Below are 57,344 nucleotides of genomic sequence, written 5' to 3'. Positions count from 1 at the left end.
CCCATGGTGCGCCGCCCCATCAACGCGATGGACCGCGACCCGGTGCGCACGCCGCTGGACACCGGCGTGCGTGCGATCAACGCGCTGCTGACCGTGGGCCGCGGCCAGCGCCTGGGCCTGTTCGCGGGCACCGGCGTCGGCAAATCGGTGCTGCTGGGCATGATGGCGCGCTACACCCAGGCCGACGTCATCGTCGTGGGCCTGATTGGCGAGCGCGGCCGCGAAGTCAAGGAATTCATCGAGGACATCCTCGGCGAGCAGGGCCTCAAGCGCAGCGTCGTCGTCGCCGCACCGGCCGACGCGCCGCCGCTGATGCGCATGCAGGGCGCGCACTACGCCACGGCGATCGCGGAATTCTTCCGCGACCAGGGCCGCCACGTGCTGCTGCTGATGGACTCGCTGACCCGCTACGCGATGGCGCAGCGCGAGATCGCACTCGCCATCGGCGAGCCACCGGCCACCAAAGGCTATCCGCCGTCATGCTTCGCCAAGCTGCCGCAGCTGGTGGAGCGCAGCGGCAACGGCCTGCCGGGCGAGGGCTCCATCACGGCCTTCTACACGGTGCTGACCGAAGGGGACGATCCGCAAGACCCGATCGCCGACGCGGCACGCGGCATCCTGGACGGCCACATCGTGCTGTCGCGCGACCTGGCCGAGGCCGGCCACTACCCGGCCATCGACATCGAGCGCTCCATCTCCCGGGTGATGACCAGTGTTGCACCCCAAAACCAGGTCGATTCCGCGCGTCGGTTTCGCCAACTTCTGGCGAAATACAACAAGGCCCGCGACCTGATCCAGCTTGGCGCCTATGCCCCGGGCAGCGACCCCGAGCTGGACCTGGCCGTCCGCCTGCATGCCGACATGACGCGGCTGCTGCAGCAGGACATGCACAGCCCGGCACTTCTTCACGCCAGCGTCAATCAGTTGCAGGCCGTCGTCCAGGGCGCTTGAAGTTCAAGCGCCGGTCGCCGATATCGACTGTGCGCCCGGCCATCCGGCCCGGCGCCGCGCTGGAGTAGTGAATGAGTGCATCCACCCTGAGCCTGTTGCTCGAACGAGCCGAAGCCGAGCGAGACGCTGCGGCCCAGGCGCTGCATGCCGCCAGCGCCCAGGCCGACGCCGCGCGCCACCAGCATGGTGAACTGGCCGGTTACCGCCAGGAATACCAGCAGCGCTGGACCCAGCAATTCGCCAGCGGCACGACGATGAGCATCGTCGGCTGCTACCAGAACTTCGGCCAGCGCCTGGACCAGGCCGTCGACACGCAAGGCCATGTGGCCCGCCATGCCGACCAGCGCCAGGACCGTGCCCGCGACGCCCTGCGCCAGGCCGAACTGCGCGTGGCCGCGCTGCGCCAGCTGATCAAGCGCCGCGAGGCGGAAGCCCAGCGCGCCAACGAGCGCCGCGAGCAGCGTGCCGCCGACGAGTTCGCGGCCCGTGCCCACCTGCGCCGCATGGCGCACGCCTGAGCCTGGGAGCGCCGACATGATCAGCAGCGCCCAGAACCTGCCGTCCAAGCCCGCCATGCCGCCGGCGGCCATGCCCGCCCCGGCCACGCCCGCTACCGGCCCCAGCTTTGCGCAATTCCTCACGGACCAGTCCGCGCCGCCACCTTCCACCGAGGGTGATGATGCCGCGACGACCTCCGAGGGCGTAGACGAAGGCGACATCGCCACGCGCAACACCGCCGCAAACCGCCGCAACGGCCAGCCCCGCCTGGCCGCCCCGCAGCGCGCGCCCGAGGCCAGCGCCAAGACCGCCGCGCCGACCGACAAGATCGACACGCGCCCGGCCGCCGACGTGAAGGCCGCCACCGATGAAGATCCCGATGCCGACACGCCGGAACTGGCCGAGTTCACGCAACTCATCGGCCTGACGCCCGCGCCGACGCTGCCCACGCCGGCACCCGTGACCACGGACGCGGCAGCCTCCGCGCTCCCCGCCAATGCCGATGACGCCGCGCGCGAGCGCACCGACGGCCGGCGCCTCGCGCTGGGCGATACAGGACGCAGCGTCGAAACGGCCGACAGCTCACGCCCGGCCGTGGACACGCGCGCCGACAGCAAGCCGGCGCCCCGCGCGGCGCCGCAGGTGGCCAGCACCGAATCGCTGCAGAAGGCGGCCGAAACACCGGTCAGCGCGACGGCAGCCCGGCAGGAAGCCACGGCGCCCAGCTTCGCCAACATGCTGGCGCAGTCGCTCCCCGCCCCCGTGGTGCGTGCCGACGCGCAGCCCGCCCCTGTGCCGCAGGCCGCCGTCCAGGCCCCGTTGAACAGCCCCGCCTTTGCGCCCGAGATGGGGACTCGCGTGAGCCTGATGGCCGTTGACGGCGTGCAGCGCGCCGAGCTGCAGCTCAACCCAGCCGAGATGGGGCCGGTGACGGTGGAGATCGTCGTGGACGGCAGCCAGGCGCAGGTTTCCTTCCAGGCCGCGCAGGCCGAGACCCGCCAGGTGCTGGAGCAATGCCTGCCCGACCTCGCAGCGGCGCTGCAAGGCCAGGGTCTGACCTTGTCGGGCGGTGGCGTGTTCCAGCAGAGTGCGCGTGACAACGGTCACGGTGACGGCCAACCGGGTAACGCGAATGCCAGCGGTGATGGACGCGGCACGCCAGGTGGCCAGGTTGGCGAGCCGGCGGCCAGCTCCGCCCCAGTCCGCCGCAGCGTGGGCCTGCTCGACACATTTGCCTGAAGCTGAAGCGGAAATAGCCACGCCCCGCTCAAGCTAATCCGCGCATCCCGGCGGGGGCCTGGGTCAATAATCAGGCGCAGATGGGCCCACCGCGTGTCGGGGGCTGGACCTTAAGGAGTTTTCATGGCGACTGCGCCTGCTGCCGAAGCGGCCGCGCCCCAGGGCGGCGGCAAGAAGAAGCTGGTCATGATCCTGGCTGCCGTGCTGGTGCTGGTGCTCGTGGGCGGCGGCGCCGCCGTGCTGTTGCTGAAGAAAAAGCCCGCCGAGGACGGCGAGGACGGCGCGGAGCACGCCGAGGTGGCCCCCAAGGCCAAGGCCAAGCCCAAGAGCGACAAGCCGCCCAGCTTCGTGCCGCTGGACCCTTTCACGGTCAACCTGGCCGACAAGGACGTGGACCGCTTCGCGCAGGTGGGCGTCACGCTGGAGGTGGACGACCCCAAGTTCGCTGAACAGATCAAGGCCTACATGCCGGCCATCCGCAGCAACGTGTTGATGGTGCTGGCGCACAAGACCGCCGCCGACCTGCTGAGCCGCGAGGGCAAGGAAAAGCTGGCCAAGGAGATCATCCGCGAGTCGGTGCGCCCCATGGGCATCGAGCTTGACGACGAGGACGAGGAAGACCCGCCGGCCGACGCGCCCAAGAAGAAAAAGAAGAAAAAGAAGGTGCAGGTCGAGAGCCCGGTCACCCACGTCCACTTCTCCAACTTCATCGTGCAGTAACGCGCAATGAATCAGCAGATTCTTTCGCAAGACGAAGTCGATGCACTGCTCCAGGGCATCACCGGCGAGAGCCAGAAGCTCGAGCAGGAAGAGGAGCAGGTCGGCGGCATACGCGAGTACAACCTCGCGAGCCAGGAACGCATCGTCCGTGGGCGCATGCCCACGATGGAGATCATCAACGAGCGGTTCGCGCGCAACATCCGCGTGGGCCTGTTCAACTTCATCCGCAAGAGCCCGGAAGTCGCCATTGGTGGCATCAAGGTGCAGAAGTACAGCGCCTTCCTGCGCGAGATCGTCGTCCCGACCAACTTCAACATCGTGTCGGTGAAACCGCTGCGCGGCAGCGGGCTCATCGTCTGCGACCCGACACTGGTGTTCGCCGTCATCGACTCGCTGTTCGGCGGCATCGGCAAGTTCCACGCGCGCATCGAGGGCCGCGACTTCTCACCCACCGAGCAGCGCGTCATCACGCGCATCGTCGAAGTCATCCTGACCGAGTACCACAAGGCCTGGAAGGGCATCTATCCGCTGGAACTGGAATACCAGCGCTCGGAGATGCAGCCCCAGTTCGCCAACATCGCCACGCCCAGCGAGATCGTCGTGTCCACGTCGTTCACGCTGGAGATCGGCGAAACCAGCGGCACCATCTACTTCTGCATCCCGTACTCGACGCTGGAACCCATCCGCGACGTGCTGTACTCCACAACGGTGGGCGACTCTTCCGAGCCCGACCGCCGCTGGATCAACCTGATGAAGCGGCAGATCCAGGACGCCGAGGTGGAGCTGGTCGCGGAACTGGGCACCGCGCCCGCCACCGTGGAGCAGTTGCTGGCCTTCAAGCCCGGCGACTTCATCGAGCTGGACCTCGAACCCTTGATCCAGACCAAGGTAGACGGCGTGCCCGTCTTCGAATGCCACTACGGCACGTCCAACGGCAAGTACGCCCTCAAGATCGACAAGATGCTGACCGGCTCTCAAGAGAGCTGGCTGGGAGCCAAACATGACGCCTGACACACCCAGCCAAGAAGAACAGGACGCAATGGCGGCCGAATGGGCCGCCGCGCTTGCCGAGGCTGCCCCCTCGCCCTCCCCGGCCGCCTCCGAGGTCACCGAGGTGCCCGAGCAGGTGTCAACGCCCAGCTTCGCCAACTTCTCGCCCACGACGGCGGGCGGGCCGGCGGGCGACATCAACATGATCCTGGACATCCCCGTCCAGCTGACCGTGGAACTGGGCCGTACCCGCATCCCGATCAAGAACATCCTGCAACTGGCCCAGGGCTCCGTCGTCGAGCTGGACGCGCTGGCCGGCGAGCCCATGGACGTGCTGGTCAACGGCTACCTGATCGCGCAGGGCGAGGTGGTGGTGGTGAACGACAAGTTCGGTATCCGCCTGACCGACATCGTCACGCCGTCGGAGCGCATGCGCCGCCTGTCGAAGGCCGCCTGACCTTTCCAGTCCCCGAACAAGGGCAGCTTTGCGCTGCCATTTGAGGGATTTGACGGCTCAAGTCCGTCCGCAGAATGCCGAGGCATGAATGCTTCCGGCCTGCTCCCCTTTCTCTGGTTTCTCGGCATCGTCGCGCTGATCCCGGTCGCGCTGTGGCTGCTGAAGCGCACACCCATGGGCGGCGCGGCTGCGGCCGGCGTGCTGCGCGTCGTCGCGCAGTTGCCGATGGCGCCCAACCAGCGCATCCTGGTCGTCGAAGTGGGCCAGGGTGAGGACCGCCGCTGGCTGGTGCTGGGCGCCACCGCACAGAACATCTCCACGCTGCACGTGATGCCGCCGCAGGCCGAGCCGGTCGCGCCGGCTACGTTCGCCAAGCTGTTGCACAAGGAGCGCGGCAATGCGTAAGGCCATCGGCCTCCTGCTGCTGCTCGCCGCCAGCAGCGCGCTCGCCCAGCAGGCACAGACGCCGCCCGCCACGCTGCCGTTGCTGGTCGGCCAGGGCGCCGGTGGCAGCAGCTACTCCGTGCCCATCCAGACGCTGCTGTTCTTCACGGCGCTGGGCTTCCTGCCGGCCGTCATCCTGATGATGACCGCCTTCACGCGCATCGCCATCGTGCTGAGCCTGACGCGCCAGGCACTGGGCACGCAGGCCGCGCCGCCCAACCAGGTCATCATCGGCCTCAGCCTGTTCCTGACCTTCTTCGTCATGAGCCCCACGCTGGACAAGGTCTATGCCGACGCCTGGCAGCCCTACAGCGCGGGCCAGATCCAGTTCGACGAGGCGCTGAAGCGCGCCGAGGTGCCGATGCGCGGCTTCATGCTGAAGCAGACCCGCCAGGCCGACGTCGCGCTGTTCTCGCGCCTGGCTAAGCTGGACGCCAGCATCAAGCCCGAGGACGTGCCCTTCAAGGTGCTGGTGCCCGCCTTCATCACCAGCGAGCTGAAGAGCGCCTTCCAGATCGCCTTCCTGATCTTCATCCCCTTCCTGGTCATCGACATGATCGTGGCCAGCGTGCTGATGAGCCTGGGCATGATGATGCTGTCACCCGTGCTCGTAGCCCTGCCCTTCAAGCTGATGCTATTCGTCCTCGCGGATGGATGGAACCTCCTACTCGGCTCTCTGGCCGCTAGCTTCGCCACCTGACATGGATGCTCAACAGGTTTTCACCTTCGGCCAGCAAGGCCTGTACATGCTGATGCTGGTGGCCGCGCCCATCCTCATCGTGGTGCTGCTGGTCGGCGTGGTCATCAGCGTGATCCAGGCGGCCACGCAGATCAACGAGGCGACGCTGTCCTTCGTGCCCAAGGTCGTCGCGGCCATCCTGACGCTGGCCATCGCGGGGCCGTGGATGATGACGGAGCTGGTCGAGTACATCCAGCGCACGCTGATGACGATTCCGTCTGTGGTGGGCTAGAGCGAGTCGATGTTCAGCGTCACCGAAGCCCAGTTGCTGGCGTGGCTGAACCCGCTGCTGTGGCCCTTCATCCGCACGCTGGCGCTGTTCGCTGGCATGCCCACGTTCAGCCAGCGCAACGTGCCGCTGCGGCTGCGCATCGGCCTGGCACTGTTCATCTCGGTGGCCGCCCAGCCCTCGCTGCCGGAGATGCCCATCACACCGCTGGACTCCGTGCCCGCGCTGACGCTGCTGGTCGCGCAGCAGCTGCTGATCGGCCTGTCCATGGGCTTCGCCGTGCGCATCGTGTTCGCCGCGCTGGAGTTCGCCGGTGAAATCATCGGCCTGCAGATGGGCCTGAACTTCGCCGGCTTCTTCGACCCCAGCACCGGCGCTCAGGGCACGGCCAGCGCGCGCTTCTTCGGCAGCATGGTGGCGTTTCTCTTCATCGCGATCAACGGCCACCTGCTGTTGATCAACGCGCTGGTTCAGAGCTTCCACGCCTTCCCGGTGGGCGACGAGCCCTTCGCCTTCCTGCGCGCGGTGCAACCTCAACGCTGGGGCGCCGAGATCTTCAGCATCGGCCTGTGGATCGCGCTGCCGCTGATCACGATGCTGATGTTCGTCAACCTCGTGCTGGGCGTGATCTCGCGCGTGGCGCCGCAGATCGGCGTGTTCTCGGTGGGCTTCCCACTGACGGTCAGCGTGGGGCTGATCGGCATGGTGGCCACGCTGCCGCTGATGCAGACGCCGTTCACGGTGGCATTGGAGCGCCTGCTGGCCGCGTTCAGCTAGGCCGGCCTTTCCTCAGCCGCCGCCACCCCAGCACCACGCCGCTGACCGAAACGACCAGGCCCACGGCCGACAGCACCCACATCACGCCGTCCCAAGCGGGCCGATGCCGGATCAGCCACGGGAAGTCGAAGCTGTGCGGCGCGTTGAACAGCCAGCGGCGCACGCGCGAGGTGGCTGTGCTGGTGCCCAGGATGCGGCCGCTGGCCGGGTCCACGTGCAGCCAGGTGCCGGCCGCGTCAGCGAAGCTCACGCGCCACACCGGCGTGACGCGACGGTTGTGATGGCTGTACCAGTGGGCGTCCTCCTGCTGCAGCCATTGCAGGCCGGTGATCGCGTCGCCCGGCTTCATGCGGCCCGCCGCCGCACGGATGTCGGCCTCGCCCAGTTGCAGCGGCGCGCCCGTGGCCGCGTCAACGACGCGCGACACGCCAGCGCCGTCGCGCCACTGCAGCAGCAGCCGGCCGTCGAAGCTCAGCAGCTCCAGCTCGCGCGCGTCCGGCATCGGTGCCTGCAGCGCGGCAAGCTTCAGCGCGGCGGCATCGAGCGGGCCGTGCCAGCGGGCGAGCCCGGCGGAGTCCGGCGCGGCACGCTGGAACCAGCGGTTGGGGTCCATCGACAACCAACCGCTGACCACCCAGGTCAGCACGAACACCCCACCCACCAGCCCGGCGACGTGATGCCAGCGCATCCACCCGCTGTACGGCGTGCGCCGCCCGTTGCGATAGCGCTCGCGCAGCCGCAGGCGCATCACGCCGATCACCAGGCCGGTGACGGCCGACACGATGCAGATGCCGCTGACCCAGATCACCACGTCGCGCCACAGCGGAGCATCGGCCCGCAACGGCGTGAAGTAGATCCAGTGCGGCACGGCGCCCAGCCAGTTCCACACCCGCTCGTGGCGCGTGGTGTCGCGCACGACCTCGCCGCTGACGGAAGAGACGTACAGCTCCGTGCCGGCCGCATCACCCATTTCCACGCGGTGCAGCGGGCGCAGCAGGTCCAGGCCTTGCGGCACGGTCCACTGGTCGCGCTGCAAGGTCTCCGCGACATGGCCGCCTGATTGGCCGGTGAACGAGCGCGCGATCCACAGCGCCTGCTCGGCGCCGAAGGCGCGCAGCGGCTGGCCATCCACGGCGGACCAGGCATGCGCGCGGCCCTTGGCGTCAAGGATGCGCCAGACCGGTATGGCGGTGCCGCCGGCGCCGTCAGCCAGCATCTCCAGCACGATGCGGCGCGGCGCCTGCTCGCGTACTTCAGGCGGCAGCCGCGCCAGCGCGTCGGCAGCGCTGAGGCGCGCCTGCCCGGTGCGCAGTGGCGCCAGGCCGGCCAGGCGCTCCGCCGCGGTCAGCGACGGATAGCCCACGTACATCATCACGAGGCCCGACAGCAACCACATGACGAACATCAGGCAGCCGATGACGCCCAGCCAGCGGTGCGTCCAGTACAGCCAGCGCCGCACGGGAGGCCAGCTGCGCAGGATCAGCCGGACGGGCCCGCCGGCGGCGGTGATCCTTGAGGCGTCAGAACCGTACATGGGCGGCCAGCTCGAAGCCACGCGGGCGTCCCAGCAGCCACTGGTTGCCGCTGTTGGACGTGGACAGCGCGTAGTCGCGGTTGAACAGGTTGAACACCTGCAGGTTCAGGCGCAGGTCGGGCATCGCCTGCCACGCCAGCGTCGCGTCGGCCACCGTGTACGACGTGATCTGCCGGGTGTTGGCCGTGTCCACCTGGCGCGGGCCGATATGACGCGCGCCAGCGGCGGCCGTCCACGCGGGCAGGAAGTTCCACCGCAGCCAGACATTCGCGGTCGTCTCGGGCACACCGGTCGGCGTGTTGCCGTTGCGCGAGACCAGCGAGCCGCCGACGATCTCCTGGAAGTCGTCGAACCGGGCCCGCAGCCGCGCCGCATTGGCCTCCAGCCTCAGCGTGTCGGTCAGCGCCAGTTCCAGCGTCGCTTCCAGGCCCTCGGACGACTGCTGGCCGATCTGCTGCTGCACATTGGGATTGAGGGGATCGCGCGACAGGATCTTGTTCTTCTCGATGCGGTAGGCCGCCACCGACCACGCGCCGCGCCGCTCGCCCAGCAGCTGCTTGTAGCCCAGCTCGATCTGGCGCCCGGTGGTGAGATCGAACTGCTGCTGCGCGGCGGACGTGGTCAGCAGCGCGCCCAGCGGATCGACCGCGCGGCCGATCTGCACATACGCCGATTGCGACGCGCTCGGCGCAAACACCAGGCCCAGGCGGCCGCTGGTGTAGTCGAAGGCCTTGCCGAAGCTGCTGGAGGCCGTGACGAGGTCGGTGCGCGCGAGGCGGGCGTGGTCATGGCGCAACCCGGCCACAACGGACCAGTGCTCGTTGACGGTCAACCGGTCCTCGATGAACAGCGCCTGCGTCTCGGCCTTGGCGCGGTAGCGTGGCGTGTAGGCATAGGCACTGCGGTATTGCCCGACAACGGGCGCAAACGGGTCGACGGCCACGGTGCCGCTGAAATAAGGCGAATCGTTGATGTGCGTGAAGCGCGTGTGGTTCAGCTCCAGGCCGATGCTGAGCTGGTTCTGCATCCCGGCCAGCGCGCCGCTCAAGCGCAGGTCGGTGCGATTGCCGATCTGTTCCTGCTGGTGGCCGATCTCCAGGAAGCTGCTCTGGCGCACGCGGCCGGAGGCGGCGTCCCAGCTGTAGTTCTCGGCGTTGCGCCAGTGGCGACGGCTGTCCAGGTGGTAGAGCTGGTTGCGCAGCTGAACGCTCTCGCGGGGCGTCCATTGCGCATCCAGGCGGGTCCAGCGGTCGCGATACTTGAGGACGGCGTCGTCGACGTTGTAGTTCTGGTGCTTGTTGCGGTCGTCCAGCTTGCCGTCGATCAGAGGAACGCCGAAGTAGCGCTGCGGCTGCTGGTGGCCTTCGTCGCGCGACAGCGTGAAGCTCAGCGTCGGCGACACGTCCAGACGCAGCGCGCCGCCCATGGCCAGGCTCTCGGCGTCGCCGCGCGGCATGAAGCCGTCGGTGGCGCGGTGGCTGATGTCGACGCGGTAGGACCAGCGCTCATCGATGGCGCCGCCGCTGCCGATGGCCAGCTGGCGGGCGTTGTCGGAACCGATGGCGACGCGGATCTCGCTCTGGATAGGCCCGCGCGTCGGCTTCTTGGGCACGAGGTTGATGGCACCGCCGATGGCGCCCTCGCCGTAGATGACCGACGCCGCGCCGCGCAGCACCTCGATGCGCTCGGTCGACCACGGGTCGAAAGGAAAGGTGATGGTGCCCGCGCCGACATACAGCCGCGTGCCGTCGAACAGCTGCATCACCGAGCCATGCCCGTTGAAACCGCGGGCGCTCATGCCGGTGCCGCCGTTGCCGGGCGATCCGGACATAGCGATGCCGGTGGCGCGGCTGGCGGCCTCCAGCACCGTGGTGTCGCCGCGCTCGCGGACGGTGTCGCCGCTGAGCACCTCGATGCTGGCGGGCGTCTCCAGCGCACTCAGGCCCAGGCGGCTCGCCGTGGTGGGCTTGGCCAGCGAGCGCTGGGCTTCGGCCTTGCCGCTGACCCGGACCGAGGGCAGCGTGCTGCCGTTGGCGCTGGTGTCGCTGGCGGCGGGTTCGGTCTGCGCCAGCGCGGGCAGCGTGGTCGACATCAGCGCGCAGGCCAGCGCCACATGGGTGGCGCGCGGACGGCTGATCAGGGGTGTGGGCGTTCCACGGCTCGGACGGTTCATTCGGTGCTCTCCATCGGCCTGCGTCCCCGCAGGCGTGTTCAGGAAGGAAACCGATGGATGGAGCGAGCACGGGCGACGCCACGCGGGCGGCGCGGCCTCGACGGCGCGCCGCACCCCGCGGCTTCCGGAGCAGTCGCAGGCCGGTATCCGGGCTCGCGGCTGGCACCAGACGCCCGAGGGCGTTCCGACACCGCGTGCTCGCCTTCCCATGCACCAGGGCACAGTGACTGCCGGCGTTGGACGCCGACCTGAGCACGCTTTCAACCGCTGACCGTTGCGGGGGCAGCACAGGCTTGGCGCCGTGGGGCGCTTACCTGTTTCCCGTTTAACCCGACCCATGACGGCCGGGCACCTTCGACTGTTTTGGCCGCCGCACGAACTGACGTGCCGGCGGCCGGGCGGCATTCTAGGGCGAGGGCATGTGCCCGCTCAGGATCGGCCTTGGCACTCAAGCCAGCGTGTTGTCTGACAGAGAGCGCCCTACGGCGGCGCTACCATACCGCGCGCCTAGCGCCCTTCCACAAGGCCAGAGTCGGCCGCCCGTCCAAGCGAGGAACTCATGAAGAAAAACAGTGCGGCCGTCGAATCGCTGCTGTCCCAGAATCGCGAGCAGGTGCTGAGCGAATGGCGCGCCGAATTGACAGCCGCTGGCGGAGGCCGTGGCCTCAGTTCCGAAATCCAGGGGACCGAGCAGTTGCTGGAGGCGCTGCTGGCCGCGCTGCGCGCCGACGGCGCGCTTGACAACTTCGACGACAAACCCTGGGAAAAGGTCCGTGAGTTCCTTTCCGGGCTGTCGCGTTCGCGCGCCGCGCAAGGCTCGACCGCTGCCGACACGAGCCGCTTTGTTCTGGCCGTGAAGAAGCCGCTTTTCTCTGGCCTGCAGCGCAAGTTGGCCCACGAACCCGAGACTCTCGTGATCGCCGTGTGGGAGGTGTCGACGCTGATCGACAACATGGCCCAGTTCACCGTGACGACCTACCAGCGCACGCGTGAGGAAATCATTTCCCGCCAGCAGCAGGAGTTGCTGGAACTGTCCACCCCGGTCATCAAGATGTGGGACGGCGTGCTCGCCGTGCCGATGATCGGCACGCTGGACAGTGGCCGCACCCAGCTGGTCATGGAGGCGCTGTTGCAGCGCATCGTCGAGACCGGCTCCACCATCGCCATCATCGACATCACCGGCGTGCCGACCGTGGATACGCTGGTCGCCCAGCATCTGTTGAAGACCGTGACGGCCATCCGTCTGATGGGCGCGGAATGCATCATCAGCGGCATCCGCCCGCAGATCGCGCAGACCATCGTGCATCTGGGCATCGACCTGCAGGGCATCATCACCAAGGCCACGCTGGCAGACGCGCTGGCGGTGGCCCTGAAACGGGCTGGCTTTGTGGTCTCCCGCAGCAAGCCGGCTGTAGCCGCCGCCACGCCGTCCGCAGCGGCGGCCGATTGAGATGCAACGCATCCCTATCCTCCAACTGGGCAGCAATCTTCTGGTCACCATCCAGGTCGACCTGATGGACCAGACGGCCCTCGCGCTGCAGGATGACCTGGCCGCCCGCATCGAGCGCAGCGGCGCCACCGGCGTGCTGATCGACATCTCGGCGCTGGAGATCGTTGATTCCTTCATCGGCCGCATGCTGGCCAGCATCTCCAGCATCGCCCATGTACTGGGCGCCCGCTCGGTCGTCGTAGGCATGCAGCCTGCCGTCGCCATCACGCTGGTGGAACTCGGCCTGTCGCTGGAAGGCGTGCGCACGGCCCTTAACGTCGATCGCGGCATGCAGCTGCTCCGCCAGGCAACCGAGGAGCACTCCGATGACGGCGAATACGACGGCCAGTGAAGGCAGCATGCCGGTCCGCAGCGAGAACGACGTCGTCACCAGCCGGCAGTTCGTCCGCAAGCTGACGCAGCAACTCGGCTTCTCGCTGGTCGGCCAGACCAAGATGGTGACGGCGGCCAGCGAGCTGTCGCGCAATGTGCTGGTCTATGGCGGCGGCGGCGACATGGAGTGGAAGCTGCACAAGGATGGCCTGCGCACCGGCCTCACGCTGTCCTTCGTCGACCAGGGGCCGGGCATTCCGGACCTGGACCTGGCCATGAAGGATGGCTGGTCGACCGGGAACAGTCTTGGCAAGGGCTTGCCGGGCAGCAAGAGGCTGGTCAACGAGTTCGAAGTGGTGTCGGTCGTCGGCGAGGGGACTCGCGTGACCATCACGAGCTGGAAATAGGGAGTACATGCGGCCCTATCAAAGGTTTGCCATCGACGATGCGAGTCAGGTCGGTGAGGCGCGTCGCGCTGCTCAGGTGCTGGCGGCAGAACTCGGTTTCGACGACGCTGCCGCCGGTCGCCTCGCGCTCGGCGTGACCGAGCTGGGCACCAACCTCGTCCGCCACGCCGGAGGCGGCGCGCTGCTGCTGGGGCTGGACGGCGATGCGGTCGAGTTGCTGTCGCTCGACACCGGGCCCGGCATGGACATCGAGCGCTGCCTGCAGGACGGCTTCTCCACGGGCGGCACGGCAGGTACGGGCCTGGGCGCCGTGAAGCGGATCGCCAACCGCTTCTCGGCCTTCTCGCTGCCGCAGCGGGGTGCCGTGATCGCGGCGCGCTTCGAATCCCGGACGCTGAATGCTCCTCGCCCTGCCACCGGCTACAGCGTGGCGGGACTCGGCCTGCCGGCGCCTGGTGAGCAGGTCTCGGGCGACGGCTGGGGCCTGCGCATCAAGGATGGCCGCCCCCTGCTGCTCGTGGCGGACGGCCTCGGCCATGGCCCGGAAGCCGCCGCGGCCTCTGATCTGGCGCTCGACCTGTTCCGCCGCAGCACGCTCAACGGGCCCGCCGCGATGCTGGAAGACGCTCACCCCACGCTGCGGAGCACTCGCGGGGCAGCGGTGGCCATCGTCGCGATCGAACCCACGCTGGACCGGCTCGTGTTCGCCGGGGCCGGCAACATCACGGGCCGGTTGATCAGCGGCGTCAGCGATCGCAGCCTGATTTCGCAGCCGGGCACGCTGGGAGTGCAGATTCGCCGGCTTCAGGACGTGGTTCATGACTGGCCGGATCATGCGATCCTCGTGCTGTTCTCGGACGGCATCGTCTCGCGCTGGAACCTCGAGGGTGCTGGTGGGCTGCTGGCCTGCGACCCCATGGTCATCGCGGGCTGGATCCTTCGCGATCATTGCCGGGGTCGCGACGACGCCACCGTCGTCGTCGTCCGGCGTCACTGAAAGGCAGGCATGCAGCAAGAGCCCGCGACCGACATCCCCGCGCTGCAGGCGGCGCTGGACGAGGCGCGCCAGCAGATCACGTCGCTACAGCAAGAGCTGGACGAGACCAACGGCGGCGTGCTGGCGCTGTATGCGGAGTTGGACGCACAAGCCCAGCAGCTGCGGCAAGCCACGGAACTGAAGAGCCGTTTCCTGGCCTACATGAGCCACGAGTTCCGCACGCCCATCTCGTCGATCCGCAGCCTGACGCGCCTGCTGCTGGACCGTGTCGACGGACCGTTGACCACCGAGCAGGAAAAGCAGATCAACTTCATCCGCACCACGTCGGAGGAGTTCGCCGAGATGGTCAACGACCTGTTGGACCTGGCCAAGGTGGAGGCCGGACGCATCGACGTCTCGCCGGCCTGGTTCGAACTGGTCGACCTGTTTTCCGCGCTGCGCGGCATGTTCAAGCCCGTGCTGGTGAATCCCGACGTGCAGTTGATCTTCGAGGAGCCACAGGGCGCGACACAGCTCTTCACCGACAACGGCAAGCTGTCGCAGATCCTGCGCAACTTCATCTCCAACGCCCTGAAGTTCACGACAAAGGGCGAGGTGCGGGTGTCGGCCGTGCAGGAGGGAGAGTCGATGACGTTCTCGGTGGCCGACACCGGCATGGGCATCGCACCCGAGTTCCACTCTGCCATCTTCCAGGACTTCTCCCAACTCGATTCGCCCATCCAGAAGCGCCTTCGCGGAACGGGCCTTGGCCTGTCATTGAGCAAGCGGCTGGCCGAGCTGCTTGGCGGAAACATCGGACTGCAAAGTGCCACCGGCGTGGGCTCGACCTTCTCCGTCACGGTCCCGCTGCGGCTGGCCGAGACCCCGGGCACGCCCGTACAGACATGAGCGAGCCGCAGCCCGCCGATAGCGCAGCCGCTTCGGGCGCCCGCAAGCTGGACCGGTCGCGGCATCGACTGCTGGTCGTCAACGACGACCCGATCGGTCGATACACGACCGTACGTCAACTGCAATCTGCGGGATTTCCCGTCATCGAGGCCTCCACCGGCATGCAGGCGTTGGCACTCGCCGACGAGAGCCTGTCGGCGGTGGTGCTGGACATCCATCTGCCCGATATCGACGGCCTCGAAGTCTGCCGCCGACTGCGCCGACAGCCCACCACCTTCAAGCTACCGGTCATCCATCTCACCGCGGCGTACCTGACGGATGAAGACAAGGTTCGTGGCCTGGATTCCGGTGCAGACGCCTATCTGACGCATCCAGTCGAGCCTGCTGTGCTGATCTCGACCATCCAGTCGCTGGTGCGCACCCGCGAGGCCGAGGATGCGATGCGGCACAGCGAGGCCAAGTTCCGCGCCGCATTCGAGCGGGCGCCGAGCGGCATCGGTCTGATCGACACGGTGCATGGCCGGCTGGGCGATGTGAACCCCGCCATGCTGCTGCTGTTGGGCCGCACGCAAGAGCAAGTCACGGGCAAGTCACTGCTGGACTTCGTGGCACCGGATGATGCCGACGCGGCCGCGGCCTTCGTGCAGGGCCTGACGGCCGAGAGCAGCCATGCCGAGTTCCGCCTGGCGCAGCCGGGTGGCCGCCTTGTACCCATCGAATGGGCAGCCGCCACCTACACCGAACCCGGTATCGCGATGCTCGTGGCGACCGACATTTCGCAGCGCCTGCTCGTGGCCGAGCAGCGGCAGGAACTGCTGGAGCGTGAGCGCAGCGCCCGCCGCACGGCCGAGCGTCACAACCGGTTGAAGGACGATCTCATCGCAGTGCTTTCGCACGAGTTGCGCACGCCGCTGAATGTCATCCTGAACTGGGCTCACATGCTGCAGCAGCGCAGCCAGCCCGAGTTGCTCGAGAAGGGCCTCGCCGCCATCGAGCGGAACGCCGTCATCCAGGCCCGGCTGATTTCGGACATTCTGGACATGTCCCGACTCAATCTCGGCAAGTTGACACTGAACCTCGAATGGGCGGAAGTCGCCAAGATGGTCGAGGCCAGCATGTCCGCCGTACAGCCGCTGCTGGAGCGCAGCAGACATCGCCTGCGTCTCGAAATGGAGCAGGAAGACCTCAAGATCCACGCCGACGACGCTCGTATCCAGCAAGTGCTGTGGAACCTGCTCGGCAATGCCATCAAGTTCTCGCCCGCAGGCAGCGAGATCACCCTGACCGTGAAGGCTGAGGCTGGTGGCGTGGCCATCGCCGTGACCGACCAGGGCCAGGGTATCTCGGCGGACTTTCTGCCCTTCGTGTTCGACCGCTTCGCGCAGAGCGACGCGGCGAGCAATCGTCAGCATGGCGGATTGGGTCTGGGTCTGGCCATTGTGAAGAACCTCATCGAGGCGCACGGCGGCCATGTCGCCGTGACCAGCGGTGGGGTCGGCCTAGGCGCGACGTTCACGATCTGGCTTCCGAGCGCAGAGGCCACGACTGATCCAGTTGAAACCGGCGAAATCAGCAGCTTTGGCTCACTTGGCAGTGCGCCTGCCGCGCCGCTGGTCGGTCTTGCCGTGTTGGTCGTGGAAGACGATCTGGAAGCCGGCGCGATGCTGTCGATGATCCTGGGCGAGCAAGGCATGCAGGTTCGCCACGAAACCTCGGTGGATGCTGCACTGAAGACACTGACGGAGCGCAGGTTCGATCTGCTGATCAGCGATATCGGCATGCCGGGTCGCGACGGCTATGAGCTGATTCGCGAACTGCGCCAACGCGAGGGCAGCGGGCATCGTCTTCCCGCCATTGCGCTCACGGCGTTTTCCCGCGAAGGCGATCGCACCCATGCACTCGAGGCGGGGTTCGACGCCCATCTCGGCAAACCACTGCGCCCGCAAACGCTGCTGTCGCAGATCCTGCGCCTTGCCGGCTCACGCTAACGCCAATGCTGCATCGGCAACGATGAATTGGCGCGTCACGGCGCGGCGCGCACTGGTTGCTCGCTGAGCGTCGACACCTGCAGCCACACCGGATGCAGACGCCCTCACGGTGGCGCGTGGGCGTCTGCTTGCCGCGTTGCTCAGTTGGCGCGTGAACGGCGACGCATCAGGCCAAGGCCCAGCAGACCCAGCGCCATCATCCCGTAAGTGGCTGGCTCTGGCACCGCGCTGACCGTCAGGCCCGACAGCGTGCCGTTGTACGTGCCCATCAGCGTGGCCGCACCGGTGTTGAGATCGATGCCGTAGATGCCGGTCGTCAGCGACGCGCCGTCGACGGTCAGCGCCGCATAGGCTGTGCCGTTGCCCAGCACCTCGAAGCCGTTGGCCTTCAGCACATCCACGCCCAGTGAGCCGACCATGCTGATGGTGGGCGTGTTGAACGCGGACGGCGCCATGGCCAGCATGTCGGAGTTGCTGTCGATGTAGTACAGCGCCGTGCTGGCCGGCGCGGCGCTGGGCATCAGCGTCGTGTTGGTGTAGCCGACGCCCGTGAAACCGGTGGCGATCTTGTTGGCCGTGTTGCCCACCACGCCCGTGCTGGCGTTGACGGCGAAGTTGTCGCCCGCCGAGCTGACCAGCCGCAGCGATGCGGCCGTGCCGAAGTCGGCCACCGGGTTGAAGTCGATACCGTAGCCGAGGTTGGCGTTCACCACCGGCGCGCTCAGCGCGGCCACCCAGGTGGCGGCGCCGGTCATCTCGTCGACGGTGTAGATCTGGTTCATCGTGCTGACGCCGTAGATCTTGCCGTCCTTGGGGCGGGCGTCTATGCCCACCAGACGGTCGCCCGCCATCAGGCCGGAGATGTCCATGTTCATCGCACCGGCGATGTCCATGGTGTCGATGCGCGTCAACTGGTTCTGGCTGTTCAGGCCGATCAGCGTGACGGCCTGTGCCGACGCGCATGCGAGTACGGCCGCCGCGGTGAGCGCGGCACGATGGAAGCGGAGGGTCATTTCGGGCTCCTGATGGATGGTTGGGGCAAGCACGCCCCGTCCTCTTACGGCCCGGCGGGCCTGATGGATTCGCCCATCCGGCCCGCCCCCCTAGCTTGACTTCAGGCCTCGCGCAACGCCGTCGTCACCGGCAGGCTGGCAGCCCGCACGGCCGGGAACAGCCCGCCGACGAAGCCGATGGCCAGTGCCCACTTGATGCCTTCCCACAGCAGACCCGGCGACACGGCCAGATTGAAGCTGAGCTTGCCGACGGCCGACATCGTCGACGCCTCGAAGCCGTTGAACAGCAGCCAGGCCACGAAGCCGCCGATCAAGCCGCCGATCAAGGCCAGCAGCGTGGTCTCCAGCATCACGGCCACGACCACTGGAAGGCCGCGGAAGCCGATGGCGCGCAGCGTGGCGATCTCGCGGGCCCTTGTCGCCACCGCCGCGAACATGGTGTTCAGCGCGCCGAACACCGCGCCCACGGCCATGATGGAACCCACCGTGATGCCGATGATGCGCAGGATCTTGGTCATCTGCTCGGACTGCTTGGCGAAGAACTCCAACGTGGTGCTGGCCGTGACCTTGAGCTGCGGGTTGCCCTCCACGCCGGCCTTGAACTCCTTGAACGCCGCCTGATTGGTGAGGCGCACGGTCGCCGAGTTGCGGCCGCTGCCGCGCTGGTAGCTGTCGTTGACGACATTGGCGTCGGCCCACAGCTCGGACTCCATGGAGTCGCCGGACACGAATACGCCCACGACGGTCCACGGCTGCGCGCCCAGCTTGATCGTCGCGCCCACCTTCAGGCCCTCGAACTGGCGCACCGCGCCCTTGCCGACCACGAGTTCACGAAGGCCAGGCTGGAAGGTGCGGCCTTCGACGATCTTCATGTGCGGCCGCACGGTGAACGCGGCGGGGCTGACACCGCGCACCTGGGCGCTGCCCTCCTCGTCGGTGGTGCTGCCGCGCACCGGCAGGTTGGCCGCCACGACGGTCTCGGCCGACACGATGGGCTCGCCCTTGTCGTTGCGGGCGATGCCGGGCGCCTGCTCGATCTGCACCACATCCTCGCGGCTCAGCGACGACGTCACCTCGGCGGCCGACGCGCCGCGCATGACGATGGCCGTGTCGTTGCTGCCCGAGTTGCGCAGCGTCTGCGCATAGCCCTCGGCCATGGCCAGCAGCGCCACCAGCACGCCCACCACGCCGGCGATGCCGACGACGATGACGGCCGAGGAGCCGATGCGCTGGCCCAGCGTGCTGACACCCACCGCCGTCACCGAGCGCGCCTGCGCGCCGCTGCGGAATAGGAACATCCATGCGGCCAGCAGCAGCGCCAACGCGATGGCACCCTGCCAGGGCATCATGACCCAGGCGACGAGCACGACGATGGTCAGCAGAAAGAGACCCAGGTTCTTCAGGAACTTCATGCTCATGCCCTCCCGGCCAGTGCGTCGGTGATGTTCAGGCGCATCGCATTCAGCGCCGGCAGCAGGCCCACCAAAAGACCGAACAGCAGCATCAGTCCCACGCCGATGGCCCAGCTGGCCGCCCCTGCCGCGGGCAGGTTCAGCGCGCCATTGCTGGCCGCGCCCACCGCCGGGCCGACGACGCTGGCCAGGCCCAGGCCCACCACGCCACCGATGACCAGCAGCAGCACCGCCTCGGCCAGCACCATGGCCAGCACGCTGTGGCCGGAGAAGCCCAGCGTCTTCAGCACCGCGATCTCGCCGGTGCGTTCGCGCACCGCCTGCATCATGGTGTTGCCGGCCAGCAGCAGCAGCGTGAAGAACACGGCACCCATGATGGAGGTGACGATGAGGTTGATGTCCGCCAGCTGCTTCATCCACGCGGCGGTGGCGGCGGCCTCGGTCTGCGTGCGGGTCTCGTTCGCGGAGTTCATCGACATCGCGTCGATGGCCTTGGCGATGCGATCAGCCTGGTTCACGTCCTTCACGCGCGTCACGTACCAGCCCACCTGGCCGTTGTTCCACGGCGTGGTGTCGTCGAAGTACTTCCAGTTCAGCAGGAACACCTGGTCGAACCATCCGGAGGTCTTCTTGTCGGTCACCTTGATGATGCCGGCGATCTTGAACGGCCAGTTCTGGCTGCCGCTGCGGTCCGGGAAGATGGTGGACTGCATGGGCACCTGGTCGCCCACCTTCCAGCCGAAGCGCTTGGCCAGGCCCTCGCCCACCAGCGCGCCGTCCTTGGTCTCGGCGAAGGCCTTGCGGTGCTCGGCCGAGACTTCCATCTCGGGGTAGATGTCCAGGTAGTTGGGCGCCACGGCAAAGCTGAACACCTGGTTCTCGGGCTTCTGGTAGGCGCCGCCGAACCAGTTCGCGAAGGTGGTGTCCTTCACGCCGTCGATCTGCGTGATGCGCGCACCCAGCGACATCGGCAGCAGCTGGATGAAGCTGAGCTTGGCCCCGGTCTGCAATCTTTGGGCGCCATCCGCGCTTTTTCCGGCCTGGTCGAAGCCCACGCGCACCGCATCCAGCAGCCCGAACAGCAGGAAGGCCGTGATGATGGACACCAGCGTCAGGAAGGTGCGGCCCTTGCGCCTGAACAGCGCCGCCCAGATGAGGTGGAGGTATTTCATCGCGTCACCCTCCTCAGGCGGTCGCGGTTTCGGCCTGTTCGACCAGCGTGCCCTTGTCCAGGTGCAGCGTGTGGCTGGCGCGGGCGGCGGCGCGCGGGTCGTGAGTGACCATGACGATGGTCTTGCCGTGCTCGCGGTTCAATGCCTGCAGCAGCGTCAGCACGTCCTCGGCGCTCTGGCGGTCCAGGTCGCCGGTGGGCTCGTCGCAGACCAGCAATGTGGGGTCGGACACGATGGCCCGCGCAATGGACACGCGCTGCTGCTGACCGCCGGACAGCTCGGTGGGCTTGTGCGAGGCGCGGTCGGCCAGGCCCACCAACTGCAGCGCGATGGCTGCGCGCTTCTTGCGCTCCGCGGCCGACAGCTTGGTCAGCAGCAGCGGCAGCTCGACGTTTTTCTGCGCCGACAGCGTGGGCATCAGGTTGTAGAACTGGAACACGAAGCCGACCTTGGACGCGCGCCACTTGGCGAGCTTGGCGCCCGACAGCTGGTCGATGCGCTCGCCACCCACGCTGATGGAGCCGCCGGTGGGCGCATCCAGCCCGCCCATCAGGTTCAGCAGCGTCGTCTTGCCGGAGCCGGACGGGCCCATCAGCGCCAGGAAGTCACCCTGCTGCACATTGAGGTCGATGTGGTGCAGCACCTCCACCTTCTGCTTGCCGCGGGTGTAGACCTTGGACAGGTCGCGAACTTCGATCAATGCGCTCATGCTCATTCCTTGGAGATGACGGTTGAACCACTCTTCAGTTCGGCGGGCGGCGACACGACAACCGTCTCCCCTGCCTTCACACCCTCGGTGGCGAGCCGGAACTTGCCGACATCACCACCCAGCTTGACCGTGCGCTGCTCCGCCCGGCCTTCATTCACGGCAAACACGACTTGGGCGCCTGCTCGCTCCACCACCGCGTCGGGCGGCAGCAGCACGCCGGGCACCGGCTTGGCCTCGGCCTTGGGCTTGGCGGCCAGGAAGCTGACGCGCACGCCCATGTCGGGCACGACGCGCTCGTCCTTCTGCTCCAGCGCCACGCGCACCTTGACGGTCGCCTTGCCCCGGTCGGCGCTGGGAATGACGGCCACGACACGCGCCGGGATCCGCCAGTCAGGATAGGCATCCAGCACGGCCTCGCACGGCATGTCGGGCTTGACCTGGGCGATGTAGGCCTCGTTGACGTCCACGCCCACTTCCAATGAGTCCATGTCGACGATGGTGCCCACGCCGGTACGCGTGAAGCCGCCGCCGGCGGACAGCGGCGAGATGATCTCGCCCACCTGCGCCGCCCGCGCGGTGACGACGCCATCGAACGGCGCACGCACGGTGGCGTAGTCGAAGTTGACGTCGGCCTGGCGGGCCTGAGCCTGCGCCGCCTCGATCTGGCGCTGCGCCGCCTCGAGCTGGGCCGCCACCGTCTTCACCGCCGTGCCCGCCTGCTCGCGCGACTGCCGCGTGGTCATGCCCGCGGCGGACAGCTCGGCCTGGCGGCGCTCGTCCGCCTGGGCCTGGGCCAGCTGGGCGCGCAGCTGGCCCAGGTTGGCCTCGGCGGTACGCACCTGGGCCTGTGCCGCGGCACGGGCCGCCCTCAGGCCGGTGTCGTCCAGCCGAGCCAGCACCTGGCCCTTCTTGACCTTGAAGCCTTCGTCGATCAGCACCTCGGTCAGCGTGCCGGTGATCTGCGCCGACACGGTGGCCATGCGGCGTGCCGTCACATAGCCGGTGGCCTGCAGCACCACGTTGGCCGCGCCGCCCTGGCCGTTGGCCTTGACCGTGACGGTCTGCACCGCAATGGGCTTGTTGCCAGCAACGTACCACCAGGCCGCCCCGCCGACCAGCGCCAGGACGAGCACGCCCGCCGCCATGCCCCAGACCCATTTCGGCGGCCCGCCGCCATGATCCTCACGGTGCGCACCGTCGATGCGCAACTCTTTCAGCAATCCGGTATCGATGACGCGCTCCCCGCAACTGAATGCACCAGGTTGGAATCGCGCGGATTTTGCACAGACAGCGCTGGCAGGGGATCCCGACTTTCGACAAGTGGCGATTGGGCGGGATCAATAGCCGCCAGGCGGGATGAATGGCGGCGAGGGCCTTCCAGCGCCCCTGGGCGGCCCTCAGCTGGCCACGAGACCGTTGCGGATTGCGTAAACCGTCAGCTCGGAGTTGTTCGTCAGCCCCAGCTTCTCCAGCACGCGGGCGCGGTAGACGCTGACGGTCTTGGGGCTGAGCATCAGCTCCTCGGCGATGTCGGACAGGCGCTTGCCGGACGCGATCATCACCAGAGTCTGAAGCTCGCGGTCGGACAGCTTGTGGTGGGCCTGCTCGGCTACCGGCGCGGTCAGGCTCTCCACCAGCATCTGCGCGATCTCGGGTGTCACGTACTTGCGGCCCTGTGCCACCGTGCGCACCGCCTGCACCAGGCTGGCCGGGTCGCCGCCCTTGTTGACGTAGCCGTAGGCACCCGCGCGCAGCGCGCGGATGGCGTACTGGTCTTCCGGGTACATGGACACGATCAACGTGCGCAGCGTGGAGCCCTCGTCCTTCAGCACATGCAGCACATCCAGGCCGGACCGACCCGGCATGTTGATGTCAAGCACCAGTACGTCGCAGGGGTTGTCACGGCCGACCTTGTGCAGCAGGCCGCGCAGCTCCGTGTAGTCGCCGGCCTCGCCGATGACCTCGATGTCGCCCGCGTCGGCCAGCGTGTCGCGGATGCCGCGGCGGATCAGGCCGTGGTCGTCGCAGAGGATGACCTTGATCATGCTTGATGCGGCAGTTGAGCGCGTCCGAGGGACCGGCGAGGCGGGTCGCTGGCAAGGCGCGCCGACGCAGCGGGCTCCTGCCCGCCAGGAGAAGCGACGCAGCCAGCGGCCCGAAGCGCCAGGCCAGCGGGCGCGCGTCGCCCACCGGAGTGGCGGACATGGCGACGGCGGCAAGGTGTTGAGGCCATGAGACTTTCGATGAGTAGCGAGCGGTCGACTGCCGGATCAAGCATCAAGCTCGGCCCCAGATGGACTGGCCGCGGTCGTCGCCGAAGTCGGTGGCGTCGTCCAGCGCGTCGATGGCGTCGGGGTCCAGCGGCACGGTCAGGATGAGGCTGGTGCCGCTGCCCGGCGTGCTGCTGAGGTCCACCCAGCCACCCACGGTCGCGGCGCGCTCGTGCAGGCCGCGGATGCCGAATGAACGCTCCTTGCCCAGATCGCCGGAGGCGATGCCCCGTCCGTTGTCGCGGATCTCCAGCGTCAGCACGCCGGAATCCTGGCTCAGCTCGATGTCCACACGGCTGGCCTTCGCATGCTTGGACACATTGGTCAGCGCCTCCTGGGCCGTGCGGTAGGCTACTAGCGGCACGCCGGACGGCAGCTCGAGCCGTTCCTCGCCCACCAGGAGGCTGGCCTCGATGCCGGTGCGGCGCTCGAAGCGCGCCGTCATCCACTGCAGCGCGGCCACCAAGCCCTGCTCCAGGATGGCGGGGCGCAGGTTGTGCATGATGCGCTGGCTGGCCTCGATGGCCGAATTCACCGTCTCCAGTGCCGCCGCGACGCGCGCGCGCACCTCGGGCTCCTGGGCATGGCGGTCTATCCAGGCCAGGTCGAACTTGACGGCGGTCAGCGAGCCGCCCACGTCGTCATGGATCTCGCGCGCGATCGCGGCGCGCTCCAGTTCCACGCTGGTCTGCAGGTGGCCGGCCAACTGGTGAAGCCGCTGCTTGGACCGCACCAGCTCCTGGTCGGCCGCCAGGCGCGCCCGTTCGCTCTCGGCCGCGTCCACTGCGTGCAACAGCGCCGGTGCCAGGCGGGCCAGGTTGTTCTTCAGCAGGTAGTCCGCCGCGCCATTGCGCATCGCGGCCACGGCGGTGTCCTCGCCGATCTCGCCGGAGATCAGGATGAAGGGCACGGGGGATTGGCGGTCCTTCAGCGCCTCCAGCACCTGCAGGCCGGAAAAGCCCGGCAGGTTGAAGTCCGACAGGATCGCGTCCCAGGGGCGGTCCAGCGCCGCCAGCACCGCCGGCAGGCTGTCCAGCCGCTCAATCTCCACCCGCAGACCGGCCCGGATGAGTTCGGCCAGGATGAGCTGATGGTCGAGTTCGGCGTCCTCGACATGAAGCACCCGCAGGACCCGCGCCACCTGCTCCGCACCTGAAATCGTCATGGGCGCAGAGTATGCCGCGCCGGGCGGGCGCCACACTCGGTACGCTTCAGACCTCTACAGACCGGTAATACCGCGCGTTCTCGCCACATCTCAAGGTCGACAGCTGCCGAAAAACGATCGAACATGCCATGATGCATTTGCCCTGAATGAATCCACAGGGCATCAGGACAAGAAGCAGCATCCCCTCGCGGAGACACGATGCAGACAGAAATTTCCAACGCAGCCGATGGCCTGGATGGCAGCTCCGCCGCCATGCCCTTGCTGGCGGCTGCGGAGTTGCAGGATCACCTGATGACGGTGACCAACGACCTTGAGCGCCTGCAGCGCCTGCTCGACGACGCCGGTGAGGCCTTGTCCACCCATTTCTACAGCGCCTCCAACCAGGTCATGACGCTGCTGAGCGACAGCGACGGCACGCCCGCCTCCGAGGGGCTGAAGCAGATCATGCAGGACATCGCCGGTGCCATCACCGCGCTGCAGTTCCAGGACATGGCGACGCAGTTGATCGCCCACACCAGCCAGCGCCTGCGCAACTGCGCCGACCAGCTGGCCCGCGACACCTTCGGCATGGACGACGAGGACGGCGCCGCCGTCGTCGAGATCGCGCCGCTGCGCCCCAATCCGGTCACGCAGGACGAGATGGACGCTGGTTCCATCGAGCTCTTCTGACCTTCCGAATCAGTATCCCCAAGCCCCCCAGGCAAAAACGTTCTCTCGGAGAAAACTCAAATGCACTCAATCCTTGCTGTCGACGATTCGGCCTCGATGCGCCAGATGGTGGCCTTCACGCTCAAGAACGCCGGCTTCAACGTGGTGGAAGCAGTGGACGGGCAGGACGCCTGGGAGAAGTCCGGCCAGCGCGATTTCGATCTCGTGCTGACCGACCAGAACATGCCCCGCATGGATGGCATCAGCCTGACCAAGAAGCTGCGCGAGAACCCGAAGTTCAAGACCACGCCCATCCTGATCCTGACCACCGAGTCCAGCGACACGATGAAGCAGGCCGGCCGCGCCGCAGGCGCCACCGGCTGGCTGGTCAAGCCTTTCGACCCGGCCAAGCTGATCGAGGTGATCGGCAAGGTCATCCGCTGAAGTCCACTGCAGGGGAGTAACAGCCATGGGTGACATGACCACCGAAGGCGCCAGCATCAGTGCTGGCATTGACCTCAGCCAGTTCTACCAGGTCTTCTTCGAGGAAGCCGGTGAGAACCTCGACAACATGGAGCAGCTGCTGCTGAACGTGAATGTCGAGGCTGCCGACGATGAGGAACTGAACGCCATCTTCCGCTGCGCCCACTCCATCAAGGGTGGCGCCGCGACCTTCGGCTTCTCCGACGTCGCCGAGTTGACTCACCAGATGGAGACGCTGCTGGACAAGCTGCGCCGCCACGAACTGCAGCCCAACGCCGCGATGGTGGACGTGCTGCTGCAGTCCGGCGACGCGCTGCGCGCGCAGTTGGGCCGCCACCAGGGTTCGGGCGCCGACCCGTTCGACACGACCGATCTGCTGGTTAGCATCAAGAGCTTCGTCGAAGGTGGCGGCGCACCGGCAGCCGCCGCGCCCGCGCCCAAGGCCGCCGCGCCGGCGCCGGCTCCCGTTGCCGCTGCTCCTGCGCCGACGACGTCGGCCAACCCCGGCGCCCGCCTGCTGGAACTGCAGGTCGGCCCGCTGACCGACCTCAGCCTGGCCGACAACCTGGTCGAGCTGTTCAAGGAAATCACCGACCTCGGCACCATCGAGCCGCTGGACGCCGGCCAGAGCTCCGACGGCATGCGCCGCTTCAAGGTGCTGACCAGCTCCGCCGACAACGACCTGCTGGATCTGTTCACCTTCCATGTGGCGCGCGAGCAGGTCAAGCTGATCCCGCTGGGCCCCGGCTTCGGCTTCTACGACGGCGCGCCCGGCGCGCCGCCGGCCGAGGCGCCGTCCACTGATCCGGGCTACGGCTTCTTCGACGACGCCCCGGGCACGCCCGCCGGCGCCACCGCCGAGGCTGCGCCCGCCGCCGCGCCGGCGCCGACCGCCGCCATCGTGCCGGCCCGCGCCGCCACGCCGGCCAAGACTGACGCCAAACCCGCCGGCGGCGGCATGGACCAGACGACGCTGCGCGTGTCCATCGAGAAGGTCGACCAGCTCATCAACCTGGTCGGCGAGCTCGTCATCACGCAGGCCATGCTGGCCCAGAACAGCCGCGAGCTCGATCCCGGCCTGTACCAGCAGCTCACCAGCGGCCTGGCCGACCTGGAACGCAACACGCGCGACCTGCAAGAGTCGGTCATGTCGATCCGGATGATTCCGATGTCGACCGTGTTCAACCGCTTCCCCCGCATGCTGCGCGACCTGGCCGCCAAGCTGGGCAAGAAGGTCGAGCTGGTCACTCAGGGTGAAGCCACCGAACTGGACAAGAGCCTGGTCGAGAAGATCACCGACCCGCTGACCCACCTGGTGCGCAACAGCTGCGACCACGGCATCGAGATGCCGGAGGACCGCATCGCGCGAGGCAAGGCCGAACAGGGCACGATCACGCTGGTCGCCTCCCACCAGGGCGGCAGCATCGTCATCGAGGTGCGCGACGACGGCCGCGGCCTGAATCGCGACAAGCTCATCAAGAAGGCCCGCGAGAAGGGCATCGACGCGCCGGACAGCATGACCGACGCCGAATGCTGGAACCTGATCTTCGCGCCGGGCTTCTCCACCGCCGAGCAGGTCACGGACGTGTCCGGCCGCGGCGTGGGCATGGACGTGGTCAAGAAGAACATCACGTCGCTGGGCGGCACGGTCGAGATCGACTCCGCCGAAGGCTACGGCATGAAGGTGTCCGTGCGCCTGCCGCTGACGCTGGCCATCATGGACGGCATGAGCGTGGGCGTGGGCGACGAGTGCTACATCCTGCCGCTGTCCAGCGTCGTCGAGTCCTTCCAGGTGCAGCCCGACACCATCAAGACCGTCGCAGGCTCCGGCCGCGTCGTCGAGGTGCGTGACGAGTACATGCCCGTCATCGAGCTGGAGAAGGTCTTCGACGTGCCGCGCTTCGACTTCGAGCACGTCTCCTCCATCATGGTCGTCGTGGAAGCCGAAGGCGGCCGCGTCGCGCTGCTGGTGGACGAACTGCTGGGCCAACAGCAGGTTGTCGTGAAGAACCTCGAAGCCAACTACCGCAAGGTCAACGACGTGTCCGGCGCCACCATCATGGGCGACGGCCGCGTGGCCCTCATCTTGGACGTCGGCAGCCTCGTGCGCCGGTCTCGCCACTAACCCCAAACACAACCAGGAGAGGTCTGCATGGAATCGAGCAACGTCCCCGCGCTGCGCCAGGCTGGCGCTGTCACCACCAAGGGCGCTGGCCCCAAGAGCGGTGAGTACCTGACCTTCCGCCTCGGCTCCGAGGAATACGGCATCGACATCCTGAAGGTCCAGGAAATCCGCTCCTACGAGCAGCCCACGCGCATCGCCAATGCGCCGGACTTCATCAAGGGCGTCGTCAACCTGCGCGGCGTCATCGTCCCCATCGTGGACCTGCGCCTGAAGCTGAACTGCGCGACCGCCGAGTACAACAGCTTCACGGTCGTCATCGTGCTGAACGTGAAGAACCGCGTCGTCGGCGCCGTGGTCGATTCGGTGTCCGACGTGCTGGAGCTGAACCGCGACGCGATCAAGCCGGCCCCCGAGCTGAGCTCGGCCTCGGTGGACACCAGCTTCATCACCGGCATCGGTTCGGTCGGCGAGCGCATGCTGATCCTGATGGACATCGAAGGGCTGATGAGCAGCGCCGAGATGGGATTGATGGACGCGGCGATCGCCGCTTGAAACACAAGGGCGCGCAAGCGCCCCTTTTTATTTCCAGCCTCGCAGCGGCACGAGGTCTGTGGACCCGACGCCCTGCTGGCCAACCGGAGGCACCCATGAGCCCTGCCAACCGCTCCATCGCGCGCCAGGTGTCGCTGACCGGCGCGGCCGCCGTCGCCGCGGCGCTGCTGGTCGTGAGCGTCATCGTCGGCACCATGCTCAAACGCTTGGCCAACGAACAGGTGCACACCTGGGTGGCCGACAAGACCGGCTCGCTGGTCGACGCGATGCAGGCGATGGACGACATCGCGGCCCAGCAGGCGCAGCGAAGCTGGGCCACCTTCCGCCAGGACTTCGGCGCCAGCTTCACGCTCGACGAGGCCAGCGGCGAGTTGAGCGACGGCACCACCAAGCTCAACGGCAACTTCACACTGGTCGACAAGTTCGCGACGCTGACCAACGGCGTGGCCACGGTGTTCGCCGCCAAGGGCAGCGACTTCGAGCGCATCACCACGTCGCTGAAGAACGAGAAGGGTGAGCGCGCCATGGGCACGCTGCTGGACAAGCAGGGTGCCGCCTACGCGGCGATCACCTCCGGCAAGCCCTACACGGGCCGCGCGACGCTGTTCGGGCGCGGCTACATGACGCACTACGAGGCGATCAAGAACGACGCCGGCAAGACCGTGGGCATCCTGTTCATCGGCTACGGCCTGGACGCCTTCGAGACCGCGATGGACCGCATGGCCGGCGGCGCCCGCTTCTTCCAGAGCGGCGGCACCTACATCGTCGCGCTGCCCAAGGACCCGGCCAAGGCGTCGCTCGCGGCCCACCCGACGTCCAAGGGCAAGCTGCTGACCGACATCGCGCCCGGCTTCGAGAAGATGCTGGCGGAGCAGAAGGAAGACACCGCCCTGCTGGACGACGCCCCCGACGTGCTGGGCAACAAGCTCAGCGACAACTTCGCCGTCGCACGCAAGAGCGCCAAGACCGGCCACTGGGTCGTGGCCCAGGTGTCGCGCGGCGAGGCGCAGGCCGCCAGCCGGCGCACGCTGTGGTTCTTCTGGGGCGCACTGGCGTTGACGAGCGTGGGGCTGGGATTTGGCCTGATGTGGATGATGCGCCGCTGGGTGGCGCAGCCGTTGGGTGCGCTGCAAAAGGCCGTGGGTGCCATTGCCGATGGCGACCTGGGCCAGTCCGTCGCCAGCGACCGCCGCGACGAGATCGGCGCCTTGATCCAGCAGACCGAGAGCATGCGCCAGCGCCTGGCCTCCACCATTGGCACGGTGCGCAACTCGGTCGACAGCATAGGCACGGCCAGCACGGAGATCGCCACGGGCAACTTCGACCTGAGCCAGCGCACGGAGCAGACCGCGAGCAACCTGCAGAACGCCGCCTCGTCGATGAGCGAGCTGACCGGCACCGTGCGCCAGACGGCCGACTCCGCCCTCACCGCAAACCAGCTCGTTCAGTCCGCCATGTCCGCCGCCACGCGCGGTGGCGAAGTGGTGGGCCAGGTTGTGGGCACGATGGACGAGATCAATGCGGCCAGTCGCAAGATTGCCGACATCATCGGGGTCATCGACGGAATCGCCTTCCAGACCAACATCCTGGCCTTGAACGCCGCGGTGGAGGCAGCCCGCGCGGGCGAACAAGGGCGTGGCTTCGCGGTCGTGGCGGGAGAGGTGCGCTCGCTGGCCGGCCGCAGCGCGGAGGCGGCCCGGGAGATCAAGTCGCTGATCGGCAACAGCGTCGAGCGCGTGGAGAACGGTGCTCGCCAGGTGCAGGCCGCCGGCACGACCATGGGGGAGATCGTCTCCAGCGTGCAGCGCGTGCAGGACATCATTGGCGAGATCAGTTCGGCGGCGAGCGAGCAGAGCGAGGGCATCGCGTCGGTCAACGCGTCCGTCGTGCAGCTGGACCAGATGACGCAGCAGAACGCCGCGCTGGTGGAGGAATCCGCCGCCGCCGCCGAGAGCCTGAAGGAACAGGCCGAGCGGCTTATCGAGGCGGTCTCGGTGTTTCGCGTGTCCGGTGGCGAAGCCGTGTCGCGCAAGGCGCCGGCCACGCCCAGGCCGGCACCGGTGCCGCCTGTCCCGAAAGCGGGCTTGCAGCGGCCGGCAGCCAAGTCCGCTGCAAAGGCAACCGCGACACCGGTCGCCAAGCCGGCCCCGGTGGCAGCGCCCCGCACACCGCCCCCGCCCACCCCTAGCCCGGCCTCCGCTGAAGGCGACTGGGAAACGTTCTAGGCATAAATAATGGGCGCATGTCCTCCGACGTCGCGCCCCCTGCTCCCGCCGAACATGCACCGGTGCCGCTGGACGATCAGCTGTGGCGCGAGACCTTCGACGAGCTGAAGAAGGTCGCGCATGCGCGGCTGCGCGCCGCGGGCGACCCGACCGGCTGCAACACCACGATGCTGGTCAACGAGAGCTGGATCAAGCTGTCGGCACGCGCATCCCAACAGGCCGGCGATGGCGCCCTGAGCTTTCCGACCCGCTCGCACTTCTTCGCCTATGCGTCGCGGGCGATGCGCTCCATCGTCGTGGACCTGCTGCGCGAGCGCGCCGCGCAGCGTCGCGGCGGCGGCGTGGATGGCGATGGCGTGCAATGGGTGACGCTGGACACGACGCTGGGCGAGCGCGTCGCCGCCCCGGAGGACGAGCCGCTGCAGGTGGACGCGGCACTGCGCACGCTGGAGGCGCGTGAGCCGCGACTGGCGCGCGTGGTGGAGCTGCGCTACTTCGCCGGTATGACCGAGACCGAGGTGGCCGAGGTGCTGGGCGTGACGGACCGCACCGTGCGCCGCGACTGGGACAAGGCCCGCGCGCTGCTGCGCACGCTGCTGGCCTGCTGAGCGGCGGCGCTGTCCGGTTGGCTTCGCGGAATCCGTAGGTCCTGCCGATGCCACCCCACCCTTCAGGCGCGCCGCTGCCTCCCCCCTCTGCCAGCACGGCGCTGGCCTTCAGCGACGCCTGGTGGGATCAGTATTCGCGCCTCACCGAAGAGGCCATGGCGTTGCCTCCTGCAGGACGCGCCGCCTGGCTGGACGATCTCTCGCCCCAGCTGGCACCGCTGCGCGACGCATTGGCCGATTTCCTGCGGCAGCTGGATGCCGTGCAGTCTGCAGGCTATCTCGAGACGCCGGCCGTGCTGTCCGGCAGCGCCGAGCCGGCAGCCCCGTCCCGTCAGGCCGGCCAGCGCATCGGTCCCTACACGCTGCTGCGGCCCCTGGGCACCGGCGGCATGGGCGAGGTCTGGCTGGCGCAGCGCGCCGATGGCGCCTACCAGCGCGAGGTGGCGCTGAAGCTGCCGCATGCCCACCTGCTGGTCGGCCGCGTGCGCGAGCGCTTCCTGCGCGAGCGCGACATCCTCGCGCGGCTGACGCATCCGCACATCGCCCGCTTCTACGACGCCGGCCTGGACGACGACGGTCAGCCCTACATCGCGCTGGAGGCCGTGCACGGCACGCCCATCACGCAGTGGGCTCGCGAGCACGGCCTTGATCTGGCCGCGCGGCTGGACCTGTTCATGCAGGTGGCCGACGCGGTCGCGCACGCGCACAGCCGGCTGGTGGCCCACCGGGATCTCAAGCCCGCCAATGTGCTGGTCAGCGCGCAAGGCGTGCGGCTGCTGGATTTCGGCATCGCCAAGCTGCTGGCCGACGGCACCGCGGACAACACCGCCCTGACACGGGCAGACGCACGCCCGGCCACCCCTGCTTACGCCGCACCGGAGCAATTGACCGGTAGCGCGGTCACCGTGGCCACCGACGTCTATGCACTGGGCGTGCTGCTGTTCGAGCTGCTGTGCGGCCGCACGCCGCAGGCTGTGCTGACCGCACGCGCGGCCTCGGGACTCGCCGCGGCCGACCTGCTGGCATCCGCCTGCGCCACCGATGACCTGGCCCGCGAGGCGGGCCGCACGCCCGGCGTCTGGCGGCGCCAGCTGCGCGGCGACCTGGACGCCATCGTCGCCAAGGCCTTGCAGCCCACGCCCGAAGCCCGCTATGCGTCGGTGGCGGATCTCGCGGCCGACCTGCGCCGCCATCGCACGAGCGAGCCCATCCAGGCGCGCCGCATCACGCGCTGGACGCGCTTCGCCAAGGCCGTGCGCCGCCATCGCGGCGCCGCGCTGATGGCTGGGCTGCTGGCCGTCAGTCTGCTGGCCGGCCTGGGCGGCGTGCTGTGGCAGGCGCGCGAGGCACAGGCGCAGGCCCGCCGGGCCGAGGCAGTCAAGGCCTTCCTGCTGTCGGTCTACCGCGCCAACGACCCACGCATCGCGTCCGACACGCCGCGCGGACAGATCAGCGCCAAGGCCTTGCTGGACGCCAGCGTGCGACGCATCGACGATGCATTCGGCAACGATGTGGAACTGCGCATCGAGCTGCTGCGCACCGCCGCGACCATCTATCGCGAGCTGGGTGACGAAGCCTCGTTCGAGTCCCTGCAGGCGCGCCAGCTCGCGCTCGTGCGCGAGCATTTCGGGCCGCTGCACGACAACATCCTGGACGACGCCGTCGAACGCGCCGCCCGCGCCGCGGCGCGCGCCGACCCCGGCTGCACCGAGTTGCTGCAGCAGGCCGACACCGCGCTGCGCGACGCGGGCCGCGATGTGCACCCGCTGCGCGCCCACTGGTGGATGGCGCAATCGGTGTGCCTGCGCCAGCAATCGGGCACGCAGCCCCAGCGCCAGCAGGCGCTGGAGCAGGCGCACCGGCTGTTCGAGCAGGCGCCGGCCGCCGAGCGGGGTCGTGTCACCGTGCTGATGGAACTGGCCAGCGAAGCCACCTATGCCGGCCGCTACACCGATGCGATCGCACTGAACCAGCGGGCGCTGGACGCGGCGCAGGCCAACCCGGAACGCGACGATGCCGAGGTGCAGACCATCCACGCCAACATGGCGCTGACGCTGCAGCAAAGCGGCGACCTGGCCGGTGCCGAGGCCGCGTTCGGCAGGGCCGCCGCCATCGCCGAACGCACCACCGGCCCCGAGGCGCGCACCGCCTGGCTGCCGGCGGCCCGGCGCGCCCGCACGGCTCACCTGGCCGGCGCCCGCGAGCGGGCCATGGGCCTCTTCGAGGGTGTGCTGACGCGACTGCCACCCGAGACGGCCGCTGACCCCGAGGCCCAGCAGGTGCGCGAGGACTGGGGCGAGCGGCTGGCCGCCGAGGGGCGCCCGGAACTCGCCATCCCGGTGCTGGAGCGCATAGCGCGCGCCTACCTGCGCGCGCCGCCCAACGACTTCGCGCTGCGCCGCGTGCGCCGCCATCTCGGCGATGCCTATGCACGCGTGGGCCGAGTCGATGACGCCCGACGCACCTTCCTGGCGGCAGTGGCCGACTTCGAAGCCCATGACCCAGCTGGCAGCCAGCAGCCCACCGCCGCGGCACGCGAACGCTGGGGCCGCTTTCTGCTGGCGCAAGGCGATGTGGCCGGCGCGCAGGTGCAGTTCCGCGCCGTCGTCGAGCGCGCCGGCAACCCGCGCTGGTCGCACACCGCACTGGCCCATGCCGGCCTGGCCCGCGTGGCGCTGGCAGCGGGCCGCACGGCCGACGCAGCAGCGCATGCCGACAAGGCCTGGGCCACCTGGGACCAGAAACAGGGCTTCTTCGACATCCGCATGGAGCCCTATCTGCAGCGCGTGCGCGCCGCGGTGCTGGCCGCGCAAGGCCAGGCCGCGAACGCCCAGGCGCTGCGCGACGAGGCCCTGGCCGCCAGCCGCCGCTATGACGCCCCCGACGCACCGTCGGCACGACAGCCGCTGCACCTGGATCTCTAGGCGCCTGTCCGGTTCGGTACTCGCACTGCGTTGGTTGTGCAGCGGGCCTCGCCATGCGCCCCGCCTCAACTTTCAGGAGTGACCATGCTTTTGTTGCTGCCCTCGGCGCGCCAGTCCGCCGCCTGCGCCGTTGCCGCCCTGTCCTGCCTGGCCGCCGCGGCCGATTCGCCCGTGCCCGCCGGGTGCGAGCGCGTGGCCCAGGCCAGCATCGCCACGCTGGCCGCACCGCGCTACCACCAGCGCGTGCAAGGCCAGGGCGAGACGATGGAATTGCTGCGCGTGGACGGCCGCGTCTGGCAACGCATCGGTGACGAGGGTTGGCAGGTGTCGAAGATGGGGCCGGCCGTCTTCGAGCGCGCGGCACACAAAGCCGGATCCTTGCTGGCTCGCTGTGAGCGCACGGGCAGTGACCGCGTCGACGGCGTCAGCACCGAGGTGTGGCGCGTCACGACCAAGCCGCTGGGCGGCAGTGCGCCCAGCGTGTCGCAGATGTGGATAGGCGCCAGCGATGGCCGCACCTACAGAAACAGCGGCGGCGGCGTGGAGACCCGCATCCGGTACCAGGGCGTGGAGGCGCCGCGGTGACCCGCGCCGTCAGTTCGCTTCCAGCCACCCCATGGCCGAGGCGATCAGCTCGCGGGACTTGTTGAAGACCTCGTCGTTGCCGTACTGGCGGAAGTAGCACTCCACGTGCATCACCAGCGCCAGGTGCAGCAGGTAGAGCCAGCAGCGGCGCAACTCGGTGGGCGTGAACTCGGTCTTGCCGTAGCCGCGCAGGCTCTCGGTCACGCCGCCCCAGCACAGCGCGCGGAATTGCGCTTCCATCAGCGGATCGGCCCACAGCGCGCGCTCGAAGTCGATGATGCCCGTGACGTGCCCGTCGCTCACGAAGAAGTTGGGGTTCCAGGCGTCCCAGTGCACCAGGCAGGGCGTGGTGACCTCGTCCAGCGCGTCGGCATGTTTGTGCACGGCGGCGCGCAAGGTCGGGTAGCCGTAGTCAAACACGACCTGCTTGTTGGCGGCGTCCGCGAACACGGCATCCATGATCTTCAGGAAGGCCGCCTTCCACGTTTCGGCCCGAAGTTCGGCGTTGCCGTCGTAGCCGAAAAAGCTGCCGCGGAAGCTGTTGACCTCCCGGATGATCTTGCCGATCTCGCGGTCGATGGCCGCAACCTGCTCCAGCGGCAGCGTGCCGTAGACGTGGTCGAGGTTGTCGCCCGCGATCTTCTCCATGAAGAAGTAGCTGGAGTCGCACGCATCGTGCGCGTCATCGTAGAACAGGACCGCGGGCGCCGGAATGGCTGCGTTCTCGCGCACCAGCCGCATGGTGGCGACCTCGGTGGCCATGATGTCGCTCTCGTAGCGCATCACTTCAGCCGAGGCCGCCGGCGCGATCTTCAGGATGACCTCCCGGCCGTCCGCCAGGCGCAAGGCATAGGCGGCGTTGAACCAGCCGTCCCTCAGCTCGCGCACGGCGTCCCCGCCCTCGTCCAAGCCCATTCCCTTGAACGCCTTGCGCGCCATGCGCTCTATCTGCGCGCGGGTCTTGGCGTTCTTGGTCCGACTTTCCATGCGGGTCTCCGTCCGGGGATGACAACGTTGTTTTCTCGATTGTGCACGATTGCTAATAAAAACATGCACGATTAAGATGAATCCATGAACCAGGACATCCCAATCGCGCGTCGCGACGTCATCACCCACCGCCTCGGCCAGGGAGAGTCCGTCGTCGCCGCCGCGCTGGCCGCCGAGTTCGGCGTTTCCGAGGACGCCATCCGGCGCGATCTGCGAGCCCTCGCCGCCGAGGGCAAGTGCCGCCGCGTGTACGGCGGCGCGCTGCCGGTGTCCGGCCACACGCAGCCGATGTTTGCCCGCATCGACAAGGACCGCCCTCGCAAGGAGGCGCTGGCGCGTCGCGCCGCGGCGTCCATCCTGCCCGGCGAGACGCTGTTCCTGGACGCCGGCAGCACCAACCTCGCGCTGACCGAGTTTCTGCCGGAAGACCAGGAGCTGCTGGTGGTGACGAACTCCATCGACATCGCCTCCGCCGTGCTGCGCCGGCCCGACCTGCGCCTGCTGATGCTGGGCGGTATGGTCGACGCGACCGTCGGTGGCTGCGTCGATACGGTGGCCGTGCAGGCCGCCACGGCCTTGCGCATCGACAGATGCTTCCTCGGCACCTGCGGCATCGACGCGCGCTTCGGCGCCACGGCCGTGCTGCACGCCGATGCGGTGTTCAAGCGCGCGGTGCTGGACGTCACGTCGCACTGCGTGGCGCTGGCCATGAACCACAAGTTCACGGCCAAGGCGCCGCACCGCGTGTGCCCGGTGGCGGAGATCGAACTGATGGTGGTGGAACACGACGTGCCCGACGACCACATCGAACCGCTCCAGACGGCTTGCCCCGCCATCGTGCGCGCGGACCGCCCCGGCGCCTGAAGCCACCCTCCCCTCTTCCTTTCCGTTCCGGAGCCTGTTCATGAGATCCACACCCACGCCCGCCCGCAGCGAAGCGCTCAGCGACGAGGCGGTGCGCGCCCGTGCGGACGCGCTCATCGCGCAGATGACGCCGCAAGAGAAGGCGGGGCAGATCACCCAGTACTTCGACTTCCTCAACGCGCCCGAGGAAGCCGCGCGCGTGGAACAGGAGGTCGCCGCGGCGCGCGCCGGGTCACTGCTGTTCGTGCACGACCCCGCGCAGCTGGACCGGCTGCAGCGCATCGCCGTCGAGCAGACCCGCCTGAAGATCCCGCTGCTGTTCGGCTACGACGTCATCCACGGCTTGCGCACCATCCTGCCGGTGCCCATCGCCATCGCGGCGAGCTGGGACCCGCTGCTCGCGGAGCAAGGCCAGCGCGTCGCCGCGCGCGAGGCCCGGGCCGTCGGCATCCACTGGACGTTCGCGCCCAACGTCGACATCGCGCGCGACCCGCGCTGGGGTCGCATGATCGAAGGCGCCGGCGAGGACCCGTACCTGGGCAGCGTGATGGCCGCGGCCCAGGTCCGCGGCTTCCAGGGCACGCACATCGGCAGCCCGGGCCGGCTCATCGCTGGCCCCAAGCACTTCGCGGGCTATGGCGCATCCATCGGCGGCCGCGACTACGACGAGGTCAACCTGTCGGACAGCGAGCTGTGGAACGTCTACCTGCCGCCTTTCAAGGCCGCGGTGGACGCCGGCGCCGGCAACATCATGAGCGCCTACATGGGCCTCAACGGCGTGCCGGCCACCGGCAGCCACTGGCTGCTGACCCAGGTGCTGCGCGAGACCTGGGGCTTCAAGGGCTTCGTGGTCACCGACGCCGGCTCGGCCCATGACCTGCACACCCACGAGTTCGCGTCCAGCGTGCCAGACGCCGGCGTGCGCGCGCTGCGCGCCGGTGTCGACATGGAGATGGCGCCGCCGTTCGGCATCTCGGCCTTCCAGACGCTGCCGCAGTCGCTGGCGGAGGGCCGGCTGTCAACGACCGAACTCGACGACGCCGTGCGGCGCGTGCTGGAAGCCAAGATCCGCATGGGCCTGTTCGAGCAGCCCTATGTGGACCTGGACGAGGCACAGCGCGTCCTGAACGACCCCGAGCATCGCGACGTGGCGCGGGTGGCCGCGGAGCGCACGGCGGTGCTGCTGCGCAACGACGGCGGCGTGCTGCCGCTGGACGCTCGGGCGCTGAAGTCGATCGCCGTCATCGGCCCGCTGGCGGACTCGGCGCGCGACACCGTGGGGCCGTGGGTGTTCGACCAGGACGACAGCGAGACGGTGACGCTGCTGGACGGCATCCGCGCACGGGCCGGCAGCGGCGTGCGCATCGAGTATTCGCCGGGCGTCACGATGCCCGCGCGCCTGCACCGCTCCATCTTCGACTCCGGCCCGCACAAGGCAGGCCCGCGCGTGGAGGTGGACGACGACGCCGAGATCCTCCGCGCCGTCGAACTGGCGCGTGCCGCCGACGTGGCCGTCCTGGTGCTGGGCGAGGGGCAGATCATGATCGGCGAACACGCGTCGCGTTCGTCGCTGGACCTGCCGGGGCGCCAGCAGGATCTGCTGGACGCGGTGATCGCGACAGGCCAGCCGGTCGTGGTGCTGCTGATGAGCGCGCGCCCGCTGGACCTGAAGGGCAGCCAGCCTGACGCGCTGATGGGCATCTGGTACCCCGGCTCGCAAGGCGGCGCGGCGGTTGCCAGGCTGTTGTTCGGCGATGTGTCGCCGGGCGGCAAGCTGCCGTTCAACTGGCCGCGCAACATCGGCCAGATACCGTTGCCCTACGCCCACCTGCGCACGCACCAGCCCAAGACGGCCGAGGAGCGCTACTGGAACGAGCCGAACTCGCCGCTCTACCCCTTCGGCTTCGGGCTGAGCTACTCGAGCTTCGAGTTCTCCAACCTGCAACTGGACCGGTCCGAGGTGGCCGTCGGCGAGGCCATCCGCGTGTCGGTGGATGTCAGCAACACCGGCGGCCGCGAGGCGGATGAAGTGGCGCAGCTCTACATCCACCAGCGCCACGGCACCGCCGCACGCCCGGTGCGCGAGCTGAAGGGCTTCGAGCGCCTGACGCTGGCGCCGGGAGAGAGGCGAACTGTCAGCTTCACGCTGAAGCCGCAGGATCTGACCTACTGGGCCGCCTCCACGCGCAACTTCGTGCAGGACGCCACCGTCATCGACGTGTACGTCGGCGGCAGCTCGACGGCTGCGCTGAGCGGCTCGTTCGAGGTGCGCTAGCGGGAGCGGGCGGGATCACTCCCGCCCATTGCCCCGCGTCTACGCGTCAGACGCGCTCGCCCACCCAGGCGGACACGGACGCCAGCGCGCCGGCCAGCGCCGCCGGCTGCGTGCCGCCGGCCATGGCCATGTCGGGCTTGCCGCCGCCCTTGCCGCCCACCTGCTGCGCGACGAAGTTGACCAGGTCGCCGGCCTTGACCTTGCCTATGCTGTCGGCGGTCACGCCGGCGGCGATCTGCACCTTGTCGCCGTCCACGGCCGCCAGCACGATGGCCGCGGTCTTCAGCTTGTCCTTGAGCTTGTCCATGGTCTCGCGCAGCGTCTTGGCGTCGGCGCCTTCCAGCTTGGCGGCCAGCACCTTCAGACCCTTCACGTCCACGGCCTGCGCCAGCAGCTCGTCGCCCTGGGCGGACGCCAGCTTGCTCTTGGCGGCAGCCAGTTCCTTCTCCAGCTGGCGAACCTGATCCAGCACGGCGTGCAGGCGGCCTTCCAGCTCGGCGGGCGCGGTCTTCAGCGTCTGCGCGGCGGACTGCACGGTGGATTCCAGCTGCTGCAGGTAGGCCAGCGCGTTGTCACCCGTCACGGCCTCGACGCGGCGGATGCCGGCAGCCACGCCGCCCTCGGCCACGATCTTGAACAGGCCGATGTCGCCGGTCGCCTTCACGTGCGTGCCGCCGCACAGTTCCTTCGAGCTGCCGATGCTCAGCACGCGCACGGTCTCGCCGTACTTCTCGCCGAACAGCATCATCGCGCCGGACTTCTGCGCGTCATCCAACGCCATCACCTTGGCTTCGGCGCCGGCATTGGCCAGGATCTCGGCATTGACGATGGCCTCGATCTCCCGGACCTGCTCGGGGCTCAACGGTGCGTTGTGCGCGAAGTCGAAGCGCGTGCGCTCGGCGTTCACGAGCGAGCCCTTCTGCTGCACATGCGTGCCCAGCACCTCGCGCAGCGCCTTGTGCATCAGGTGGGTGGCGCTGTGGTTGCGCACGGTCTTGGCGCGGCGCTCGGCATCGACCTTGGCGGCGAACACATCGCCCACCTTGACCGAACCCTCGACGACCTGGCCGTGGTGGCCGAACACGTCGGCCTGGATCTTCAGCGTGTCGGCGACGACCACGCGGGTCGTCGCGTTGCGCAGTTCGCCGGCATCGCCAACCTGGCCGCCGCTCTCGGCGTAGAACGGGGTGTGGTCCAGCACGATGACGGCATCGTCGCCGGCCTGAGCCTCGTTGACGGGGGCGCCATCCACGTAGATGGCCGTGACCTTGGCGGCTTCGACGGCGAGATCGCTGTAGCCATGGAACTCGGTGGCCGCGCCGCTGTAGGCCAGGCCCTGCGCCATCTTGAACTTGCCTGCGGCGCGGGCGCGGTTCTTCTGCTCTTCCAGCAGCTCGTTGAAGCGCGCCTCGTCCACCGTCACGCCGCGCTCGCGGCAGACGTCGGCGGTCAGGTCGACCGGGAAGCCGTAGGTGTCGTGCAGCTTGAAGGCGGTGTCGCCATCGACGTTGCCGCCCTTGGCCAGCGCGGCCTCGAGGATTTCCATGCCGGTGGCGATGGTCTGGAAGAAGCGCTCTTCCTCCTGCTTCAGCACCTCGGTCACGCGGGCCTGGCCCGCGCGGATCTCGGGGTAGGCGTCGCCCATCTCGGCGGCCAGCGCCGCCACCAACTTGTGGAAGAACGGCGTGCGCGCGCCCAGCTTGTAGCCATGGCGGATGGCGCGGCGGGCGATCCGGCGCAGCACATAGCCACGGCCGGCATTGCCCGGGATGACGCCGTCGACGACGGTGAACGAGCACGCACGGATGTGGTCGGCGATGACCTTCAGCGACGGGCTCGTGGCATCACAGTCGCCACCACCGGCTGCGTCCACGGCGGACTTGGCGGCCGCCAGCAGGTTCACGAAGGTGTCGATCTCGTAGTTGGAGTGCACGTGCTGCAGCACGGCGGCCAGACGCTCCAGGCCCATGCCGGTGTCCACCGACGGCTTGGGCAGCTTGTGCATGACACCGTCTTCAGTCCGGTTGAACTGCATGAAGACGTTGTTCCAGATCTCGATGTAGCGGTCGCCGTCCTGCTCAGCCGAGCCCGGGGGGCCGCCGGCCACTTCCGGGCCGTGGTCGTAGAAGATCTCGGTGCAGGGGCCGCAGGGGCCCGTGTCGCCCATCATCCAGAAGTTGTCGGACATGTAGCGCGCGCCCTTGTTGTCGCCGATGCGCACGATGCGCTCGGCGGGCACGCCCACCGTCTTGTTCCAGATCTCGTAGGCCTCGTCGTCCTCTTCGTAGACGGTGACCCACAGCTTCTCGGCCGGCAGGCCGAAGTTGACCGTCAACAGCTCCCACGCATAGCTGATCGCGTCCTTCTTGAAATAGTCGCCGAAGCTGAAGTTGCCCAGCATCTCGAAGAAGGTGTGGTGGCGCGCCGTGTAGCCGACGTTGTCCAGGTCGTTGTGCTTGCCGCCGGCGCGGATGCACTTCTGGCTGGTCGTGGCACGCGTGTAGGCGCGCTTGTCGAAGCCCAGGAACACGTCCTTGAACTGGTTCATGCCCGCGTTGGTGAACAGCAGCGTCGGGTCATCGCCCGGCACGACGGGGCTGGACGCGACGATCTGGTGTCCTTTCGACTCGAAGAACTTCAGAAACGTCTGGCGGATCTCGGCGGCTTTCATTCCGGGGCTTCCTGGAAAAGGTCGGTGACAAAGAGGGGCGATTGTAGAGAGGGGGCTTTACGTCCCGCGGGTAGAGTGGCCTCCAATACGACTGGAGAAGCCCCCGATGGACGCAAATTCCCCGCTGGACGCCCTGGAAACCCCCGCATTGCTGCGCAACCAGGCCCTGATCAATGGCGAATGGGTGAACGGCAGCGCGAGCTTCTCCGTGACCGATCCGGCCACCGGCCGTGAACTGGCCCAGGTACCCAACCTGGGCCGTGCCGATGCCGACACGGCCATCGCCGCCGCCGCCAACGCGCTGAACGCGTGGCGCGGCAAGCCCGCCAAGGAGCGCGCGGCCGTGCTGGTGCGCTGGCAGCAACTGCTGGTCAAGCATGCCGATGACCTGGCCCGGCTGATGACCGCCGAGCAGGGCAAGCCCATGGCCGAGGCGCGCGGCGAGGTGGTCTATGGCGCCAGCTTCCTGGACTGGTTCGCCGAGGAGGCCAAGCGCGTCTACGGCGAGACCATTCCCACCACCGACCCGACCAAGCGCTACCTGGTCATCAAGCAGGCCATCGGCGTCTGCGCGGCCATCACGCCGTGGAACTTCCCGCTGGCGATGATCACGCGCAAGGTGGCACCCGCGCTGGCCGCCGGCTGCACCGTCATCATCAAGCCGGCCGAGGCCACGCCGCTGACGGCGCTGGCCGTGGCCGAACTGGCCCAGCGCGCCGGCATGCCGTCGGGCGTGCTGAATGTGCTGACGGCGGACTCGCAGCAGTCCATCGAGATCGGTGAGGTGCTGTGCGCGAGCGACGTGGTCAAGCACCTGTCCTTCACCGGCTCCACCGAGGTGGGCCGCATCCTGATGCGCCAGTGCGCGCCGACCATCAAGAAGCTCAGCCTGGAACTCGGCGGCAATGCCCCCTTCATCGTGTTCGACGACGCCGACCTGGATTCAGCTGTCGAGGGCGCCATCGCCAGCAAGTACCGCAACGCAGGCCAGACCTGCGTGTGCGCCAACCGCATCTACGTGCATGCCGGCGTCTACGACGCCTTCCTGGAGAAGTTCGCGGCCAAGGTGAGCGCGCTGAAGACCGGCAACGGCTTCGAGAGCGGCGTCCACGTGGGCCCGCTGATCGACGATGCCGCGCTGCAGAAGGTCGAAACCCACGTGGCCGACGCCATCGCGCTGGGCGCCAAGGTGCTGGCCGGCGGCAAGCGGGTGGAGGGCGCGTCGGGTCACTTCTTCGAGCCCACGCTGCTGGCCGACGCAACGTCGGAGATGCTGTGCTCACGCGAGGAGACCTTCGGTCCGGTCGCGCCGGTGTTCAAGTTCCAGACCGAGGACGACGCGATCCGCCTGGCCAACTCCACCGAGTTCGGCCTGGCCAGCTACTTCTACAGCCGCGACATCGGCCGCATCTTCCGCGTTGGCGAGGCGCTGGAGTACGGCATGGTGGGCGTCAACACCGGCCTGATCTCGACGGCCGAGGTGCCCTTCGGCGGCGTGAAGCAATCGGGGCTGGGCCGCGAGGGCGGCCGCCAGGGCATGGACGACTATGTCGAGACCAAGTACCTGTGCCTGGGTGATATCCAGAAGTAGCCGCAAGCCTTCCAACGGACATGAAAAAAGGGCCCCTTGCGGGGGCCCTTTGCCAATGGCGGCCGCTTGTGGCGGCCCATAGTTCTTTTCTTATCAGAACTCGTACTTGGCAGTGACCTGCATGGCCCACGACGATTCGCCGCGGGTCTGCTTGTTGATGAAGTCTTGAGGGTCGTTGACCGAATAGATCATCTTGCCCGTGGTCGGGTCGACACCAGCGTAACGAACGAACGTACGGCTGTTGCCGGCACCGAACGGTGCCTCGTCGATACGGCCCCAGCGCTTGTTGACCAGGTTGCCGAAGTTCAGGATGTCCAGCGTCAACACACCCTTGTGGTTGTTGAAGAAGCCGGGCACTTCCTGGCTCACGCGCACATCGAAGCTGTTCGTGAACTTGGCGTAGGCCGAATTGCGGCCCACCACGCTGCCCTTGGCGTTGCGCAGCGCCGGCTGGCTGTCGACGAAGGCCCAGAACTTGGCTTCGGCTTCGGCGGCCGTGCTTTGCTGGAAAGCAGACAGCGTGGCGGCGTTGGTGATGGTGGAGCCGGTGTTGGGCAGGCGGAACAGCACCTCACCCGAGCCCGGACCCTTGGGCACGTACAGCAGGTCGTTGCCGGACACGCCGTCGCCGTTCATGTCGTTCGCAAACACCCAGCTGTAAGGCCGACCTTCGCGACCTTCATAGATCACGCCGAAGCTGGTCTTGTACTTGCCGAAGAACGCCTTGGACCAGTTGGCCTGGGCGTTGAAGCGGTTGCGGATCAGCGACGCCGAATTGGCGGCCACTTCCTCGTTCGGGTTGAAGACGGCGCGGTTCAGCCAGTTGGAGTTGGACGTGGAGGACGTCAGCGGGCTGACTTCCGTGGCCGACGTGCGGGTGTATGCCACGCCCCAGCCAAAGCCGTTGCGCGTGGGCGCGTTCAGCGACAGGGTCAGCGCATTGCCGCTGCCCTTCTTCGTGCTCTCGACAACAGTGACCGTGTTGTAGCTGCGGTTCTGGTTCGCACGGTTGCTCAGGCAGCCGCTCGGGTTGCTGTCATTGCCTCCGGCAAAGCACAGCGGATTGCGGCCGCCGGCGTTGTAGAACATCTCGCGGCCATCCACCGGCGATGTGCCGGTCGGCGCGCCCAGGTTCAGGTGCTTGTAGTACAGGCCGTCATTGACCTTGGTGTGCAGGAACTCGGCACCCGCAACCAGGCCGTACCAGGGCAGTTCGCCATCCCAGGCCAGGTTCATCTTCCAGACGGAAGGCTGGCTCACGCCGGGCGCGATGAAGTCGACGTTGGCGGCCGGCGGCGTGCCCAAGACGGGTGGCTGCGCGCCGGTGTTGGGCGTGAACTGGATGGCCGAGCAAGGCGTCGTCGTCGCGCTGCAGCTGAAGTTTGCCGTCGTGACGCCGGTGTTCTGGTAGGGGTTGGTCAGCCAGACCGAAGCCGCTGAGCCCATGAACAGGCCGAAGCCGCCGCGGATTTGCGACTTGCGCTTGTCCACCGGGTCCAGCGCGTAATTGAAGCCGAAGCGCGGCTGCACCAGCTTCTCGCCATCCAGCGTGGCGGTGTTGTCGTAGCCGAACACCGACGAGGCCGCGGTATTGGTCTTGGGACGGTCGCCGGTGCTGAGCATGTCGACACGGATGCCGCCGGTCAGCGTCAGGCGACGGGTCACGTTCCAGGTGTCCTGCACGAACGCGCCCACGTTGTTCAGCGTCCAGTTGGCGGCACCGTCGGTCAGCGTGTTGCCGGCCAGCGGCATCTGCACGGTGTAGCTGGTGACCTGGCTGTTGCGCCACAACGTGACCGGGTCGGTGCCGCTGAAGGTGTAGGTGCCCTTGGTATTCTGCAGGAATGCGTTGAAGATCTCGTTCTTCTGCAGGTCGACACCGGCCTTGATTTCGTGGCTGTCCAGCAGCAGGTTGCCGGCGAAGTAGGCGTCCAGCGTCTTGGTCTGCAGGTTGTTGAAGTGACGGCTGGATTCGGTCCCGAAGCGCAGCGTGCGGTTGCCCGTGGCCGTACCCGCGGGTGCAGCCGTCGTCCAGACCAGGCTGATCTGCGGCAGGTCGCTGTTGTTCTTGGGCGTGCTGGTGTAGTCGCGCTGCGACACCTTCAACTCGGTGGAGAAAACGTCGGTCCAGTCGGAGAACAGCTGGCCCACCACCGTTTCGAGGACCTTGTCCTGGCTGTACCAGTGCGAAGACATGGTCAGCGTGTTGTTCGCGAAGCCCGGGAAGATCGGGTTGCTCTCTTCCGACTTCGTGTAACGCAGGTTAGCCTTGTGGTTCTCCGAGATGTTCCAGTCCAGCTTCAGCAGCGTGTCCTTGGCCACCAGCTGCACGCCGGTCGGAATGGCCATGCTGCCGATGTCGATCTTGTAGACATCCTTGGCCACTGCCTGCGCCGCGGCGATCTGCTCGTTGGTGATGCCGACGTTGGCCTGCGGGCTGCCAATGGGGCCGAAGCTCGGGGCGTTGCGGCTGCTCTTCAGTTCTTCATAGCTGGCGAAGAAGAACAGCTTGTCCTTGATGATGGGGCCGCCCAGCGTGAAGCCCTTCAGGTCTTCCTTGAAGCTCGGCGACGTGAAGTACGTGCCGGCCTGGCGGTTGTAGCGGTCACCAGCCAGGCTGGTGTCGCGGTAGACGTAGTAGACGCTCCCCTTGATCTGGTTCGTACCCGACTTGGTCACCGCGTTGATGTTGGCGCCGGTGTAGCCCTGCTGGGTGACGTCGTAGTTGGAGATGTTGACCTGCACCGCCTGGATGGCGTCGATGGAGATCGGCTGCTTCAGCGTCGGCAGGCCGTTGGACTCCAGGCCGAACGTGTCATTGACGCGCACGCCGTCGATGGTGACGGAGTTGAAACGCGCGTTCTGGCCAGCGGCAGAGATATCGCCACGCTCCTTGTCGGTCTGCGACAGGCGCGGATCGGTACGGGCGTAGTCGGCCAGGCTACGGCTGATGGACGCGAAGTTGTCCATGTCGGCACGGCTGATGGCGGTGCCCGAACCCATGGTCGTGCTGCTGATCTTGCTGTTCGCCGTCGCAGCGCCCGTCACGACGACGGTGGCCAGCTGATTCGCACCCAGCGTGAAGTCGATGGCCGTCGTTTCGGCGAGCTGCAGGTAGACGTCTTCTCGGACATCGCGATCGGCGCCCTTGCTGATCGTGACGGTGTAGGGACCGCCCACGCGCAGGCCACGGGCCGTGTAGCGGCCGTCCGCATCGGTGACGAGGGTGTTGGACGAACCGGACTCGCGGTGCAGCACGGTCACCGTGGCGCCGGCCACCGGCGTGCCGGCGCCGGTCATCACACGGCCACCAATGGCAGCCGTCGTGTTCTGTGCCATTGCAGGCGCAGCAGCCACGATGGCGACGGCGGCGCACAGCGCCGATAGCGGGAACGCGGACCCAAACCTGTTGCTCATCCCAATCACTCCTGTTTTTGCGCGCGACCGGCGCAGCTGATGTCGAAATTCGTCACGCAAACGTCATGCGGCCCGGGCCGCAGCATCGGCGTCGTGGCCTCGCCAAACCATCCCGGAAAGGGGTCGGCCGCCACGGTGACGGAATTGTCATGACTTTCTGTGACAGAACTTTACGGGTAAGTCAGATGTGGCTCGTTTTAGACACTTGCGCCCAAGATGCAGGCACTGTCCAAGTGCGCCCGCAAGCGCATTTGCTGCCGCTGGCACGGCCCATCTCGCCCTGCGACGCAGCGTCAAATGCACCACGAAAGTGCATTTCGACTTCTTTGTAAACATTTTTGCCGGATGTCGTGATTTCACGACAAACTCCCGCAACACACCCGTTCCTAAGATGGCCGGTTCCGCCGGCTTCAACTCCACCATGGCCCTGCCCTCCTCCTTGCGCATCGCATCCGTCGCCACCGCGGCCCTTGCTCTGCTGGCTGGTTGCTCCACGCCGCAACCGCCCAAGACGTCTGAACTGACGCTGCTGTCCATCAACGACTTCCACGGCAACATCCAGCCGGCCAAGCCGACGCCGCTGATGCCGCGCCTGCCGGACCCGATAACGGGCGAGGTCAAGGCACAGCCGGCGGGCGGCGTGGCCCACCTGGCCACCGCGATGGCGCAGCTGAAGGCCAAGAACCCCGAGGCCGTCATCGTGGCGGGCGGCGACCTCATTGGCGCGTCGCCGCAGATCTCCAACCTGCTTCGCGACGAGCCCACGCTGGTCGCCATGGGCGAACTGGGCATCGCCGCCAGCGCGCTGGGCAACCACGAGCTGGACTCCGGCCTGCCCGAGCTGCTGCGCCAGACGCGCGGTGAATGCGCGCCCGGCGGCTGCCTATGGCCGGGCTACAAGGGCCCGGGCTTCCCCTTCCTGGGCGCGAACGTGCTGGACGCCGCGACAGACAAGCCGCTGCTGCCCACCCATGTCTTCAAGCAGTCGGGCGGGTGGAAGGTGGCCATCGCCGGTGTCGCCACGCGTGACACGCCCAAGGTCATCGTCGCCAAGGCCATCCAGGGCATCCGCTTCGCCGACGAGGCGGATTCGCTGAACGCGCTGGTGCCGCAGCTGAAGGCCCAGGGCGCACAGGTGCTGGTGGCCGTCATGCATGAAGGCGGTGTCCAGGGCAGGGAGGGCGGCGCCAACGATCCGACCTATGCCTGCCCCACGCTGACCGGCCGCGTGCACGACATCGCCAAGCGCCTGGACCCGGCCTACGCCATCATCATTGGCGGCCACACGCACCAGGCCTACACCTGCAAGATCAACGGCCGCCTGGTCGTCCAGGCCGGCAGCTACGGCGGCTGGATCACCGAGAGCAAGCTCAAGCTCGACGCCAGCGGGAAAGTGCTCGATGCCAGCGCCGTCAACCACCCGGTGCTGCAATCCGTCTACGCGCCCAACCCGGCGCTCGCCGCACTGGTGGCCCAGGCCGCCGCGCTGACCGAGGCCGCGCGCATGAAGCCCGTCGCCATGCTGCCGCGCGGCGCGGTGCGCAACGCCAAGGAGCCGCATGGCGACTCGGCGCTGGGCAACCTGATCGCCGACAGCCAGCTGGCCTTCGCCCGCAAGCAGGGGCCGGCCGACATCGCCTTCATGAACCCCGGCGGCATCCGCGCCGACCTGGTCGTGGAGCCGGGCAAGGCCACCACGATGAGCGACCTGCTGGCCATCCAGCCCTTCGGCAACGAGATCGTCGTGCTGACGCTGACCGGCCAGCAGCTGTGGGACGTGCTGCAGCGCCAGCTGCCCAAGGCCAACGCGTCGCCGCGCCTGCTGCAGCCCTCGTCCACGCTGCGCTACCGCTGGCGCACCGCGGCGGACGGCACGCCGCAGCTGGGCGAGATCCTGGTCGACGGCAAGCCGCTGCAGCGGGACCGCGACTACCGCATCGTCGTCAACAACTTCCTGTCAGAAGGCGGCGACGAGCAGGCCGGGTTCAAGCACGGCCGCGACCGCGCCGTGCTGGGCACCGACATCGACTCCCTGGTGGAATGGCTCAAGGCCAATCCGCAAGCCGTCGAACACGCTGCCCCGGGCCGCATCGTCCGCGAGTAGCGCTAGGGCAAACCTGTCACTGGTTGTAGCGACGCCTGCCCTAGCGTCCACGCGTCGCGGTCCTAGACTCCAAGCAGTCCGGCAACGAACGCCGGACGCCAGCGGTTCGGGGGCGCGATGGCGGCGAGGGACAAGCAAGGAGGCGCGGCTGCCCAGCAGCAACACAGGCCTGCCCCCAGCCCGCTGATCCGCGAAGTCCTGGCTCACCTGCCCTGTGGGCTGGCGGTGTTTGACGCCGAGCGCCGCCTGCTGGTGCACAACGCCGAGTTTGAACGGCTGCTCAATGTGCCGGCATCACTTTTCGAAGAGCCGCCGCTGCGCTTCGACGACCTCATCAGCTTTTTCGCCGCCCGCGGCGACTACGGCCAGGGCGACACGGCGCGCGCCGCCCTTGAAGCCGCGCTCGCGCTGGGGCGCGACACGCACGCCAACCGGCTGGAAACCTACCGCACCGGCGACCGCCTCATCGAGGCCCGCACCGCGCCGCTGCCCGACGGCGGCCTGGTGCTGACCTGCCTGGACCTGACGCCACAGGCCCACGCCCGCCTCGCAGCCGAGCGCGCTTCGCAGGCCAAGACGCGCTTCCTGGCCAACATGAGCCATGAGATCCGCACGCCGATGAACGCCGTGCTGGGCATGCTCAGGCTGCTTCAGAAGACGCCGCTGGACGCCCGCCAGCGCGACTACGCGATCAAGAGCGAAGGCGCCGCGCGCGGCCTGCTGGGTCTGCTCAACGACATCCTGGACTTCTCCAAGATCGAGGCCGGCCACCTGGGGCTGGACCCGCATCCGATGCGGCTGGAGGAGTTGCTGCGCGACCTGTCCGTCATCCTCGCTGCCAACGTCGACAAGCGCGACATCGAACTGCTGTTCGATCTCGACCCCACGCTGCCGCGCGTGCTGGTCGCCGACGCCCTGCGCCTGCAGCAGGTGCTGGTCAATCTGGCGGGCAACGCAATCAAGTTCACCACCGCCGGCGAGGTCATCCTTGGCATTCACCGCGTCGCGCAGACCACGAGCCAGGCCACGCTGGCCTTCACCGTCCGCGACACCGGCATCGGCATCGCGCCGGAGCAGCTGGAGCGCATCTTCACCGGCTTCACGCAAGCCGAGGCGTCCACCGCGCGCCGTTTCGGCGGCACCGGGCTTGGGCTGGCGATCAGCCGTCGGCTGGTGCGGCTGATGGGTGGTGACATCCACGTCGAGAGCACGCCCGGTCGCGGCAGCTGTTTCAGCTTCACGCTCGGCTTTGCGCTGCCCACCGATGCCGTCGCCGCGCCGCCTCCGCAGGCCTTGCAGGCTTTGCAGGCGTTGGTCGTCGACGACCATGCCGAGGCGCGCCGCATCATCGGCGCGCTGGCCGAGACACTGGGCTGGAAAGTCCGGCTCGCGGCCAGCGGCGCCGAGGCATTGCAACTCGCCGAACAAGCCGCACCCGACGTCGTGCTGCTGGACTGGGTCATGCCCGGGCTGGACGGCTGGCAGACCGCCGTGCGCCTGCGCAAGCTGCTGGGGCCGGCGCCGCTGCTCCTGATGGTCACCAGCCATGACCGCGAGCGCCTGGCCCAGCGCAGCGCCGCCGAGCAGGCCTTGCTGGACGGCTTCCTCGTGAAGCCCGTCACTGCCACGATGCTGGGCTTGGCCGTCACCGCGGCCCGGCAGCAGCGCCGTGGCGAAAGCCCAGCGCCCGAACCGGCTCCGCAGCGGCTGGCGGGACTGCGTCTGCTGGTCGTGGAGGACAACCCCGGCAGCCAGCAGGTCACGCGCGAACTGCTGGAGCTGGAAGGCGCGCTGGTCACGCTGGCCGGCGATGGCCAGCAGGCACTGACGCTGCTGGCGCAGACCCGCGGCCGCGCCGGCTTCGATGCGGTACTGATGGATGTGCAGATGCCTGTGATGGACGGCACCACCGCCACGCGGCTGATTCGCCACCAGCTGGGCCTCACGCTGCCGATCGTCGCCATGACGGCGGGGGCACTCGCCGCCGAGCGCGAAGCCTGCCTTGAGGCTGGCATGGACGAACACATCGTCAAGCCCTTCGACCCCGACAGCCTCGTCGCCGTGCTGCGCCGGCGCTGTGGCGCCACGCCGCTGGCCAGCCCCGAGCGCGCCACCGACCTGCCGCCCGCGCTGCTCGACGACGCGGGCCGCGCCGGCATTGCGCTGGCCGAGGCGCTGGCCCGCATGTCCGGCCGTGTGGAGCTGTTCGAACGCACGCTGTCCGCGCTGCACGAGCAGGATCGCCAACTGGCCCAGGCGCTGCTGGAAGGTGGCGCCGCCGCCACGCGAGGGCTGCACGGCTTTCGCGGCCTGGCCGCGATGCTGGGCGCCGAGGAACTGGCCGCGCTGGCCGCCGAAGGCGAGCACGCGACCGCGCCCGATGCCGCATGGCGGCAGCGCTTTCTGCAGCGCCGCGATGCCGACCTCGCTGCGCTGGACCGCCTGGCCGCCCACCTTCACGCCGAATCCCGGCCCGCCGCGGCGCCGCCCCCCCGCGCCACCGGCACGGTGGCCGAGCGACTCGACGCACTGGCGCATCTGCTGGCCGGCTCCGACCTGGAGGCACTGGACGTGCACGAGGCCTTGCGTCCACAGTTGCGCGGTGCGCTGGATGCCCGCACCGCCGCCGCGCTGGACGCGGCCATCGCCACCCTGGATTTCGGCGCCGCGCTGGTTCTGTGCAAGCAGGCACGCGCCATGCTGGAGGCTCAAGCATGATGCAGATCGCCCTGCCCGAGCACCTGCCGCTGACGCCCGGCCTCGCGCCACCTGGGCGCCGGCCGCGGCTGCTGATCGTGGACGACCAGCCGGTCAACATCCAGGCGCTGCACCGCGTGTTCGCGGCCGACTGCCAGGTGCTGATGGCCACCGACGGCCAGCGTGCGCTGCAACTGTGCCGCGAGCGCCAGCCCGACCTCGTGCTGCTGGACGTGCAGATGCCCGGCATGGATGGCCATCAACTCTGCGCCGAACTGAAGTCCGACCCGCTGCTGCGCTCCATCGCGGTCATCTTCGTCACGTCGCAGGACCACCCCGACGACGAGACGCGCGCGCTGGATGCTGGTGCGGCGGACTTCATCACGAAGCCTTTCAACCCCACCGTGGTGCGTGCGCGTGTGCGCACGCAGCTGACCTTGAAGGCTCAGGCCGACCTGCTGCGCGAACTGGCGTTCGTCGACGGCCTGACCGGCGTGCACAACCGCCGCCATTTCGACGAGCGTTTCCAGGCCGAGTCGCGCCGCGCCCAGCGCACGCGCGCGCAACTGGCCGTCGTGCTGGCCGACGTGGATCACTTCAAGCACTACAACGACGCGCTGGGCCACATGGCCGGCGACGACTGCCTGCGCCGCGTCGCCGCGGCCCTGAAGGCCTGCTTGCGCCGGCCCACCGACCTGCTGGCGCGTTATGGCGGCGAGGAGTTCGTCTGCCTGCTGCCCGACACCGACCTGGCCGGCGCCATCGGCGTCGCGCAGTTGATGGAGGACACCGTGCGCGCGCTGTCCCTGGCTCATCCGACCACCGGCGGCAGCTTGACGATCAGCCTGGGCGTGGCTGCGGGCAGCCAGGGGCAGGGACTGGTGGAGATGGCAGACAAGGCGCTGTATCTGGCGAAAGCCGCCGGGCGCGGACGCGTGAGCTGGGTCGACGGCTGACAATCGCGCGGCACCTTGAAAGCCGCGCATGACGACCCCACCCCTTCGCGACACGCTGGCCCGGTTCCGCTGGTCTCACGAGCCAGCAGCCTGGCAGCTGGCCCAGACGCTGGCGCTCACCACGAAGCCGGACACCGACTACTGGCAGCGCACGCACTACGGCTTCAGGCGGGACAACGGGCATTTCTTCTTCGTGCCGCTGCAAGGGGACTTCACGCTGACGGCACATGTCGCGTTCGAGGCGAATGCGCAGTACGACCAGTGCGGCGTGATGTGCCGGGCCGGCGAGGAATCGTGGATCAAGGCGTCGGTGGAATACGAGCCCCACGAACCCTGCCGGCTGGGCTCGGTGGTGACAAACCTGGGGTACTCGGATTGGGCGACGCAGGACGTCGACGCGTGCCTCAAGCAGGTGCGCTACCGCCTGAGCCGGCGCGGCGCGGATTTCCGCGTCGAGGCGGCAACGGGAGATGGACCATGGCAGCAACTGCGCATCGCCCATCTGCACGGCTGTCCGCATGAGATCGAGGTCGGCGTGTATGCCTGCAGCCCGGTCGGCCCGGGGTTCGAATGCGAGGTACTGGACCTGGCGCTGGTGCCGAACCTGTGGGGCGCCGCCTAGCGCGGCGTTCACCGGGCCAGAATCGAATCCACTCACCGAGGAGGCTCCATGCCCAAGGTCAGCAAGATCGCGTTGCAGCTGGAAGATGTCGCGTTGCCCGCCAGCAGCATCGCGCAACTGCGCAAGATCGCCACGGAGAGCGCCGGCACGGTGATCCTGACGGCCCCGCCCGGTGCCCAGCGCACGCAGGCGGCCGAATCCCTTGCCCGCACGATGGGGTGCGCGCTCGTGCGTGTGGATCTCGCCCAGGTGGTGAGCCGGTTCATCGGGGAGACCGAGAAGAACCTGGATCTCGTCTTCGCGGAAGCTGCGGCGAGCAGCGCGGCGCTGTTCTTCGACGAAGCCGATGCCCTGTTCGGCAAGCGCAGCGGCGTCAAGGACAGCCATGATCGCTACGCCAACGTCGACGTCGCGTATCTGCTGCAGAAGATCGGGGCGCACAGCGGCGTTGTGGTCCTGGCCTCCAGCGGGCGAAAGAACATCGATCCGGCCTTCTTGAGACGACTGCGCTACGTCGTTGATCTTCCCTGGCCACCCAAGGTCGGTTGAAGCTGTGGTTGAGGGGATGCATCCACGGTCACCCCACAACTGTTGACTCATCGACACGGGATGCAACGGGGCTGCGGCGTATGCTGGTTCGCTGACTGGAACCTGCCTCACCATGAATGCGCCGCTGTTGCCCCAAATCCTGCTGCGGCAGGATCGCTCCGCGCAAGCCGACCTGGATCTCGCGACCGAAGGCGTGCTGCGCTACGTCTGGAGCAGCGCCTGGGGCGACATGCTCATCGAATCCATCGATGGCGTGGCCTATGTGAATGGCCAAAGGGTTGATGCAGCGCCCAGCCCTGCCGCCCAAGGGATGGCCCGTGTGAGGGACACGAGCACGGGCGACGCCTGAGGATCGCCCGGGCGCAGTCCCGACCGTTGCCTTGCCCGGGCATGGGCGGGCACCTGGATTGCCGTGGACGCCCATGCCCTCGCCTTTGAGAACCGGCCAAGCCGACGACATGACGCGCGACGAGTTCGGCGCACGGTTTCGGCAGCGCTTCGTGGACCCGGCCTTCGACGCCGAACGGGAGGCTTTGGCCCGGCTTGAGCAGATCGCGTGGGAGGCATTCCACGCCGGCCGCAAGGCCCCCATCACCGTCAAGGCGGGCGCCGGCTTCGCGGACCCCGACTACGACCTGTCCAGGGAGTGGCGCGATCTCCGCCAGCGCCTGGACGATGCACAGGCGCGGTGGAGCAACGCCGAAACCCCGTCGCGCGTGCTGCTCATCAATGCGTCGCCCCGCAACGACGGCAGTTGTCCTGGGGAAATGTCAAAGACGTGGCGCCTGATGAAGATGGCCCGGGCTGCCTGCGAAGCCGAGGGCGCAACGGTGGACGAGTTGGACCTGAGCCGGTTGACCTCGGACTACGACCGCCACATCCACCCCTGCAAGGGCTGCGTGTCCACGGCGATGCCGCTGTGCCACTGGCCCTGCAGCTGCTACCCCAACCACGCTTCGGGCCAGACCAACGACTGGATGGGTGACATCTACGAGCTATGGGTTCGCGCGCACGGCGTGCTGCTCTTGACGCCGGTGCATTGGTACCAGGCGACCAGCCCGCTGAAGCTGATGATGGACAGGCTGGTGTGCGCCGACGGCGGCAACCCCGACCCCACGTCGACTCAGGGCAAGAAGGCGCAGCTTGCGCGTGAGATGGAACTCAAGGGCTGGGACTATCCCAAGCACCTCGCCGGACGTGTCTACGGCCTGGTGGTGCACGGCGACGTGGCCGGCATCGACGGCACGCGACGCGCGCTGTCGGATTGGCTGGACTGGATGGGGCTGCAGGACGCGGGATTCGGCGCCCGACTGGAACGCTACATCGGCTACTACGAGCCGTATGCCAGCAGCCACGACGCACTGGACGCCGACCTCTGCGTGCAGGACGAGGTCAGGCGCGCGGCGCGGGCGGTGGCGCGAAGCGTGGGCTTGATGCGCGCCGGCCTCATGAAAGACGGCGCAGCCGGTCTGCCACAGCCACGCACCAAGTGAGCTGGCATCCCGATCCCCGGGCGCGCAGCTTGCCGGCATTCGGTGTCCGCCACGAGCGGCCTTCAACCCGAACAGGAGATCTCATGAACCCCGACGACACCACCGGCCCCGTCATCTCATCGTCGAAGGTCGAGGGAACGGCCGTCTACAACTCGAACGGAGAGAAGCTCGGCTCCATCGACGATCTGGTCATCGACAAGGTGTCCGGCAGGGTCCGGTACGCCGCCCTCGAGTTTGGCGGCTTCCTGGGGATGGGGACCGACCGCTATCCGGTGCCCTGGAGCGAACTCCGCTACGACACGGGCAAGGACGGCTTCCGTGTCGATCTCGACAAGGAGAAGCTGGAGAGTGCGCCGCGCTACCCCAAGCTGGCGGAGCCGGACTACACCGATGAATACAACCGCAAGGTCTACGAGTACTACGGCCGCAGCTGGCCATGAACCCTTGCCATCCGCAGCATCGCGTCCTGCGTCATGGTGTGTTGCAAGCCACTGACGACAGGGGCACCGCGGCATGGATTGATTTGTCGCCCGGCTTCAGCTGTGCAAGCTGGCCACGGAGTTGCAGCCGCACAGGCTGGCTTCGCGGCGATGAAAGGACCCGGCGCCAGCGCGTCGGGTCCAGCTTCTTCCAACAAGCCGACAACCGCTCGGGCATTCGCGCTTACGCAGGATCTTCGCCATGGCACGAGAAAGCACGGAACTAACCGCGGCAGGTCAGGAAAGGCGGGCGGTGCTCTACCGGATGGTCATGCCGGATCACATCTGCCCGTATGGGCTGAAGTCGCTTGATCTGCTGAAGCGAAATGGCTTTGACGTCGAGGACCACCACCTCACGTCAAAGGCAGAGACCGAAACCTTCAAGAAGCAGCATGGCGTGGAAACCACGCCGCAGACGTTCATTGATGGCACCCGCGTGGGAGGCAACGATGATCTGCGGGCGTGGCTCGGCCTGGAAGTCCATCGCAAGGGCGAGGTGACGTACACCCCGGTGGCCATGCTGTTCGGCATGGCGGCGGCGATGGCGCTGGCGGTCGGCTGGGGCGGCTTCGCGAGCACCAGCATTCCGTCCACCGTGGAGCGCTTCGCCGCCATCGCCATGTGCCTGCTCGCCGTTCAGAAGCTGCGCGACGTCGAAAGCTTTTCGACGATGTTTCTCAACTACGACCTGCTGGCGCGGCGCTGGGTCCGCTATGCCTATCTGTACCCGTTTGCAGAAGGGGCGGCGGGCCTGCTCATGCTGGCTGGCACCGCCATGTGGCTGTCGGTGCCGCTGGCATCGTTCATCGGGCTGGTGGGTGCGGCCTCCGTCATCAAGGCGGTCTACGTCGACAAGCGCAGCTTGAAATGCGCCTGTGTGGGCGGGGACAGCCAGGTGCCGCTGGGGCCGGTGTCCCTGGCTGAGAACCTGATGATGGTCGCGATGGCGGTGTGGATGGCCATCAAGGCCTGGGCCTGATGCCCGCCGCTGGCTGCGGCTCAAGAAGGTGAAACGAGGGCAAGCGCGATTGCTCACGGATGCCCCACGGGTCAGGCCGCACTACTTGCTCTTGGTCTCCTTGGAGGCGTTGCTGGAGGCGCCCGTCGATGCATCGCGAGCGGGCAGTCCGCTGTCGACGTCGGTGTCACTGGTGCTGGCCCGCTTGGCAGTGCTGGCGCGATTGCTGCGCCACGACGTGAAGTCGTCGGAGAACTTCTTGTAGCGCTCCTGGCGCCAGCTGTCGTAGTCGCGGTCGAGTTCCTGGATCTGCTGATTGCGCCACTGGTCATAGTCAGGGTCGTAGTGACGGCCCGCCGTGCCCTCGCCCTGCGTGCCGAAGGAGCGGCTTTCCCAGGGGTTGTCATAGCCCGGCCCCTGACTGCCCCAGTTGCCGCTTCCGTAGCCATAGCCTTCCGTATTGCCAGCTTGGCCCGCATAGCCGCGATGGCGGGCATCGGCGCCCCGGTCGTACGACTCGCGCGGGTAGCGGGCGTTCGAGTAGCGGCGGCTCCCATATCCCTCGCCTTCATCGCCGCTTGGGTAGCCTCCACCGGCATGGCTGCCGCCTTGATGGGACGGTCCGCGCTGGTCGTAGTCGGCGTTCCATGCGCCGCGGCTCTGCCCCTGAGGAGGCCTTTCTTCGTAGCGGTCGCCGCCGTCTGCGCCGCGAGGCCGGCCCCATTCATCATCGGGATGCGCGCTGCCGGCGATGTTGCGGCCCCATTCGCCCTCGCGGCTGTCGGCACCGCTGCCGAAGTTGCCACCTTGCTGATCCCGATGGCCGCCTTGGTAGCCCATCTGCTGACCAGGCGGATCGAAGCGGCGCTGTTGATGCTGCGCACTGCGATGCCCGTGCTGGCCGCCGCGCTGTGATTCACTGCGGCTGCGGCGTTGA

General features: G+C 68.1%; 49 protein-coding genes and 1 riboswitch (2 of these 50 only partly in view). Of the genes, 36 read left to right on the top strand and 13 right to left on the bottom strand.

Annotated features, from left to right (window positions below):
- From fliI to fliR, 10 genes are all read left to right on the top strand, one after another.
- On the top strand, positions 1 to 951 hold the 3' portion of the coding sequence (fliI, locus tag J2X21_RS20595; RefSeq protein WP_310331707.1) for a flagellar protein export ATPase FliI. 480 nt of this gene lie to the left of the window's left edge; only the last 951 of its 1,431 coding nucleotides appear in the window; its start codon lies beyond the left edge, outside the window; its stop codon occupies positions 949 to 951.
- 71 nt (positions 952 to 1,022) lie between these two features.
- Positions 1,023 to 1,469 carry a flagellar export protein FliJ gene (gene fliJ / locus J2X21_RS20590; protein ID WP_310331705.1) on the top strand — a complete coding sequence of 149 codons (447 nt, stop codon included), beginning with the start codon at positions 1,023 to 1,025 and terminating at the stop codon, positions 1,467 to 1,469.
- 16 nt (positions 1,470 to 1,485) lie between these two features.
- On the top strand, positions 1,486 to 2,688 hold the full coding sequence (locus tag J2X21_RS20585; protein WP_310331704.1) for a flagellar hook-length control protein FliK: 1,203 nt from the start codon (positions 1,486 to 1,488) through the stop codon (positions 2,686 to 2,688).
- Positions 2,689 to 2,811: 123 nt separating this feature from the next.
- Entirely contained in the window at positions 2,812 to 3,408 is a 597-nt protein-coding gene (locus J2X21_RS20580) for a flagellar basal body-associated FliL family protein (protein WP_310331702.1), read from the top strand.
- 6 nt (positions 3,409 to 3,414) lie between these two features.
- Positions 3,415 to 4,419, top strand: a complete 1,005-nt coding sequence (fliM, locus tag J2X21_RS20575; RefSeq protein WP_310331700.1) for a flagellar motor switch protein FliM — start codon at positions 3,415 to 3,417, stop codon at positions 4,417 to 4,419.
- Complete coding sequence (fliN, locus tag J2X21_RS20570) at positions 4,409 to 4,855, top strand: flagellar motor switch protein FliN (protein ID WP_310331698.1); 447 nt, start codon at positions 4,409 to 4,411, stop codon at positions 4,853 to 4,855. The genes fliM and fliN overlap by 11 nt, the downstream gene beginning before the upstream one ends.
- Positions 4,856 to 4,939: 84 nt before the next feature.
- On the top strand, positions 4,940 to 5,260 hold the full coding sequence (locus tag J2X21_RS20565) for a FliO/MopB family protein (RefSeq protein ID WP_310331696.1): 321 nt from the start codon (positions 4,940 to 4,942) through the stop codon (positions 5,258 to 5,260).
- On the top strand, positions 5,253 to 5,999 hold the full coding sequence (gene fliP, locus J2X21_RS20560; RefSeq protein WP_310331694.1) for a flagellar type III secretion system pore protein FliP: 747 nt from the start codon (positions 5,253 to 5,255) through the stop codon (positions 5,997 to 5,999). Before J2X21_RS20565 ends, fliP begins: the two co-directional genes overlap by 8 nt.
- Before the next feature lies 1 nt (position 6,000).
- Positions 6,001 to 6,270: a flagellar biosynthesis protein FliQ gene (fliQ, locus tag J2X21_RS20555; protein ID WP_310331693.1), complete on the top strand. Its 270-nt coding sequence runs from the start codon at positions 6,001 to 6,003 to the stop codon at positions 6,268 to 6,270.
- Positions 6,271 to 6,279: 9 nt separating this feature from the next.
- Positions 6,280 to 7,044, top strand: a complete 765-nt coding sequence (fliR, locus tag J2X21_RS20550; RefSeq protein WP_310331692.1) for a flagellar biosynthetic protein FliR — start codon at positions 6,280 to 6,282, stop codon at positions 7,042 to 7,044.
- Here fliR and J2X21_RS20545 read toward each other — a convergent pair.
- Positions 7,037 to 8,578 (bottom strand): PepSY domain-containing protein, encoded by a 1,542-nt coding sequence (locus J2X21_RS20545; protein WP_310331690.1) that lies wholly within the window; start codon positions 8,576 to 8,578, stop codon positions 7,037 to 7,039. The genes fliR and J2X21_RS20545 overlap by 8 nt on opposite strands.
- Positions 8,565 to 10,751 (bottom strand): TonB-dependent receptor, encoded by a 2,187-nt coding sequence (locus tag J2X21_RS20540; protein ID WP_310331689.1) that lies wholly within the window; start codon positions 10,749 to 10,751, stop codon positions 8,565 to 8,567. Before J2X21_RS20540 ends, J2X21_RS20545 begins: the two co-directional genes overlap by 14 nt.
- A gap of 121 nt (positions 10,752 to 10,872) precedes the next feature.
- A riboswitch (cobalamin riboswitch) is annotated at positions 10,873 to 11,122 on the bottom strand.
- A gap of 188 nt (positions 11,123 to 11,310) precedes the next feature.
- Between J2X21_RS20540 and J2X21_RS20535 the strand changes: the two genes are divergently transcribed.
- From J2X21_RS20535 to J2X21_RS20510, 6 genes are read left to right on the top strand one after another with little or no spacing between them, the layout of a single operon-like run.
- Positions 11,311 to 12,201 carry an STAS domain-containing protein gene (locus J2X21_RS20535; RefSeq protein ID WP_310331688.1) on the top strand — a complete coding sequence of 297 codons (891 nt, stop codon included), beginning with the start codon at positions 11,311 to 11,313 and terminating at the stop codon, positions 12,199 to 12,201.
- Between the two features lies 1 nt (position 12,202).
- Positions 12,203 to 12,592, top strand: a complete 390-nt coding sequence (locus J2X21_RS20530) for an STAS domain-containing protein (RefSeq protein ID WP_310331687.1) — start codon at positions 12,203 to 12,205, stop codon at positions 12,590 to 12,592.
- Positions 12,567 to 12,980 carry an anti-sigma regulatory factor gene (locus tag J2X21_RS20525; protein WP_310331686.1) on the top strand — a complete coding sequence of 138 codons (414 nt, stop codon included), beginning with the start codon at positions 12,567 to 12,569 and terminating at the stop codon, positions 12,978 to 12,980. Before J2X21_RS20530 ends, J2X21_RS20525 begins: the two co-directional genes overlap by 26 nt.
- 7 nt (positions 12,981 to 12,987) lie before the next feature.
- The gene (locus tag J2X21_RS20520) at positions 12,988 to 13,977 is read left to right on the top strand and encodes a SpoIIE family protein phosphatase (protein ID WP_310331685.1); all 990 of its coding nucleotides are present in this window, start codon (positions 12,988 to 12,990) and stop codon (positions 13,975 to 13,977) included.
- Positions 13,978 to 13,986: 9 nt separating this feature from the next.
- On the top strand, positions 13,987 to 14,865 hold the full coding sequence (locus J2X21_RS20515) for a sensor histidine kinase (protein WP_310331684.1): 879 nt from the start codon (positions 13,987 to 13,989) through the stop codon (positions 14,863 to 14,865).
- Complete coding sequence (locus J2X21_RS20510) at positions 14,862 to 16,853, top strand: hybrid sensor histidine kinase/response regulator (protein WP_310331683.1); 1,992 nt, start codon at positions 14,862 to 14,864, stop codon at positions 16,851 to 16,853. The genes J2X21_RS20515 and J2X21_RS20510 overlap by 4 nt, the downstream gene beginning before the upstream one ends.
- Before the next feature lie 140 nt (positions 16,854 to 16,993).
- Here J2X21_RS20510 and J2X21_RS20505 read toward each other — a convergent pair whose 3' ends face one another.
- The 7 genes from J2X21_RS20505 to J2X21_RS20475 all read right to left on the bottom strand — a co-directional run bounded on the left by J2X21_RS20505 (position 16,994) and on the right by J2X21_RS20475 (position 24,594).
- Complete coding sequence (locus tag J2X21_RS20505; RefSeq protein ID WP_310331682.1) at positions 16,994 to 17,866, bottom strand: DUF4394 domain-containing protein; 873 nt, start codon at positions 17,864 to 17,866, stop codon at positions 16,994 to 16,996.
- A 101-nt stretch (positions 17,867 to 17,967) separates the two neighbouring features.
- Positions 17,968 to 19,278 (bottom strand): ABC transporter permease, encoded by a 1,311-nt coding sequence (locus tag J2X21_RS20500; RefSeq protein WP_310331680.1) that lies wholly within the window; start codon positions 19,276 to 19,278, stop codon positions 17,968 to 17,970.
- 2 nt (positions 19,279 to 19,280) lie between these two features.
- Positions 19,281 to 20,450, bottom strand: a complete 1,170-nt coding sequence (locus tag J2X21_RS20495) for an ABC transporter permease (RefSeq protein ID WP_310331679.1) — start codon at positions 20,448 to 20,450, stop codon at positions 19,281 to 19,283.
- 13 nt (positions 20,451 to 20,463) lie between these two features.
- On the bottom strand, positions 20,464 to 21,165 hold the full coding sequence (locus J2X21_RS20490) for an ABC transporter ATP-binding protein (protein WP_310331677.1): 702 nt from the start codon (positions 21,163 to 21,165) through the stop codon (positions 20,464 to 20,466).
- The gene (locus J2X21_RS20485; RefSeq protein WP_310331676.1) at positions 21,162 to 22,379 is read right to left on the bottom strand and encodes an efflux RND transporter periplasmic adaptor subunit; all 1,218 of its coding nucleotides are present in this window, start codon (positions 22,377 to 22,379) and stop codon (positions 21,162 to 21,164) included. The genes J2X21_RS20490 and J2X21_RS20485 overlap by 4 nt, the downstream gene beginning before the upstream one ends.
- Positions 22,380 to 22,556: 177 nt before the next feature.
- Positions 22,557 to 23,204: a response regulator gene (locus tag J2X21_RS20480; protein WP_310331674.1), complete on the bottom strand. Its 648-nt coding sequence runs from the start codon at positions 23,202 to 23,204 to the stop codon at positions 22,557 to 22,559.
- 232 nt (positions 23,205 to 23,436) lie between these two features.
- Entirely contained in the window at positions 23,437 to 24,594 is a 1,158-nt protein-coding gene (locus tag J2X21_RS20475) for a hybrid sensor histidine kinase/response regulator (protein WP_310331673.1), read from the bottom strand.
- A 198-nt stretch (positions 24,595 to 24,792) separates the two neighbouring features.
- Here J2X21_RS20475 and J2X21_RS20470 point away from each other — a divergent pair, with 198 nt between their 5' ends.
- The 8 genes from J2X21_RS20470 (at position 24,793) to J2X21_RS20435 (ending at position 34,744) form a co-directional block, all read left to right on the top strand.
- Positions 24,793 to 25,263, top strand: coding sequence for a hypothetical protein (locus J2X21_RS20470; RefSeq protein ID WP_310331672.1), 471 nt, complete (start codon positions 24,793 to 24,795; stop codon positions 25,261 to 25,263).
- A gap of 60 nt (positions 25,264 to 25,323) precedes the next feature.
- Positions 25,324 to 25,686, top strand: coding sequence for a response regulator (locus tag J2X21_RS20465; RefSeq protein ID WP_268165303.1), 363 nt, complete (start codon positions 25,324 to 25,326; stop codon positions 25,684 to 25,686).
- Between the two features lie 25 nt (positions 25,687 to 25,711).
- Positions 25,712 to 27,850 carry a chemotaxis protein CheA gene (locus J2X21_RS20460; RefSeq protein ID WP_310331671.1) on the top strand — a complete coding sequence of 713 codons (2,139 nt, stop codon included), beginning with the start codon at positions 25,712 to 25,714 and terminating at the stop codon, positions 27,848 to 27,850.
- 27 nt (positions 27,851 to 27,877) lie between these two features.
- Positions 27,878 to 28,402: a chemotaxis protein CheW gene (locus J2X21_RS20455; protein ID WP_310331669.1), complete on the top strand. Its 525-nt coding sequence runs from the start codon at positions 27,878 to 27,880 to the stop codon at positions 28,400 to 28,402.
- A gap of 95 nt (positions 28,403 to 28,497) precedes the next feature.
- Complete coding sequence (locus tag J2X21_RS20450) at positions 28,498 to 30,627, top strand: methyl-accepting chemotaxis protein (RefSeq protein ID WP_310331667.1); 2,130 nt, start codon at positions 28,498 to 28,500, stop codon at positions 30,625 to 30,627.
- A gap of 17 nt (positions 30,628 to 30,644) precedes the next feature.
- Positions 30,645 to 31,235 (top strand): ECF-type sigma factor, encoded by a 591-nt coding sequence (locus J2X21_RS20445; protein WP_310331666.1) that lies wholly within the window; start codon positions 30,645 to 30,647, stop codon positions 31,233 to 31,235.
- 47 nt (positions 31,236 to 31,282) lie between these two features.
- Positions 31,283 to 34,159: a serine/threonine-protein kinase gene (locus J2X21_RS20440; protein WP_310331665.1), complete on the top strand. Its 2,877-nt coding sequence runs from the start codon at positions 31,283 to 31,285 to the stop codon at positions 34,157 to 34,159.
- Between the two features lie 84 nt (positions 34,160 to 34,243).
- Positions 34,244 to 34,744, top strand: coding sequence for a hypothetical protein (locus J2X21_RS20435; protein WP_310331664.1), 501 nt, complete (start codon positions 34,244 to 34,246; stop codon positions 34,742 to 34,744).
- Between the two features lie 9 nt (positions 34,745 to 34,753).
- Here the strand turns inward: J2X21_RS20435 and J2X21_RS20430 are convergent, their stop codons facing one another.
- Entirely contained in the window at positions 34,754 to 35,731 is a 978-nt protein-coding gene (locus tag J2X21_RS20430) for a phosphotransferase family protein (RefSeq protein ID WP_310331663.1), read from the bottom strand.
- An 84-nt stretch (positions 35,732 to 35,815) separates the two neighbouring features.
- Here J2X21_RS20430 and J2X21_RS20425 point away from each other — a divergent pair, with 84 nt between their 5' ends.
- Positions 35,816 to 36,595: a DeoR/GlpR family DNA-binding transcription regulator gene (locus J2X21_RS20425; RefSeq protein WP_310331662.1), complete on the top strand. Its 780-nt coding sequence runs from the start codon at positions 35,816 to 35,818 to the stop codon at positions 36,593 to 36,595.
- 40 nt (positions 36,596 to 36,635) lie between these two features.
- Positions 36,636 to 38,870: a glycoside hydrolase family 3 N-terminal domain-containing protein gene (locus J2X21_RS20420; RefSeq protein WP_310331661.1), complete on the top strand. Its 2,235-nt coding sequence runs from the start codon at positions 36,636 to 36,638 to the stop codon at positions 38,868 to 38,870.
- Between the two features lie 46 nt (positions 38,871 to 38,916).
- Here the strand turns inward: J2X21_RS20420 and alaS are convergent, their stop codons facing one another.
- Positions 38,917 to 41,541: an alanine--tRNA ligase gene (gene alaS, locus J2X21_RS20415; RefSeq protein ID WP_310331660.1), complete on the bottom strand. Its 2,625-nt coding sequence runs from the start codon at positions 41,539 to 41,541 to the stop codon at positions 38,917 to 38,919.
- A gap of 106 nt (positions 41,542 to 41,647) precedes the next feature.
- Between alaS and J2X21_RS20410 the strand changes: the two genes are divergently transcribed.
- A complete protein-coding gene (locus tag J2X21_RS20410; protein ID WP_310331659.1) occupies positions 41,648 to 43,132 on the top strand; it encodes an NAD-dependent succinate-semialdehyde dehydrogenase in 1,485 nt (494 codons plus the stop codon).
- A 93-nt stretch (positions 43,133 to 43,225) separates the two neighbouring features.
- On the opposite strand, the gene J2X21_RS20405 is transcribed toward J2X21_RS20410, so the two are convergent.
- A complete protein-coding gene (locus J2X21_RS20405) occupies positions 43,226 to 46,549 on the bottom strand; it encodes a TonB-dependent receptor (protein ID WP_310331657.1) in 3,324 nt (1,107 codons plus the stop codon).
- A gap of 421 nt (positions 46,550 to 46,970) precedes the next feature.
- Here J2X21_RS20405 and J2X21_RS20400 point away from each other — a divergent pair, with 421 nt between their 5' ends.
- The 9 genes from J2X21_RS20400 (at position 46,971) to J2X21_RS20360 (ending at position 56,428) form a co-directional block, all read left to right on the top strand.
- Positions 46,971 to 48,653, top strand: coding sequence for a bifunctional metallophosphatase/5'-nucleotidase (locus J2X21_RS20400; protein ID WP_310331656.1), 1,683 nt, complete (start codon positions 46,971 to 46,973; stop codon positions 48,651 to 48,653).
- Between the two features lie 117 nt (positions 48,654 to 48,770).
- Entirely contained in the window at positions 48,771 to 51,371 is a 2,601-nt protein-coding gene (locus tag J2X21_RS20395; protein ID WP_310331655.1) for a response regulator, read from the top strand.
- Positions 51,368 to 52,306, top strand: coding sequence for a diguanylate cyclase (locus tag J2X21_RS20390; RefSeq protein ID WP_310331653.1), 939 nt, complete (start codon positions 51,368 to 51,370; stop codon positions 52,304 to 52,306). The genes J2X21_RS20395 and J2X21_RS20390 overlap by 4 nt, the downstream gene beginning before the upstream one ends.
- A gap of 28 nt (positions 52,307 to 52,334) precedes the next feature.
- Positions 52,335 to 52,928: a DUF1349 domain-containing protein gene (locus tag J2X21_RS20385; RefSeq protein WP_310331652.1), complete on the top strand. Its 594-nt coding sequence runs from the start codon at positions 52,335 to 52,337 to the stop codon at positions 52,926 to 52,928.
- A gap of 48 nt (positions 52,929 to 52,976) precedes the next feature.
- The gene (locus J2X21_RS20380) at positions 52,977 to 53,477 is read left to right on the top strand and encodes an AAA family ATPase (protein WP_310331651.1); all 501 of its coding nucleotides are present in this window, start codon (positions 52,977 to 52,979) and stop codon (positions 53,475 to 53,477) included.
- A 112-nt stretch (positions 53,478 to 53,589) separates the two neighbouring features.
- Entirely contained in the window at positions 53,590 to 53,826 is a 237-nt protein-coding gene (locus tag J2X21_RS20375) for a hypothetical protein (protein ID WP_310331650.1), read from the top strand.
- A gap of 73 nt (positions 53,827 to 53,899) precedes the next feature.
- Positions 53,900 to 54,970 carry a flavodoxin family protein gene (locus tag J2X21_RS20370; protein WP_310331649.1) on the top strand — a complete coding sequence of 357 codons (1,071 nt, stop codon included), beginning with the start codon at positions 53,900 to 53,902 and terminating at the stop codon, positions 54,968 to 54,970.
- A gap of 83 nt (positions 54,971 to 55,053) precedes the next feature.
- Positions 55,054 to 55,410, top strand: coding sequence for a PRC-barrel domain-containing protein (locus J2X21_RS20365; RefSeq protein WP_310331648.1), 357 nt, complete (start codon positions 55,054 to 55,056; stop codon positions 55,408 to 55,410).
- Between the two features lie 241 nt (positions 55,411 to 55,651).
- Complete coding sequence (locus tag J2X21_RS20360; protein ID WP_310331646.1) at positions 55,652 to 56,428, top strand: MauE/DoxX family redox-associated membrane protein; 777 nt, start codon at positions 55,652 to 55,654, stop codon at positions 56,426 to 56,428.
- 81 nt (positions 56,429 to 56,509) lie between these two features.
- Here the strand turns inward: J2X21_RS20360 and J2X21_RS20355 are convergent, their stop codons facing one another.
- Positions 56,510 to 57,344, bottom strand: partial view of a hypothetical protein gene (locus J2X21_RS20355; RefSeq protein ID WP_310331645.1) — the 3' portion only. 17 nt of this gene lie beyond the right edge of the window; the window shows 835 of its 852 coding nt (coding positions 18-852); its start codon lies off the right edge, out of view — the gene reads right to left on this strand; its stop codon occupies positions 56,510 to 56,512.

It is taken from the genome of Roseateles asaccharophilus (assembly GCF_031458115.1).
In the GTDB taxonomy this organism is placed as follows: domain Bacteria; phylum Pseudomonadota; class Gammaproteobacteria; order Burkholderiales; family Burkholderiaceae_C; genus Pelomonas; species Pelomonas asaccharophilus_A.
Note: the sequence above shows the minus strand (reverse complement) of the source record. Positions and strands in the feature narration are given on the sequence as shown.

Coding starts and splice junctions, on each gene's coding strand:
- J2X21_RS20460 (WP_310331671.1), top strand. CDS start 25,712: ATGGGTGACATGACCACCGAAGGCGCCAGCATCAGTGCTGGCATTGAC.
- J2X21_RS20390 (WP_310331653.1), top strand. CDS start 51,368: ATGATGCAGATCGCCCTGCCCGAGCACCTGCCGCTGACGCCCGGCCTC.
- J2X21_RS20505 (WP_310331682.1), bottom strand. CDS start 17,866: ATGACCCTCCGCTTCCATCGTGCCGCGCTCACCGCGGCGGCCGTACTC.
- J2X21_RS20480 (WP_310331674.1), bottom strand. CDS start 23,204: ATGATCAAGGTCATCCTCTGCGACGACCACGGCCTGATCCGCCGCGGC.
- J2X21_RS20580 (WP_310331702.1), top strand. CDS start 2,812: ATGGCGACTGCGCCTGCTGCCGAAGCGGCCGCGCCCCAGGGCGGCGGC.
- fliP (WP_310331694.1), top strand. CDS start 5,253: ATGCGTAAGGCCATCGGCCTCCTGCTGCTGCTCGCCGCCAGCAGCGCG.
- J2X21_RS20535 (WP_310331688.1), top strand. CDS start 11,311: ATGAAGAAAAACAGTGCGGCCGTCGAATCGCTGCTGTCCCAGAATCGC.
- fliJ (WP_310331705.1), top strand. CDS start 1,023: ATGAGTGCATCCACCCTGAGCCTGTTGCTCGAACGAGCCGAAGCCGAG.
- J2X21_RS20405 (WP_310331657.1), bottom strand. CDS start 46,549: ATGAGCAACAGGTTTGGGTCCGCGTTCCCGCTATCGGCGCTGTGCGCC.
- J2X21_RS20385 (WP_310331652.1), top strand. CDS start 52,335: ATGACGACCCCACCCCTTCGCGACACGCTGGCCCGGTTCCGCTGGTCT.
- J2X21_RS20435 (WP_310331664.1), top strand. CDS start 34,244: ATGCTTTTGTTGCTGCCCTCGGCGCGCCAGTCCGCCGCCTGCGCCGTT.
- J2X21_RS20530 (WP_310331687.1), top strand. CDS start 12,203: ATGCAACGCATCCCTATCCTCCAACTGGGCAGCAATCTTCTGGTCACC.
- J2X21_RS20510 (WP_310331683.1), top strand. CDS start 14,862: ATGAGCGAGCCGCAGCCCGCCGATAGCGCAGCCGCTTCGGGCGCCCGC.
- fliN (WP_310331698.1), top strand. CDS start 4,409: ATGACGCCTGACACACCCAGCCAAGAAGAACAGGACGCAATGGCGGCC.
- J2X21_RS20475 (WP_310331673.1), bottom strand. CDS start 24,594: ATGACGATTTCAGGTGCGGAGCAGGTGGCGCGGGTCCTGCGGGTGCTT.
- J2X21_RS20430 (WP_310331663.1), bottom strand. CDS start 35,731: ATGGAAAGTCGGACCAAGAACGCCAAGACCCGCGCGCAGATAGAGCGC.
- J2X21_RS20440 (WP_310331665.1), top strand. CDS start 31,283: ATGCCACCCCACCCTTCAGGCGCGCCGCTGCCTCCCCCCTCTGCCAGC.
- J2X21_RS20425 (WP_310331662.1), top strand. CDS start 35,816: ATGAACCAGGACATCCCAATCGCGCGTCGCGACGTCATCACCCACCGC.
- J2X21_RS20400 (WP_310331656.1), top strand. CDS start 46,971: ATGGCCCTGCCCTCCTCCTTGCGCATCGCATCCGTCGCCACCGCGGCC.
- J2X21_RS20370 (WP_310331649.1), top strand. CDS start 53,900: ATGCCCTCGCCTTTGAGAACCGGCCAAGCCGACGACATGACGCGCGAC.
- J2X21_RS20470 (WP_310331672.1), top strand. CDS start 24,793: ATGCAGACAGAAATTTCCAACGCAGCCGATGGCCTGGATGGCAGCTCC.
- J2X21_RS20410 (WP_310331659.1), top strand. CDS start 41,648: ATGGACGCAAATTCCCCGCTGGACGCCCTGGAAACCCCCGCATTGCTG.
- J2X21_RS20455 (WP_310331669.1), top strand. CDS start 27,878: ATGGAATCGAGCAACGTCCCCGCGCTGCGCCAGGCTGGCGCTGTCACC.
- J2X21_RS20420 (WP_310331661.1), top strand. CDS start 36,636: ATGAGATCCACACCCACGCCCGCCCGCAGCGAAGCGCTCAGCGACGAG.
- fliM (WP_310331700.1), top strand. CDS start 3,415: ATGAATCAGCAGATTCTTTCGCAAGACGAAGTCGATGCACTGCTCCAG.
- J2X21_RS20450 (WP_310331667.1), top strand. CDS start 28,498: ATGAGCCCTGCCAACCGCTCCATCGCGCGCCAGGTGTCGCTGACCGGC.
- J2X21_RS20360 (WP_310331646.1), top strand. CDS start 55,652: ATGGCACGAGAAAGCACGGAACTAACCGCGGCAGGTCAGGAAAGGCGG.
- J2X21_RS20545 (WP_310331690.1), bottom strand. CDS start 8,578: ATGTACGGTTCTGACGCCTCAAGGATCACCGCCGCCGGCGGGCCCGTC.
- J2X21_RS20495 (WP_310331679.1), bottom strand. CDS start 20,450: ATGAAATACCTCCACCTCATCTGGGCGGCGCTGTTCAGGCGCAAGGGC.
- J2X21_RS20465 (WP_268165303.1), top strand. CDS start 25,324: ATGCACTCAATCCTTGCTGTCGACGATTCGGCCTCGATGCGCCAGATG.
- J2X21_RS20500 (WP_310331680.1), bottom strand. CDS start 19,278: ATGAAGTTCCTGAAGAACCTGGGTCTCTTTCTGCTGACCATCGTCGTG.
- fliQ (WP_310331693.1), top strand. CDS start 6,001: ATGGATGCTCAACAGGTTTTCACCTTCGGCCAGCAAGGCCTGTACATG.
- fliR (WP_310331692.1), top strand. CDS start 6,280: ATGTTCAGCGTCACCGAAGCCCAGTTGCTGGCGTGGCTGAACCCGCTG.
- J2X21_RS20395 (WP_310331655.1), top strand. CDS start 48,771: ATGGCGGCGAGGGACAAGCAAGGAGGCGCGGCTGCCCAGCAGCAACAC.
- J2X21_RS20445 (WP_310331666.1), top strand. CDS start 30,645: ATGTCCTCCGACGTCGCGCCCCCTGCTCCCGCCGAACATGCACCGGTG.
- J2X21_RS20585 (WP_310331704.1), top strand. CDS start 1,486: ATGATCAGCAGCGCCCAGAACCTGCCGTCCAAGCCCGCCATGCCGCCG.
- J2X21_RS20565 (WP_310331696.1), top strand. CDS start 4,940: ATGAATGCTTCCGGCCTGCTCCCCTTTCTCTGGTTTCTCGGCATCGTC.
- alaS (WP_310331660.1), bottom strand. CDS start 41,541: ATGAAAGCCGCCGAGATCCGCCAGACGTTTCTGAAGTTCTTCGAGTCG.
- J2X21_RS20525 (WP_310331686.1), top strand. CDS start 12,567: ATGACGGCGAATACGACGGCCAGTGAAGGCAGCATGCCGGTCCGCAGC.
- J2X21_RS20515 (WP_310331684.1), top strand. CDS start 13,987: ATGCAGCAAGAGCCCGCGACCGACATCCCCGCGCTGCAGGCGGCGCTG.
- J2X21_RS20540 (WP_310331689.1), bottom strand. CDS start 10,751: ATGAACCGTCCGAGCCGTGGAACGCCCACACCCCTGATCAGCCGTCCG.
- J2X21_RS20365 (WP_310331648.1), top strand. CDS start 55,054: ATGAACCCCGACGACACCACCGGCCCCGTCATCTCATCGTCGAAGGTC.
- J2X21_RS20490 (WP_310331677.1), bottom strand. CDS start 21,165: ATGAGCATGAGCGCATTGATCGAAGTTCGCGACCTGTCCAAGGTCTAC.
- J2X21_RS20520 (WP_310331685.1), top strand. CDS start 12,988: ATGCGGCCCTATCAAAGGTTTGCCATCGACGATGCGAGTCAGGTCGGT.
- J2X21_RS20380 (WP_310331651.1), top strand. CDS start 52,977: ATGCCCAAGGTCAGCAAGATCGCGTTGCAGCTGGAAGATGTCGCGTTG.
- J2X21_RS20375 (WP_310331650.1), top strand. CDS start 53,590: ATGAATGCGCCGCTGTTGCCCCAAATCCTGCTGCGGCAGGATCGCTCC.